This window comes from Microvirga sp. CF3062, from assembly GCF_036314045.1.
In the GTDB taxonomy this organism is placed as follows: Bacteria; Pseudomonadota; Alphaproteobacteria; order Rhizobiales; family Beijerinckiaceae; genus Microvirga.
Map to the genome: position 1 here is coordinate 336,763 of NZ_JAYGGN010000005.1, position 41,450 is coordinate 378,212.

The following is a 41,450-nucleotide window of genomic DNA, read 5'->3' on the forward strand; positions in this document are numbered from 1 at the left end:
ATCGCCGGCAAGAATCAGCTCCGCCAGCGGGTCCTGCACGTGCTTCTGGATCACGCGCTTCAATGGACGCGCGCCATAGGCTGGATCGTAACCCTTGTTGGCAAGCCAGGCACGGGCTTCCTCGTCGAGCTCGAGGGTGATCTTGCGATCGGTGAGCAGCTTCTGCAGGCGGCCGAGCTGAATGTCCACGATTGCGCCCATCTCGCTGCGCTGCAGCCGGTGGAACAGGATGATCTCGTCCACCCGGTTGAGGAACTCGGGCCGGAAGTGCTGACGCACCACGCCCATGACCTCGTCGCGCACCTCGTCCGTGTCATGGCCTTCCTTCTGGTTCACCAGATACTCGGCGCCCAGGTTCGAGGTCATGATAATGAGCGTGTTGCGAAAGTCCACGGTGCGGCCCTGGCCGTCCGTGAGGCGTCCGTCGTCGAGCACCTGCAGCAGCACGTTGAACACGTCCGGATGCGCCTTCTCGATCTCGTCGAACAGCACCACCTGATAGGGCCTGCGGCGGACGGCTTCGGTGAGCGCGCCGCCTTCCTCGTAGCCCACATAGCCGGGAGGCGCGCCGATGAGCCGGGCGACCGAGTGCTTCTCCATGTATTCCGACATGTCGAGGCGGACGAGTGCGGTCTCGTCGTCGAACAGGAACCCTGCCAGCGCCTTGGTCAGCTCCGTCTTGCCGACGCCTGTTGGGCCGAGGAACATGAACGAGCCCATGGGCCGGTTCGGATCCTGCAATCCTGCACGCGAGCGCCGCACGGCGGTGGAGACGGCCGTCACGGCCTCGGCCTGGCCGACGACGCGCTTGGCGATCGCCTGCTCCATCTGCAGCAGCTTCTCGCGCTCGCCCTCCAGCATCTTGTCGACAGGCACGCCGGTCCAGCGGGAGACGACGCCTGCCACGTGGTCGGGTGTCACGGCCTCTTCCATCAGCCCGCCGCCATCGGCGTGGGCCTCCACATCCGTAAGCTGCTTCTCCAGGCCCGGAATGACCCCGTAGGAGAGTTCGCCGGCCTTGGCCCAATCGCCGTTGCGTTGTGCAGTGGCCAGCTGGTTGCGGGCCTCCTCGAGCTTCTTCTTGAGATCGGCCGCGGTGCCGAGCTTGTCCTTCTCGGCCTTCCAGCGGGCGGTGATGGAAGCGGACTGCTCCTCGAGCTCTGCCAACTCCTTCGTGAGGCGCTCGAGGCGATCGCGGGAAGCCGCATCCGTCTCCTTCTTGAGAGCCTCCTGCTCGATCTTGAGGCGCACGATCTCGCGGTCGATGTTGTCGAGTTCTTCCGGCTTCGAGTCGACCTGCATGCGCAGACGCGACGAGGCCTCATCGACGAGGTCGATCGCCTTGTCCGGCAGGAAGCGGTCGGTGATGTAGCGGTTCGACAGCGTGGCTGCGGCCACGAGCGCCGAGTCGGTGATGCGCACGCCGTGATGCTGCTCGTACTTCTCCTTGAGGCCGCGCAGGATCGACACGGTGTCTTCCACCGTGGGCTCGCTCACGAAGACCGGCTGGAAACGACGGGCGAGCGCCGCGTCCTTCTCCACGTGCTTGCGGTACTCATCAAGCGTGGTCGCGCCGACGCAGTGCAGCTCGCCGCGGGCGAGCGCAGGCTTCAGGAGGTTCGACGCATCCATGGCGCCATCGGCCTTGCCGGCGCCGACCAGCGTGTGCATCTCGTCGATGAACAGGATGATGCCGCCCTCAGCCGACGTCACTTCGCTGAGCACGCTTTTAAGGCGCTCCTCGAACTCGCCGCGATATTTGGCACCCGCAATCAGCGATCCCATGTCGAGCGCGAGCAGCTGCTTGTCCTTCAAGCTCTCCGGCACGTCGCCGTTGACGATTCGCAAAGCCAAGCCTTCGACGATGGCGGTCTTGCCGACGCCTGGCTCGCCGATGAGCACCGGGTTGTTCTTGGTGCGCCGCGAGAGAACCTGGATCGTGCGGCGTATTTCCTCGTCGCGGCCGATCACGGGATCGAGCTTGCCGTCGCGGGCCGCCTCGGTGAGGTCGCGGGCATATTTCTTCAGCGCATCATAGGCGTTCTCCGCCGTCGCGTTGTCGGCGGTGCGGCCCTTGCGCAGGGTGTTGATGGCGGTGTTGAGGCCCTGCGCGGTCACGCCGGCCTGGGCCAGGATCTTTCCGGCGTCCGAGTCCTTCTCGACAGCCAGCGCCAGCAGCATCCGCTCGACGGTGACATAGGAATCGCCCGCCTTCTCGGCGGCCTTCTCGGCGGTGTCGAAGAAGCGCATCAGGTCGCGGGTAGCCTGGGGCTGGGCAGCGGAGCCGGAGACCTTCGGCTGCTTGGCGAGCCATTGCTCGACCGCCGCATGGGCGTCACGGGAGCGTCCGCCGGCCCGGTCGATGAGACCGGCGCAGAGGCCCTCCGGATCGTCCAGCAGGACTTTCAGGACGTGGCCCGGCGACAGCTGCGGATGGCCTTCCCGCATGGCGAGATTCTGGGCCGCCTGAACGAAGCCCCGGGCCCGCTCGGTGTATTTCTCGAAATTCATCAATCATCCCTCCTCAGGTCGGCCCGCCCTCTTGGAGGCACAGGCCAACCCTGCGATGTCGGACCCTCATCGACGAGGCATCCGCTCAAGCATCGGACTCAAAAGTGGATTCCACTTTTGGGGTCCATCCGATGCTCATTTTTAGGTGCGCATCGTTTGGCCCGGAAAACCGGATCCACTTTTCCGTACGATGCGCTTTAATTGGTGTGTCCCATTCGCCACAACAAGAGGGGGAACCGGCTCGCCGCGCTGGCATTGACCCAGCAACGATTTGAGGAGGTTCCCATGACACGCGACCCGCGTTCGGAGGCCGAAAAAGCCCGTGCCGACCTTGCCCGCAACGCGGAGATGGGTTTGGGCGTGCCGCAAAGCCCAGTCGAGCAGCAGCCCTCCGTGACGCCGGAGACCTTCGGCGACACCACCGAGAACGGCCGGGTGATCCGGGACGATCAAGGTGGGAAGGCCAACGAGGCGGCCCGCGACATCGGCGATTCCACCGGCACCATCGCGACCTCCCGCGACATCCCCGTCTCGCGTCAGAACGTCAAAGCCCCGCCGACCCATCGCAGCGACGAAGAGGACGGCGTCCTCTCCCGCGCCAAGGAGTAAGTCACTATGGCCCTTTCAGACATTTTTTCCATGTTCAGCCCCAAGAAGCGCAAGGCCGAGAAGGCCCGCGAGGAGCTGATGGCCAATGCCGAGAAGGCGCTGCGCATGAAGCAGGAGGCCGGCCCCCAGAGCAATATCCCTGAGCACCAGACCGCCAACGAGGGCATGAACCCTAAGACCACCAACGAGGATCATATCCCGGCTCGTGAGGGCTACTTCGAGCCCGAGCTCAAGCGCACCAAGGTCGCCCGCTCGGGGGATGCCTCATAAGCCCGAGTTCACTTGGTTGAAAGCAACAGAGCCCTGCCATGTGGCAGGGCTTTTTACGCGCATTGCCGCCGAACAATCTCAAGGAACCCGCTCACTGCGGCAGGCATCCCTATTCAGCCCCGCTGATAGGTATGCGGCAGAAGCTGCTCGAATTTCTGCCTGATGACTTCGTAGCATTCGCAGGAGGCAGCCTCGAGACCTGGGCGATCCGTAACCGTGATGATGCCTCTGCCCAGACGGATCAGCCCTTTGTCCTGAATGGCCCGGGCAACGTCACTGACCGTCGAGCGCTGAACCCCGAGCATTTCCGCCAGGAACTCCTGGGTGAGCGGCAGATCAGGCTGGCCTGCGCGATCCTGGCTCATGAGGATCCAGCGGCAGCAACGGGCTTCCACGCTGTGAACGGCGTTGCACGCCACGGCTTGGAGCGTTTGTGCCATGAGCGCTTCTGTAAAGCGCAGGACGAGCTGCTGGATGGCCGGCCGAGCCGCCATGGCCTCGTGCATCGTGTTGAGTTCGGTTCGAGAGGCCGTGCCGCTGAGCTGGACGATATAGCGCCCGAACGATTGGCGGGTCACGAATGCGCTCACCAGGCCGAACAATCCCTCACAGCCGAAAGTCGCCATCTCGACGGACTTGCCGTCATGCATGATGGTGACGAGGGACACCATGCCATCGTGAGGAAAGTAGGTATGCACGATGGTCTCACCGACCTCGTAGAGGGTCTGACCTCGCTGCAGGTCGACGATGGCGAGATGCGGCTCCAGAAATGCAAAATCGTCCGGCGCCAGGGCCGCTAAAAGTCGGTTGTCCTGATGCTGCGTTGTTCTCTGAACCTGTGCCATGGCAGAGGCCCCGAATCAGCCGGTATAAGCCCCATGTGGCCTAACGCGCCGATGGGGTGGTTCGGTCCACAGGCCGGTGAATTCGCAAGGCACGAGCTCGCAACCCGGGCATAGCACTCGCGTTCACCTTGCTCGTCTCAAGCTGAGACCGTATCCATGGCTGCATGACCATCCGCATCGCCTCGCTCCAGCGCTATCCCGTCAAAGGCCTCTCGCCCGAAGCCCTGTCCTCGATCACCCTCAAGAAGGGGGACTACTTTCCCGGCGACCGGCTCTTTGCCATCGAGAACGGCCCGGCCGGGTTCGAGCCGGGCAACCCGCAGCATCAGCCCAAGATCAAGTTCCTGATGCTGATGCGGAACGAGAGCCTGACGCGGCTGAAAACCCGCTACATCGACTCCATCACGACCCTGTTCATCGAGCAGGGCGGTCGCGAGGTGGCCCGCGGCGATCTCTCCACCCCCGGGGGGCGTCTTGCCATCGAGGCCTACTTCCGCCGCTTCATGCCGAAGGAACTGCGCGGCCCGCCGAAGGTGCTCACCGCCCCGGACGGCTTCCGCTTCACCGATTCCCGGCGCGGCTTCGTCTCGCTCATCAATCTCGCCAGCGTGCGGGAGCTGGAAAACGTGGTCGGCGCGCCCGTCGATCCTCTGCGCTTTCGCGGCAACATCCACATCGAGGGGCTCGCGCCCTGGGCCGAGTTCGATCTCGTCGGCCAGGTGCTGACCGCAGCCTCGGGCGTGCGCCTGAAAATCACCAAGCGCATCGAGCGCTGCGCCGCCACCAACGTGGACCCGGACACCGGCATCCGCGACCTGGAGATCCCCAAGAGCCTGATGAAGGCCTATGGGCATTTCGATTGCGGCATCTATGCCGAGGTGGTGGGTGACGGTTCGCTCGAAGCAGGCGGGAGCCTGGAGCGGGAGCAGGCCGAACTGGCGCTTTGATTTGCCCACCACAGACCTGCCCTTGCCAATGTGCATTACTCAAGCAAATCTAATGTTATGCCGAGTTCGCGGCATGGAGAGCGTAGATGGAGCAGAAACGCGTTAGGCTTCTGATCGCTCTCGGCATTTTCGTTACATCGATTATGACCGCCATAGCTGTTTGGCTGGGGTCGTCTCACCTTGCCTTGGCTCTGATCTCCGGCCTGATGACGGGATTGGCTCTCCTGAGCCTCTATTCCCTCCTAGCTTGGATTTTTGAGTGGCCGAAGTTGAAGTGGGACGACGTTTGGGCTGTGGGCTATCTGCTACCTTGAGCGGCATGCCCCACCTCGAAAGCAGGCAACAAAAAAGGGAGAGCCTGGCTCTCCCTTTTTCGTATCGCAGTTCTGATCTGCCTTATTCGGCGGCCGGGGTCTCGACCGGATCCGGGGTGAAGCCCCCGTTCTCGGCATTAGCCGCGTCGATCATCTCCTGGCGGGTGCGGCGGCGGCGGCGAGGACGGGTCGCAGCCTCGTCGTTGGCCGCTTCCTGCATCACCGGCGCGGGGGCCGGAGCCTCCGTCTCAGTCATCGGAGCGGGTGTACGGACCGGGTTCGTCAGGAAGGCCGGCAGGGTGCCCTGGTCGGACGCCTCGTCATCCCGGCGGCGGTCGCGCGGGAAGCGCTCACGACGGTCACCACGCTCGAAGCGGTCATTGCGCTCCGGGCGATCGGTACGTTCGGGACGGTCGCCGCGATCCTGACGGTCGTTACGCTCGGGGCGGTCGCCACGGTCGAAGCGGGCAGGGCGCTGTTCATTGCGCTCGGTGCGCTCGCCGTTCTCGGAGCGGGCCTCGAAGGGCTGCTCGTCGCGCGGCTGGAAGTCCTGGCGCGGAGCGCGGTCGCGCGGCTGAAAGCGCTCGCGACGGTCGCCGCGATCCTGGCGGTCGTTGCGCTCCGGACGATCGGTGCGCTCGGGACGGTCACCCCGGTCCTGACGGTCGTTACGCTCGGGGCGATCCCCTCGGTCGAAACGCGGCTGGCGCTCGGCCCGGTTCTCGTAAGGCTGTGGCTGGGAGCCGTAATCGCCCTCGTCACCGTTGCCTAAGTCCTGGCCGCCGCCCGCACGCTCGAAGTTCGGGCGCTCACCCTGGGTGAAGCCTTCTTCCTCGTTGCCATCCTCATCGAGGGACCGCTGCTGCTGGTAGCCGTACTGCTCGCGCAGCTGCTCCTGGGCGGCCGCAATGATGCGGAGATAGTGCTCGGCGTGCTGGAAATAGTTCTCGGCCGCCACCGGGTCGCCGCTGGACTGGGCATCGCGGGCAAGCTGGCTGTATTTCTCGGCGACATGCTGAGCCGTGCCGCGGATCTTCACGTCCGGGCCGTTCGACTCATAGCTCTTCGTCAAGGGATTGGGACCCTTGTTATTGTTGTTACTGCGGTTGTTGTTGGGACGACCGCGCATACGCCTGTTTTGTCCTGGTCTCATTTTTCGCTCTACGAGCCTCGCTGGTTCTTTAAAGCCCACGCGATATGCAAGCCAATATTCAACGAACGGGCTCAACGCCCACCGTTCGCGTGGCAAACCGTCTGTCGTTCAGCCATAGCCTTCAAGAAGCTCGGCCATCCTTCAGTGTCGGGTTCAGGTGATCGCGCCAGGCCGTTTCGTTTAAAGGCCCCTGCCTGCGCGATTGATATCGTTTGGTCTTCCGGCATGCCCGTTCAGGGGCTGTCGATTTGTTTAGACCGAGGACGATCTCTACCCTGAATCTAGCGGGTTCCTCTCGGTCCAACAAGGGCTATTTCCGACTTTATCCCGTTCTGGGGCAAGAAAGCCTCACCCGGGCCATCACAATCGCTTCATGGCGACGCAGCGCGGGTTGCCTGATAGATCGTGTGCGATCTTCAGGACTTCAAGGCTGTGGACCTTGGCCAAGCTCGTTAAATTCTCGGCCTGATCGTAGCCGATCTCGACCGCCAGCAGCCCTCCGGGGGCCAGCAGACGCTCCGCCTCAGTCAGGAGGATCCGGTAGGGCTCCAGACCGTCGGGGCCACCATCTAGGGCCAACCGAGGGTCGTGCTCCCGCACCTCATCGTCCAGGGTCGGGATGATCTCGGAGGCGATGTAGGGCGGGTTCGAGACGATCAGGTCGAACTGGCCCGACACAGCATCGGCCCAGCGTGACAGGGCGAAATGGCAGCGGTTGCCAACCCGATTGTCACGAGCATTGGCGCGCGCTGTCACAAGGGCACCAAAGGACAGATCAACCCCGAGGCCGGTAGCATTCGGCAGCTCATGCAGAAGGGCTACCAGGATGCAGCCTGACCCGGTGCCGAAATCCACGACCCTCAGAGGCGCCTGCCGGTCGGGAAGCAGGTCGAGCGCGGTTTCGACCAAGGTTTCGGTATCCGGGCGCGGGACCAGGGTCTCCGGGGAGAGGCGGAAGGGCAGGCCCCAGAACTCCCGCTCGCCGATAATCCGGGCCACCGGCTCATGATTCAGGCGGCGCTGGAGGAATGCGGAGAGGATCTCGCTCTGCTCCGGTGTCAGGGACACATCGGGACCCGTGATCAGGTCCGTGGCGGAGATCCCAAGGGCTTCGAGCAGGAGCAGTCGAGCGTCCAGGGCTGCGGTCTCGAACCCGGCCTCGGTGAGGGTCCGGCGCAGCTCCCTCAGGGCCTCGGCACGGGTCTTCAAGAAACGCGACCCTGCCGGTAGCGCTCCAGCCGCTCTTCCAGGGTGCCGGTATGCAGCTCGAAAAGGTGGTTGTCGTCGTCGTAGAAATAGAGCGAGTAACCTTCACCCTCGACACGGGGCCGGGACTCGCGGATTTCCAGTCCCAACGCCTCGATCCGCCTCCGGTACTCGTCAATCGCGGCTGCCGGAATCTTGAAGGCGATGTGGTTGTAGGTCCGACTGGGCAAGCTCTCGCCTTCCATCACGGCAATCCAGAGCCCGCCCACATCAAAGAATTTCTCGCGGGAGAGGGAGAAGGTATCGTGGCCGGACGAATAGATCTCCCGGCCGCCGAGCGCCCCTTCGACGATGTCGGTCATGCGGTCGAGATCGCGGGTGATGAGCGTGATGTGGCTCAGCCCCTCAATCCTGCCCTCTATCATGCAGCCTGATCCTGAGCGGCCAGCTGGGCCGCCTGGTGCTCGGTCACGATGGCGTCGATCAGCTCGTCGAGAGCGTTGCCGGCGATCACCTCCTCCAACTTGTAGAGGGTCAGGTTGATGCGGTGGTCGGTCACGCGCCCCTGCGGAAAATTGTAGGTGCGGATGCGTTCCGACCGGTCGCCGGAGCCCACCTGCGCCTTGCGGTCGGCGGCACGGGCCGCGTCCTTGGCGGTGCGTTCGGCATCATAGAGGCGAGCGCGCAGCAGGGTCATGGCCCGAGCGCGGTTCTTGTGCTGGGAGCGCTCGTCCTGGACAAACACCACCATTCCCGTGGGGATATGGGTGATGCGGATGGCGGATTCGGTCTTGTTCACGTGCTGGCCGCCGGCGCCTTGCGCCCGCATGGTGTCGATCTTCAGGTCCGCGTCGTTGATCACGATGTCCACGTCCTCGGCTTCCGGCAGCACGGCCACGGTGGCGGCGGAGGTGTGGATGCGGCCTTGCGTTTCCGTGTCCGGCACGCGCTGAACCCGGTGAACGCCGCTCTCGAACTTGAGCCGGGCGAACACGCTCCGGCCCTTGATCTCGGCCACCACTTCCTTGTAGCCGCCTGCCGTGCCCTCGCTCTCGGAGACGATCTCGACCTTCCAACCCTTGAGGTCCGCATAGCGGGTGTACATGCGCAGCAGGTCGCCTGCGAAGAGGGCAGCCTCGTCGCCGCCGGTGCCGGCGCGGATTTCCAGGATGGCGCTTTTCTCGTCCGCCTCGTCCTTGGGCAGCAGCATGAAGCGCAGGTCCTGGGCGGCCTTCTCCAAGTCGTCCCGGGCCTGGGGCAGCTCGTCTTCGGCGAGCGAGCGCATCTCGGAATCCATCGAGGGATCATCGATCATGGCCTGCAGGCCATGCAGGTTGTCCTCCATCGCCCGGTAGGCGCGGATGGCCTCCACCACGCCATCAAGTTCGGACAATTCGCGAGATAGGGCCACGAAGGTTTCCGGGTCGGGCCCGGCATTGAGCGTCGCCATGATGATGTCATGGCGGGCGAGAATAGCGTTCAGGCGATCAGAGGGAGGGGCAATCGACATCAGACCGGAATACCACGGGTTTCCGCAAAATGGGCAAGCTTCGGGCGCAGCGTTTGGCCGCCCCCGGCGTTCTTCAGCTCCTCGCGGATCAGAGCACTGACATCCGCGACGTTCATCTCCAGCAGCATGGCCTTCACCGGGCCGATGGATGCCGGGGACATGGACAGGGAACGGAAGCCGAGGCCGATCAGGGTCATGGCCTCGAGGGGGCGCCCGCCGATCTCGCCGCAGACCGTCGCCAGGCAGCCGGCAGCCTCGGCGTGCTCGGCGACCATGTTCAGAGCTCTCAGCATCGGAGCGCACAAGGGGTCGAAGCGGTCGGCCACGCGCCGGTTCTCGCGATCACTGGCGAAGAGAAACTGCATCAGGTCATTCGTGCCGAGCGAGATGAAATCGGCGCTCGCGCAGATTTCCTTGAGCTGGAACAGGAGCGAAGGCACCTCCAGCATGACGCCGAGCTTCAGGTCCGACGGCAACGGATGGCCATGGTTGGCCAGGTGGATCTTTTCCCGCTCCACATACTGCTTGGCGCGCTCGAACTCGTCGCAGGTTGCCACCATGGGGAACATGATCTTCAGGGGGCGCCCGGCTGCCGCCTTGAGCAGGGCGCGGATCTGGGCGCGCAGCAGGCCCGGACGATCAAGCCCGATGCGGATGGCGCGCCATCCTAAGGCCGGGTTCTCCTCCTCGACGGATTGCATGTAGGGCAGGATCTTGTCCCCGCCGATATCGAGGGTGCGGAAGGTTACGGGCCGATCGCCGGCTTCCGCGAAGACGGTGCTGTAGAGCGCCTGCTGCTCGGAGGCCGAGGGCATGCGCTCTGCGATCATGAACTGCAATTCGGTGCGGAACAGCCCCACGCCCGCGGCTCCGGTCTCGGCCAGATGCGGCAGGTCGACCAGGAGACCGGCATTGATCTGCAGGGTGATCTCGACCCCGTCCTTGGTGACGGAGGGCACGTCCCGCAGCTTGAGATACTGCTCCTGCCGGCGAGCACGAAGCCGCGCTTTCTCGGCATAGGCCGCCTCGACGTCCGGATTGGGCCGGATCTGAACCTCGCCGGCGGCGCCGTCCACAATGATGGCATCGCCCGGTTCCGTGAGCGAAGTTGCGTTCGACACTTCGCCGACAGCCGGGATGCCAAGCGCGCGGGCCACGATGGCGATGTGACTCGTCGGCCCGCCTTCTTCGAGAACGAGGCCGCGCAGGCGCGAGCGGTCATAGTCTAGGAGGGCCGCCGGGCCCATGGAACGGGCCACGAGGATCGCGTTCTCGGGAAGGTTCTCGCGCTCCGTGACGAAGTCGCGCCCCACCAGCTGGTGGAGCAGGCGGTTGGCGAGATCGTCAAGGTCGTGCAGCCGCTCGCGCAGGTAAGGGTCAGTCTGGCGCAGCATGCGGGCGCGGTTGTCGGACTGCACCCGCTCCACCGCAGCTTCCGCCGTCAGGCCCGAGGTCACCGCCTCGCGCATGCGCCTCAGCCAGCCCTGATCGTGGGCGAACATGCGGAAGGTCTCCAGAACCTCCCGGTGCTCGCCGTGATGGGCGACATCGCCGCGCTCGATAAGCTGGTCGATGGACAGGCGCACCTCGCCGATGGAAGCATCCAGCCGCTTCAGCTCGGACTCGATATTTTCGGCAATGAGGTTTTTGACCACCACCCGCGGCTCGTGGAGCACCACGTGGCCCAGGCCAACGCCTTCGGCCAGCGCGACACCCTTCTGGTAGACGGGACGGCGGAGCGCAATGCCCGTTTCGACCGGAGCCAGGGCCTGCAGCTCGCCCGTGGCGAGCATCTCGGCCACCACCATGGCGGTGGTCTGAAGGGCCTCGACCTCTTCCTCGGTGTAGACGCGGTAGGTGCGGTTCTGGACGACGAGGACGCCGAGCGTGTTGCCGGCGCGCAGCAGGGGAACGCCCAGGAAGGCGTGATAGATCTCTTCACCCGTTTCGGGCTTGTAGGAGAAGGCCGGGTGGCTTTGGGCGTCGGAAAGGGCCAGGGGCTCAGCCGTCGCGGCGATGAGGCCGACGAGGCCCTCGCCCGACCGCATGACGGTGAGGTGGACGGCTTCCCGATTCAAGCCTTCGGTGGCGAATAGCTCCAACACGCCGTCGCCGCGCATCACATAGACGGAGCACACCTCCGCCACCATGTTCGCGGCGATCTGGGTGACGATCTTGTCGAGACGGTCCTGCGCCCCGACCGGCTCCGCCATGATCTCGCGGAGGCGGCGCAGCAGTAGGCGCGGACCGCCGGGAGCGCTTGGCATGAGCTTCTCTGTTCCCGTCCTATCAGAGCCGGCAGGGCGGACCGGCGGCCGGCATGTTCACTGTCGCAGCCCGACCAATCCCTCGTCAATCAGGCTTGATCAAGGCCGTATAGCGAGTGGAGCGTGCGAACCGCAAGCTCCGTGTAGGCGGATTCGATCAGCACCGAGAATTTAATCTCAGACGTCGTGATTGCCCGGATGTTGATGCCTTTGTCGGCCAAGGCCTTGAAGGCCCGTGCCGCCACGCCCGCATGGCTGCGCATGCCGACGCCGATGGCCGAGACCTTCACCACGTCCGTTGCGCCCTGGAGATCCTGGAACCGGATCTCGTCCTTGTGGGCGTTCAGGATTGCGCAGGCCCGCTCGTAATCGGCAGTGGGCACCGTGAAGGTCAGGTCCGTGGTGGCGGCGTTGTCAGACACGACCTGGATGATCATGTCCACGTTGATGTTGGCCTCGGCCAGGGGCACGAAGATCGAAGCGGCTATGCCCGGCTTGTCGGCGATGTCCCGCAGCGTGATCTGGGCTTCGTCGCGCGAATAGGCGATGCCCGTGACAATCTGCTGTTCCATGATGTCTTCCTCGTCGCAGATGAGGGTGCCGAGCTTGGGATCGGCGGGGTCGTCGAAGCTGGAGCGCACATAGGTCGGAACGCGGTGCATCATGGCGAGCTCCACCGAGCGCACCTGGAGCACCTTGGCCCCCAGCGAGGCCATTTCCAGCATTTCCTCGTAAGACACCCTATCCAGGCGCCGGGCCTTAGGCACGATGCGCGGATCGGTGGTGTAGACGCCATCGACATCCGTATAGATGTCGCAGCGCTCGGCCTGGATGGCGGCAGCCAGCGCCACGGCGCTGGTATCGGAGCCGCCGCGGCCGAGCGTCGTGATGCGACCCGTGGGCTGATGCATCCCCTGGAAGCCTGATACGACGGCGACTTGCCTGGAGTCGGCGAAGCCCTTGATGATCCCGGTGCCATCGATGGCGGCGATGCGGGCCGAGCCATGGGCGTCCGAGGTCATGATCGGGATCTGCCAGCCCTGCCAGGATCGAGCCTTGAGACCCATTTCCTGCAAGGCAAGCGCCAGGAGACCCGAGGTCACCTGCTCGCCGGAGGCGACAACCGCGTCATACTCTTTGGAATCGTGGAGGGGGGAAGCCTCCTTGACCCAGCCGACGAGCTCGTTGGTCTTGCCCGCCATGGCGGACACCACTACGGCTACGTCATAGCCGGCCTCGACCTCACGTTTCACATGCCGGGCCACGTTGCGAATGCGCTCTACGGTGGCGACGGATGTTCCGCCGAACTTCATGACGAGACGGGGCATGGTCGAAGAAGGCCGTTAAGGGTTCAGGGAAAATTTTGCCCTTCGCGGCGCGAAAGGCGCGTATACATGACGGTAGGGCCGCGCCCTGTCAACGCGCGGAAATCATTTCTTTCTCCAGGGAATCAGGCTCCGATGACCCACGGCGCATCCACCACCATCGACCCCGCCGAGGTCGCCCGTTTCGACAAGATCGCCAGCACCTGGTGGGACCCGAAGGGACCCATGAAGGTCCTGCACAAGTTCAATCCGGTGCGCTTGGCCTACATTCGCGATGAAGCCTGCCGCCGCTTCGAACGTGACCCTCGTTCAGCCCGTTCCCTGGAGGGTATCACCATCCTGGACGTGGGCTGCGGCGGGGGCGTGCTTTCCGAGCCACTGGCGCGCCTGGGTGCCCGGGTGACGGGCCTCGATCCTGCCCCCACCAACATCTCCGTTGCCCGGCTTCATGCCGAGCGTGCAGGAGTGGCCGTCGATTACCGCAACGAGACGGTGGAGGCGGTTGTCGCCAGGGCCGAGACCTTCGACATGGTGCTCGCCATGGAGGTGGTGGAGCATGTGGCCGACCGGCAGGCCTTCGCGAGCGCCTGCGCCCAGGCCGTGAAGCCGGGCGGTGCGCTTGTCATGGCGACCATCAACCGGACCCTGCGCTCCTTCGCGTCCGCCATCGTGGGGGCCGAGTACATCCTGGGATGGCTGCCCAAGGGCACCCACGAATGGGACAGGTTTGTCACCCCCGAGGAGCTGACCGCCGCCATTGAGACCGCAGGCTTCAGGGTCGATGACCTCGAGGGCGTCGCCTACAGCCCATTGCGGGACAGCTGGTCCCTGTCCCGCGACACGGCCGTCAATTATATGCTGCTGGCCTCGAGGGCTTGAGCGGGATCTCGCGCGGCACGACGCTGAGCACCAGATAGCCGGCAATCGCCGACAGGGCCGAGCCCATGAGCACGCCGATCTTGGTGGCATCGCTCAACTCCGGCTGGTCCGGAAAGGCGAGCGCCCCGATGAAGAGGCTCATGGTGAAGCCGATGCCACACAGGAGCGCCACGCCATAGCATTGAGCACGTGTCGCACCGGCCGGGACATCGGCGAGGTTGAGCCTGATCGCCAGCTCCGAGAAGGCGTAGACGCCAGCCTGCTTGCCGATGAAGAGGCCCAGGGCAATGCCCAGCGGCAGGGGGCTTAAAATTGCATCGAGAGAAAGCCCCGAGAGGGGCACGCCCGCATTGGCGAGGCCGAAGATCGGGATGATCGCATAGGCCACAGGCTTATGCAGGGCGTGCTCGAGCCGGTGGAGGGGCGCATCCTCGGCGCGCGTTTTCTTCGGGTCGGCCTGAAGCGGGATGGTGAGCGCAAGCGCAACGCCCGCGAGCGTCGCGTGAATGCCCGACTTCAGGACGAAGAACCACAGCACAGCACCGACGGCGAGGTAGGGCAGGAGCGCCGTGATGCCGAAGCGATTGAAGGCGATGAGCACGACGAGGCAGAGAGCGGCCGCTCCCAGCATCATCAGCGACAGGTCGCTCGTGTAGAACAGGGCGATGATGATGATCGCGCCGAGATCGTCGAGGATCGCCAGGGCCGTCAGGAAGATCTTGAGGGAGGTCGGCACCCTGGAGCCAAGAACAGCCAGCACGCCGAGCGCAAAGGCGATGTCGGTGGCGGCTGGGATCGCCCAGCCGGAGCGGAGATGCGGCTCGTTCCAGGTGATGGCGAGATAAACGAGCGCCGGCACGACCATGCCGCCGAGAGCTGCAATGCCGGGCAACATGCGCCGCGGCCAGGTGGAGAGCTGTCCGTCCAGCATCTCGCGCTTGATCTCGAGCCCTACCAGCAGGAAGAACACCGCCATGAGCGCATCGTTGATCCAGTGCAGGACGCTCAGGCCTAGGACATAGGTCTTGAGCAGGCCGAAATAAGCGCCAGCCAGAGGCGAGTTAGCGACCACGAGGGCAATCACCGTCACGCCCATGAGGATCATGCCGCCGGAGGCTTCGCTGTCGAAGAACCTGCGCATCAATGAGATGCGCCGCGTCGGCCTCAGGTCGCTTTTCGGCTGATCCATCCATAAACCCTTTCGAGCCCAACCGGTCATAAGGCGAAATGTTCGAAGGAAAAGCGCCAAGAGGCCTTCTCCCATCACAAAACCAGGAGGAACTCTGCTGGATCAGGCGGTCTTGGCGGCGATGCGCCGACGTCGCGTGCCTAGCACCGTCTCAAGGGTGACGGGCCTGTAGTCGAAAGAATCCACGCCTACATCGTATTGCCGGGTTTGAGGTTTGAGCTTGCCGTGGGAGTGGCCGTGCAGGTCGATCCAGCCGCGACCCATATTCTTCCATGTGCGGAAGGCGTAGTGGCACATCACCACCGCATGCCCATCAAGGTGGAGTTCCGCATAGGCCTGTATGCTCTCCCAGCCCTTGGCCGCTAGAGTGGCCGCGCCATCGTTGTTGCCGGTAATCAGGTGCTTGCGGCCGTTGAGTAGGCCCAGCAGTTCTTCAATCCGCTCCGGACGCACATGCAGGGCGAAGTCGCCCAGATGCCAGACCTCGTCGTCGGGCGAGACAACCTCGTTCCAGTTGGCGATGAGCGCCTCGTCATGCTCAGGGATCGTCTTGAAGGGACGCTTGTCGATGCGCAGCACCCTGGAGTCGCCGAAATGGGTGTCGCTGGTGAAGAAAACCGGCAAATGAGCCCCTGCAACTGGTCTCTATGAAGTGGGTTCGAGGTTGAAACGTCGATTCTGGAGCAGAGTTCAGCCCGACAATGACCGGATTGGTCATTCCGGATAACAATGGTTCCTTAACGTAAGCTATGCTATTGCGGATCCGCATCTGGCTAAATCGAGACAATAAAAGTCCCCAACAGCTAGGCTCGCTGTAACTGAGGTGCATTCCGCAGGGCAATCCTGCCGCCGTTGCAACCCATGGGGCAAATCTTGAAGATCCTAACCACTCTCGCCGTGACCGGCTTTTTTGCCATGTCCGCTTTCAGTGCAGCGACTGCTGCCAATCGGCATGTCGATATCGTCAACGATACCGGAATGACCATGTCCGAATTCTACGCTTCCGCGACCGGCACGGACGACTGGGAGGAAGACATCCTCGGTTCGGATACCCTGGCTGCCGGAGAGGTGTTCGACATCGACGTCGACGATGGCACTGGTGCGTGCAAGTACGATTTCAAAGCGGTCTTCACTGATGGCAGCTCTCATGTGAAACGCTCGGTCGACGTCTGCTCGATCTCGAAATTCACCTACCGCCAGTGAGGCCGAAGTGCCTTGGGGAAAACAGATGATCAAGTCTAAGATTTTCGGGCTGGTCCTGACGGGCCTTGCCATGAGCATGAGCGTTCCGGCACTGGCCGGAGGTCCGGGCGTGTACACGGTCAAGGGCAACAACGGAGAGCCCGACAGCGACTACACGGGAACGCTGACCATCGTTCAAACGAGCAAGGATACGTACAAACTCACCTGGAACATCGCCGGCGAAAAGTACGATGGTTTTGCCATCGGCGATGAGCGCATCCTTGCCGCAAGCTTCACCAGCAAAGGCTCCAGCGGAACGGCGCTTCTTGTCGAGGACGACGAGAACAAGGGCGGCTACAAGAGCATCTGGGCGTTCAGAAACGAGACGCAACTCGGAATCGAGTTGATCGCGCCGAAGAAATAGCCTGACTTTCAAACGTTGGAACAGGTGGGGCGCTGTCCCTAATTTCTGTCGTCCGGCATGACAGGAATCGGCAGCACGTCGATGCCCTCATCCAGGAGCGCTCGCGCCTCGGCAAGGTCCGCCTCGCCGTAGATCGAGCGCTCTTCCGTCTCGCCGAAATGCATCTTGCGCGCTTCCTCGACGAAATCCTTGCCCACGTTCTCGGCGTTCTTCATCACGTGCTCGCGCAGGGCCCGCAGAGCCGCGCGCAGTTCGCGTTCACGGTCCGAAAGAACGGCGACAGGCTGCGGCTCCGGAGCCGGTGCGCTTGGCATCTTGCCCGTGCGCGCGACGGACGGGGCCATGATCTGCTTCTCGACTTTCGCGGAGTTGCAGAACGGGCAGGTCACGAACCCGCGCTTGCGCTGCGTCTCGAACGCGTCGCTTGAGGGAAACCAGCTCTCGAACTCATGGGCCTGCTCGCAGGCCAGGGCGTACTTGATCATGTCCGGTTAAGACGTAAGGATTCAGCCTTGGAAAGGGAAGGGGATCAGGCCGTGGCGGCCCGATCCGTCTCGATGGTGGGCACGATTTCGACCTTGAAGGGGCGGGCGTTCTTGAGAGTCGGGATGCGCCCGCGAACCTCCGCTACCAGAGCGGTGTCGATTTCGGCCAGGAACACGCCGGGCTCCGTGCCGCCTTCCGCCAGCACGCGGCCCCAGGGATCGACGATGAGCGAATGGCCGTAGGTCTCGCGCCCGTCCTCGTGGAGCCCCGCTTGAGCGGCGGAGATCATGAAGGAGCCGGTCTCGATGGCCCGCGCCCGGTGCAGCACGTGCCAATGCGCCTCGCCCGTTTGCTTGGTGAAGGCGGCAGGCGCCGACAGGAAGGAGGCGCCATTTTCGGCCAACGCCTTGTAGAGGGCGGCGAAGCGCACGTCGTAGCAGATGGTCATACCGAGATAGCCCCAGGGCGTCTCGGCCGCCACGGCTGATGCACCGCCCGTATAGGTGGCCGATTCGCGCCAACTCTCGCCGTTCGGCAGATCCACGTCGTAGAGATGGATCTTGTCGTAGGAGGCCGCCACGTCGCCGCTCGCGTCGATCAGGAAAGCCCGGTTGGCGATCTTGTCGCCTTCCTTGACGGCGATGGAGCCGATCTGGATCACGATTCCCCGCTCCCGCGCCACCTCGCGCAGGGCCGCCAGCACCGGGTCCTGCGCCTCCGGCCCGACCTTGTCGAAGAGCTCGGCCCGGTCACGGCAGACGAGCGACGTCATCTCCGGCGTCTGGGCAAAATGCGCGCCTTGAGTTGCCGCTTGGCGCACGAGGGCCACCGCATCGTCGCGGTTCTTGAGAACGTCGCGCCCGGAACGCATCTGAATGCAGGCGGCGGTGAAGCGGGTCGGGTTCATGGAATGTCAGCCTCCGTCAGGCCTGCAATAAAGGCTCAAGCTGGCCCCTGTCATCAAGATCATACAGGTCATCGCAGCCGCCGACATGCTTTTCGCCGATGAAGATCTGCGGCACGGTCGAGCGGCCCTTGGCCTTCTGGATCATCTCGGCCCTGGCCTCGGGCTTCTTCTCAATGTCGATCTCGGTGAATTCGACACCCTTCTGGTCAAGAAGCTTCTTGGCGGCCGAGCAATAGGGGCACCAGCTTTTCGTGTAGATCGTAATGGCAGGCATAGTCGGAATGTCTCCTGTGGTGGGGAGGATATAGGAAGCTTTGCGCCTCCGTCACAACTCCTTCACCACCCGGGCGAAGGCCAGAACATCGACGGAGGCCGCACCGCCGCGCAAGAGCGCCCGAGAGGCGGCGTTGGCCGTGGAGCCGGTGGTCAGCACGTCGTCCACGAGGAGCACCCGCTTGCCTTGCAGCCGCGCTTTCGCCTCCACGGGGACCCGGAAAGCACCCTGCAGGTTCTCCTGCCGCTGCGCCTTGGTGAGCCCCACCTGCCGGCGGGTGCGTTTGACGCGGGCGAGCAGGAACGGATCGCAGGGCACTTTGCTGTCGACCGAGACGGTTTTGGCCAGCGCCATGGCCTGGTTGAAGCGCCGCCACCAGAGTCGCCAACGGTGGAGCGGCACGGGAACGATCACGTCTGCGTCCACTAGGAGTTCCGCTCCGGCCCTTGTCATCATCCCGCCGAGCGCCCGGGCGAGTTCGAGGCGGTCGTTGTACTTCAGGCGGTGAACGAGGAGGCTCGCGGTGCCGTCATATTCAGCAACGGCCCGGGCCCGCTGAAACACCGGCGGGTCGGCGATGGCCGCCGGGGAGAGCAGCGGCTGACCGAGATCGACGGCAAATGGCGTTCCGAGACGCTCGCAATAGGGGCGCTCGATGAAGCGCATCCCTGACCAGCAGGCGGCACAGAGAGTGTAAGGCTCCCCCGTGGCAGCCTGGCAGGCGATGCAGGTCGGCGGGTAGAGGAGGCCCAGGGCCGAACGACAGGCCTCCCGCGCACCCCGGTGGAGGCGGTCGCGGATTTTGATCGGCTCGGCGTCTATAGGCTCGCTCATAGGCAAAGCTTAGCCGATGTGCCATCTCCTGCCACCTCCCTGTTGGACAGATCAAAAAGTCCTTGGTTCCTGAGCCACCACACGCCATATCCAGCGCCTCATGAGCACGCCTCTCGTTTTCGACCGCCCCCTCGTCCGCCGCCGCCTGTCGCGTGCGCTGCACCAGGGCTATGCCGACTTCCTGCTGGTCCGCGCCGTCGAAGACCTGGAGGAGCGGCTCTCGACCGTGCTGCGGGAGTTCCCGCTTGCGCTCGACGTGGGCACCCCCACGCCAGCCGCGGCGGAGGCCCTGCGCCGGAGCGGGCGCGCCGGGACGGTGGTCCGCCTGTCGCCGGTGCCGGAGCCGGGGAGCATCCTGGGCGACGAGGAGCGGCTGCCGTTCTCGGGCGAGCACTTCGATCTGGCCGTGTCGCTCCTGTCCCTCCATTCGGTGAACGATCTGCCGGGCTCCCTTATTCAGATCCGGCGGGCGCTGAAGCCCGATGGCCTCTTCGTCGGGGCGCTTCTGGGCGGGAGCACGCTCACCGAGCTGCGCCAGTCGCTGACGCAGGCCGAATCGGAGGTGGAGGGCGGCGTGAGTCCCCGGGTGGCGCCCTTCGCGGATCTGCGCGACATCGGGGGGCTGCTTCAGCGTGCGGGCTTTGCCCTGCCGGTGACGGATTCCGACGTCGTCCGGGTGCGTTATGCCAATGCCTTCGCGCTCATGCGCGACCTGCGCCAGATGGGGCTGACCAACGCGCTGAACGACCGCCGCCGGACCCCGCTGCGGCGCGCCACCCTGATGCGGATGGCGGAGATCTATGCGGAGCGCTTCAGCGAGCCCGACGGTCGGATTCCGGCGACCTTCGAGATCGTCTGGCTCTCCGGCTGGACGCCGCATGAAAGCCAGCAGAAGCCCTTGCGTCCCGGCTCCGCCAAGGTGCGGCTGGCCGATGCGCTGGGCGTGAAGGAAGGTGGGCTTAAGCCTGGCAAGGATTAGCTGGCCCGCTCACGCCTTGGGGTGCAACCAGGTTGCCCTATCTTCATTCTCCAGAGGACCTGTCTTGGAGAAGGAAGCGTCATGAGGGAGCCCGGCCCGGATCATCCAATCACTATCACGCAAAATCCGCACCGCATCCGGGTCATGCTCGGCGGCTTCATCGTCGCGGAGACCACGCAGGCGCTCACCCTGCAGGAGGCGACCCTGCCGCCCGTGCAGTACATTCCCCGTGAGGATGTGCATATGGACCTGCTGGACTCGACCGATCATCACACCCATTGCCCCTTCAAGGGCAACGCCTCCTATTTCACCGTCAATGGAGGCGGGCTCGTGCGGGAGAATGCAGCCTGGAGCTATGAGGAGCCGTTCCCCTCGGTGGCTGCCATCAAGGAGCATCTTGCCTTCTATCCGGACAGGGTGGACGCCATCGAGGAGTTCAAGGACTAGGAGCTTCTCCCAATGGCCTAGAGAATGCGGGTTGCTGGCTCGTGCAGCCCAGGGCAATCTGCGGCGCAAAGGAATCCCATTTCGGGAAAAGCCCATGTCGCCGTTTACCTTCAACACCGCTCCCTCCCTCGTCTTCGGCTCCGGCAGCATCGCGCGCTTAGGGGAAATCGTCGCGCAGCGCCTCGGGCCTCGCGTGGCGCTTGTCACCGATGCCGGGCTCGTGAAGGCGGGGCTCATCGCGCCGGCTCTACGCGCCCTGGAGGAAGCTGGGGTTGCTGTCGATGTATTCGATGCGGTCGTGGCCGATCCGCCGGAAGACGTGGTGCTGGCCGCAGTTCAACAGGCAAAGGCATTCGACGCGCGCGCCGTGATCGGCTTCGGCGGCGGCTCCTCCATCGACGTAGCAAAACTTGTAGCGCTGCTCGCGGCCAGCGGCGAGGCTCTTGCCGACATCTACGGCGTCGGCGTGGCGAAAGGACCGCGTCTGCCGCTGCTGGCCATTCCCACCACGGCGGGCACGGGATCGGAGGTGACGCCGATCTCCATCGTCACCACCGGCGCACATGAGAAAAAGGGTGTCGTGTCGCCTCTCATCATCCCGGACATCGCGCTGCTCGACCCCGATCTCACGCTCGGCCTTCCGCCGCATGTGACGGCAGCCACCGGCATCGACGCGATGGTGCATGCCATCGAGGCCTATACCTCGACGAGCGCCAACAACAATCCGGTCTCGCAGGCGCTCGCCAAGGAGGCTCTTCGCCTGCTCGGGCGCAACATCGAGCGCGCGGTGCATCAAGGTCAGGATGTGGAGGCGCGCTCGGCCATGCTGCTCGGCTCCATGCTGGCCGGCCAGGCGTTCGCCAATTCGCCGGTCGCCGCCGTGCATGCGCTGGCCTATCCCATCGGTGGGCATTTCAGCATTCCGCATGGGCTCTCCAACGCCCTCGTGCTGCCGCATGTGCTGCGCTTCAACGCGAGCGCCTGCGAGGCGGCTTATGCGGAGCTCGCCCCTTATGCCTTCCCAGAGCTCGAAGGCCGCGCGACGGGATCCGCCTTCGTCGAGGCCTTGGCTTCCCTTTGCACCAAGGTTGGACTTCAGCCGCGCTTGCGCGACGTGGGCATTCCACAGGATGCGGTGCCGATGATGGCCGAGGATGCCATGAAGCAGACGCGGTTGCTCGTGAACAATCCTCGTCCGCTCACGCTGGACGATGCGCGCGCGATCTACGAAGCGGCGTGGTGAGACGCGCTATGACGGATCGTCCTTCGCGCCCCGACCGCTCGGAATTCAAGGTGTTTCGCCCCATCGCCACCCGCTGGATGGACAACGACGCCTACGGGCATGTGAACAACGTGCATTACTATTCGTATTTCGACTCCGCCGTGAACGGCTGGCTTGTCGAGAAGGGGCTGCTCGCCATCACCGAGAGCCCCGTTATCGGCCTCGTGGTCGAGTCGGGCTGCACCTATTTCGAGAGCGTCGCCTTTCCGGAAGCGCTGGAGGCCGGGATTGCGGTGACGCATCTCGGGCGCTCATCGGTGCGCTACCGGATCGGGATCTTCAAGCAGGGCGCTCAAGCGGCGGTCGCGCAGGGGCATTTTGTCCATGTCTATGTGGACCGTGAAACCCAGAAGCCGGTGGAGATCCCGCCCGAGACGCGCGCCATGCTCAGCGAGCTGACCTGAGCCGCCCGCTCAACGACACAAGCGCCACGCCTGACAGCACCACGGCGCCGCCGATGATTTCGCGCGCGCCAATGGTTTCGTTGAGAAAGAGGACTGCGAGGACCGCCGTCCAGACCGGCTGGAGATAGCCGACCATCGAGGCCCGGGTCGGGCCGGCGCGGCGGATGAGTCGCATGAAGAGCAGGATCGGCAGGGCGGTGGAGACGATGCCGAGCGCCAGGAGCGAAGCCGCGCTGTTCGGCACTGCTTCGAAGGCGGAAGGGCCTGCAACCACGAGCGCCAGCGCGGTTGCCGGAATGGCGGAGCAGATCTGCTGACCGAGAGCGAGGCGGGCCGGGTCCGCTTGCTTGATCGAGCGGACATAGAGGTTCGCGGTGGCATAGCTGAGAGCGGTGGCCACCATGGTCAGCGCGCCCCAAGCGCTGATGCCGCTGTCCGGCAGGGCCGCGGGGCCGATGAGAATACCCATGCCTGCAAGGCCGACGACGACGCCCACGAAGCGGCGCGGGGTCAGCCGCTCGTCCGCATAAAGCAGGTGCGACAGAATCGCGACGATGAGCGGCCCCGAGGCCTGGATCATGGCCGCCGGAGCGGTTCCGATCTGGGTCAGCGCATGAGCCACGAGGACATTCGGGATCCAGCCGTTGAGGGCGCCGAGGACCACCCAATGATGCCACTGGCCATTGTCGGGGCGAAGGCTCTTGGCCTGCACGGCGAACCACAAGAGGAGGGCAGACGCGCCGATGAGGCCGCGGATGGAGGCCAGGACGAATGGGTTTATGCTTCCGCTCAGCTTGATGAACAGGAACGAGGTGGACCACAGCATCGAGCAGACGAGGAGGTTCACCGCCATGAAGACCGGGGTCGGGGCTACGGGAAGCGCGGCGGCTTCCCCAGGTGCGGCGGACATGCGCGACCTCAGGCCAGGAGATCGACGAGGAAGGGAATCAGCGGCTCATCGGCCGGCGGCATGGGATAGGAGCGCAGCTCCTGCGGCTTGACCCATTTCAGCGCCTGTCCTTCCATCGGCTGCACGAAGCCGTCCCAGCGCCGGCAGATATAAAGCGGCATGAGAAGGTGGAAGGTCTCGTAAGGATAGCTCGCGAAGGTGAGCGGGGCGAGGCAGGGTTCCTTCACGGTGATCCCGAGCTCCTCGTGCAATTCCCGGATCAGCGTCTCCTCCGGCCGCTCGCCCGGCTCCACCTTGCCGCCGGGAAACTCCCACAAACCCGCCAACTGCTTCCCCTCCGGGCGCTGCGCCAGGAGGATGCGGTTGTCCGTGTCGATCAAGGCAACGGCAACGACGAGAGTGAGCTTGAGAGAGGGCACGTCAAAGATCCGCTTGCCACTTGGGGTAGGGGCTTAGGGCTGGTGTCTTAGCCTGATTTACTGAGCAGAGCGAACTGAATTTCGCCGCCCCTCAGAGGCGCTCATGTGCTCTCTCGCACATGTCAGTTCTGATCTGCCGCCTTGTCACCTTGCAAGATTCAGCTCCCACAACAGATGAGTTAATGTAACATAATAAACTTGCATAAATAAGGATCTATCCCATGAAGAACCCTGCTTACGCTATGGCTATCCTCGGTTTCGCCTGTTTGCCTCTTACCACTGAGGTGCGGGCTCAGGATTGCATTGTCTCCCCCATGTCTTTCAACTCGCATGTCGCCAATATCGAAGGCGAGATGACGGTGAAAGCCGGCAAAGGGTGTGGTTTCGGGCTCAATGGCATTGAAGGGGCCATCACTGAAGCAGCGATTGTTCAGAAGCCAAAGGCCGGAATGGCGGGGGTGCGCGGCATCATGCCGTTCTATGTGGCTAAGCCGGGCTACCGGGGAGCAGACGAGTTCTCTTACGCCATTATCGGAACCGACCAGTATGGCGGCCCTATGAGGGTGACCACGAAGATGAAGGTGACGGTTGTCCCGTAGACCGGAGCCTCATCAGCTCCGGTAATCGCCGTTGATCTCCACATAGGCCTTGGTGAGATCGCAGGTCCATGCGGTGGCTTCGCCGCGGCCGAGGCCGAGATCGACGCGGATCGTGATCTCGTCGCCCTTCATATAGGCGGAGGTCTTGGCCTCATCGTATTCCGGATCGCGGGCGCCCTTCGCGGCGACGCGGATATCGCCGAACCAGATCGCGAGCTTGTCTCGCTCGGCGGGCTCGCCGGCTTTGCCGACTGCCATGACCACGCGGCCCCAATTGGCGTCCTCGCCGGCCACCGCAGTCTTCACCAGAGGCGAATTGGCAATCGCCATGGCAATGCGCTTGGCGGAGGTCGCGCCCGTGGCGCCCGTGACCTTCACGGTGACGAACTTGCGCGCGCCCTCGCCGTCGCGAGCGACCTGCTGGGCAAGATCGCACAGGAGGCTTTCGAGCGCTGCACGGAACTCCTTGAGACGCCGGTCGCTCGGCAATGAGATCGTCGGCGCGCCCTTGGCGGCGGCAGTGCCTGTGGCGAAGAAGAGCAGCGTGTCGGACGTGGAAGTGTCGCTGTCCACCGTCACGCAATTGAAGCTCTTGTCGGAGCCCTTCTTCAGCAGCGCCTGCAATGCGGGAGCGTTGATCGGTGCGTCGGTGAACACGAAGGAGAGCATGGTGGCCATGTCGGGGGCGATCATGCCGGCGCCCTTGGCCATGCCGTTGATGGTGACTTCAACGCCCCCGAGTTTGGCCGTGCGCGTTGCCACCTTCGGGAAGGTGTCGGTGGTCATGATAGCCTTGGCCGCATCGGTCCAGCCGGTGGGCTTGGCCTTCTTCTCGCAGGCTGCGAGCACGCCCTGGAACTTGGTGGCGTCAAGCGGCTCGCCGATGACGCCCGTTGAGGCGATGAAGACCTGCGAGGCGCGGCAGCCTGCAGCCTCGGCAGCGATGTCGGCGGTGAGCTTCACCGCTTCTGCGCCCTTCTTGCCGGTAAAGGCGTTGGCGTTGCCCGAGTTCACTACCAGGGCCCGCGCTGTGCCTTTGCTAAGATTCTTGCGGCACCAGTCGACCGGTGCCGAGGGGCACTTGGAGCGGGTGAAGACACCTGCCACGGCCGTGTCCTTCGGCAGCGTCACGTAGAGCACGTCGGTCCGGTTCTTGTATCGGATGCCGGCTTCCGCGGTGGCGATCCTGACGCCTTCAAGGGCCGGAAGCGTCGGGACCGACGTGGGCGCGAGCGGAGACACGGTCTTGGACATGAGCAATCCGGGAGAGGTGTTGAGATACGACGTTGCGAGCCGCGACCTGCAGTTTTTTCAGGCTTTTTGTCAAGTGCAGGCTTCACCGAACGTCATTGTCACAACGCGGAACACGGCCTCGCCCCTGCCGTTGACCTAGCCTTCAGAACAATGGAGGCCTTCCGTGACAGGCAAGCACCCCAAGACCCAACCCCAGGACCGTCCCCGCAGCGATCTCGAGGTCGATCCAGGTATCGGCCGGTCGAAAGGTTCCACCATGGCCGGCGAAGACCCGCGCGATCTCGATGGCGGGTCGACTTTCCAGGGCGATGTCGAGAACCAGACCAACCGTGAGGGCGGTGTCGATCCAAACCGCATGGGTCGGACGAACAAGTGACGGCGTAAACCAATAAAAAGGGCGGCCCGGAGGCCGCCCTGAACTTTTCTGAAGCTGAAAACCTTACGGCTGCTTCTGCTCGACGAGGCTGCCCTTGTCGTCCAGGCGCTCGACCTTGGCGTTCTTGCGCAGACCGAGGATCAGGTCCTGCTGGGCCTTGCGGGCAAGGTAGGTTTCCACCTGGTCCTTGGTCTCCTCGAAGGTCGGAGCCGGCTTGTTGCGCTTCTCCTCGACCTTGATCACGTGCCAGCCGAACTGGCTCTTGACGGGATCGGAGATCTGGCCGGCCTCCATCTTGAAGGCCGCTTCGGCGAATGGCTCGACCATGCGGTCCTTGGTGAAGAAGCCGAGATCGCCGCCATCAGTCTTGGAGCCGGGATCCTTGGAGAGCTCCCCGGCGACCTTGGCGAAGTCCTCGCCGCCCTTGACGCGGGTGGCGGCCTTCTTGGCGTCCTCCTCGTTCTCGACCAGGATATGGCGGGCGCGGACTTCCTGCTCGGTCGGCACGCTCTTGACGGTCTCGTCATAAAGCTTGCGGGCGGCCTCGGGGGTCACGGCCTTCTTGGACTCCTGATCGAGATATTCGTCGAGAAGGGTCTTGTCCCGGTTATAGGCCAGCTTGCGGGCGAATTCGGCGCCGCTGCCGACCTTGGCGGCCTCGGCCGCCTTGGCGCCGAGCTTCAGGTCGATCAGATAGCCCGTGAGAAGCTCGCGCTTCTGCTCGTCGGGCACGTTCGGCATCTGCAGGGCCGAATCCTCGGCCGCGATGGCGAGGTCGCCTTCGGTGATCTCGATGCCGTTGACGCGGGCCACCACCTTGGCGGAGTCGACGGCCGGAACGGCAGCCGCCGAGGTCGCGGGAGCAGGAGGGGTCTGGGCGAGGGCGGCGCCGGCCAGGAGCGGCAGGGCGGTGCCGAGGGCCAGAAGGCTCTTTCGGACGTTGAGTGAGCGATTCATTGTGTTTCCTCTGGTGAGCGTGATCGCCCACGGACAGCGACGATCAGATGGCCGAATGTGTTTACGTTTGCAAGAGATGGCATATTTATGTCACAGCATCGCCGCTCGCAGGGTCTTGAACGCCCTTCCGGGCGGCCCTTGAGGATGCGCCACTCAGGCACAGCCTTTAAGATGCACTCTGGCATAATTAGGTCTATAAGGCGGCGCAAACGCCCCTTGTCTCATTACGGAATTTTCGAAGGCTCCCGATGTTCGGTTCTCTCGCGAAGAAAATCTTTGGCTCGGTCAATGAACGCCGGCTGAAGTCCTACCGGCCCAAGGTCGCGGCCATTAACGCGATGGAGGCCGAGCTGGAGGCCCTATCCGACGAGCAGCTGCGCGCCCGCACAGAGGAATTCAGGGCCCAGCTCGCGGCCGGTAAGACCCTGGACGACCTCCTGGTACCGGCCTTCGCCACCGTCCGTGAGGCGGCCAAGCGGACGCTGGGTCAGCGCCACTTCGACGTCCAGCTCATCGGCGGCATGGTCCTCCACGAGGGGTCGATCGCCGAGATGCGCACCGGCGAGGGCAAGACCCTCGTGGCCACCCTCCCGGTCTATCTGAATGCGCTCGCCGGCAAGGGCGTCCATGTGGTGACGGTGAACGACTACCTCGCCAAGCGCGACTCGGAGTGGATGGGCCAGATCTACCGCTTCCTCGGCCTGTCCGTCGGCGTGATCGTCCATGGGCTCGATGATGTGGAGCGCGGCCAAGCTTATGCGTCGGACATCACCTACGGCACCAACAACGAATACGGCTTCGATTATCTTCGCGATAACATGAAGTACGAGATGGCGCAGATGGTCCAGCGGGGCCACAACTTCGCCATCGTGGATGAGGTGGATTCGATCCTGGTCGACGAGGCCCGCACGCCGCTCATCATCTCCGGTCCGCTCGATGACCGCTCCGAGCTCTACAACGCCATCGACGTAGTGATCCCGCGCCTCGACAAGAGCGATTACGATCTCGACGAGAAGCAGCGCTCCGTGTCGCTCACCGAGGACGGGACCGAGAAGATCGAAGGGCTCCTGCGGGAGATCGGCCTGCTCAAGGAGGGCGATCTTTACGACGCCCAGAACGCCACCCTGGTCCATCACATGAACCAGGCACTGAGGGCCCACACCCTATTCCAGCGCGACAAGGACTACATCGTCCGTAATGGCGAAGTGGTCATCATCGACGAGTTCACCGGCCGCATGATGCAGGGCCGCCGCTACTCGGAAGGCCTGCACCAGGCGCTCGAGGCCAAGGAGAAGGTCCAGGTTCAGCCCGAGAATCAGACCCTCGCCTCCATTACGTTCCAGAACTACTTCCGCCTGTACGGCAAGCTCGCCGGCATGACCGGCACGGCTGCAACCGAAGCCGACGAGTTCATGGAGATCTACAACCTCGAAGTGGTCGAGATCCCGACCAACCGTCCGGTCTCCCGCATCGACGACGACGATGAGGTCTACCGGACGTTCGACGAGCGCTACCAGGCGGTGATCCGCGACATCGAGGAGGCCTCCGCCAAGGGACAGCCGATCCTGGTGGGCACCACCTCCATCGAGAAATCCGAGCATCTGGCCGATATGCTGGTCAAGGAGGGCTACACCCTTATCGACTTCGAGAATCCGCTGGCGCTCGAGCCCCTCTACCAGGACGCCCGTGCGGGCCGTGGCACCAAGCACTTCGCGGTGCTGAACGCCCGCTTCCACGAGCAGGAGGCGTTCATCGTCGCCCAGGCCGGCGTGCCGGGCGCGATCACGATTGCCACCAACATGGCCGGCCGCGGCACCGACATCCAGCTCGGCGGTAACGCCAAGATGCGCGTTGAGCGCGAGCTCGCCGGCGTCGAGGGCGAGGAGCGCGCCCGCCGCGAGAAGGAGATTCTCGAGGAGATCGCGTCCTTCAAGGAGAAGGCGCTCGCCGCCGGCGGCCTTTACGTGCTCGGTACCGAGCGTCACGAGTCGCGGCGCATCGACAACCAGCTGCGCGGCCGCTCCGGCCGCCAGGGCGATCCGGGTCGCTCCAAGTTCTACCTGTCGCTCCAGGACGACCTGATGCGCATCTTCGGCTCCGACCGCATGGACGGCATGCTGCAGAAGCTCGGCCTGAAGGAAGGCGAGGCCATCATCCATCCTTGGATCAACAAGGCCATCGAGCGGGCGCAGGCGAAGGTCGAGGCGCGCAACTTCGACATCCGCAAGAACATCCTGAAATACGACAACGTCATGAACGACCAGCGCAAGGTCGTATTCGAGCAGCGCAAAGAGTTCATGGCGCAGGAGAGCGTGCGCGAGACCATCGACGACATGCGCCACGGGGTGATTGAGGACATCGTGGCCCGCGCCATCCCCGAGCAGGCCTATGCCGAGCAATGGGATGTAGAGGGCCTCAAGGCGAACGTCCTCAACTTCCTCAACCTCGACCTGCCGATCGAGGAATGGGCCAAGGAAGAGGGCATTGCCGACGACGAGATCCGCGAGCGCATCACCAAGGCGGCCGATGAGGCCTATGCCCAGCGTATCGAGGCGAACTCGGCCGAGGTCATGAACTATGTGGAGAAGCAGGTTCTGCTGCAGAGCCTCGACCATCTCTGGCGCGAGCACCTCGTGACCCTCGACCACCTGCGTCAGGTCATCGGCTGGCGCGGCCTTGCCCAGCGCGATCCGCTCAACGAGTACAAGTCCGAGGCCTTCGAGCTGTTCAACGCGCTGATCGGTCACCTGCGCGAGCAGGTGACGGGCCAGCTCATGCGCATCCAGGTGGTGTTCCAGCAGCCGGAGCCGCAAGAACTGCCGCCCATGTTCGCCCAGCACCTCGATCCCGCCACCGGCGAGAACGAGTTCGACCTGGCCCGGGGTAGCGCCTCTGGCGCAGGTCCGGCGCTCGGCTTCGCGGCCGCCGCAGTCACCGAGCCGACGCCGTCCCGCGACCCGAACGACCCCTCCAGCTGGGGCCGTGTCAGCCGCAACGAGCCATGCCCCTGCGGATCGGGCAAGAAGTTCAAGCACTGCCACGGACAGTACGTGGCTTAAGGCGAGAACTCAGAGATTGAACACAAAAGCCCGGCCGTCGCGCCGGGCTTTTTGTCGACGTGGATTTGGCTCGACCGAGCCGTGTTCAGCACCTGTCTCTTACAGACTTTGCCCGGCATTGTGCCTTGGAGTGTGTGGATCCGGTCCCGGATCGTCCCAAAGGCTTTCGCTGGTGTCGCAGTCCGTTTGTGTCACTTTCCGCACAGGCTGGGCTGGCTCTGGTCCACCGGCAATCTCGCGAACGATCTTGGCCCTGGTCTCGATGAGGAATTGTCCTCGCGCCCGTACAGGGATCATGAACGCATTGGGACCTCCGATGACGCAGTCGCGGTAATAGGCATCCAGGGTCGCATTCTCCCGTTGATCGGGATCTCTGAGTGCGATGGGAAGTCCGTTGATGGTAACACCCTGTGCAATTGCCATGTCGCGTGCCTCCGTGACCAAAGCCCCTTGGTTGTTCGAGCCATCGCCTGAGATGTCGATGACGCGTCGCGCTGCCAGAAAGTGGCCTGAAGAGAAGAGGGACAAGCTGAACGCGATGGCCTCCGAGATGGAAGTACCGGCCATACGGTAGATCGGCGCATGGGCCAGCCGTTCCGCGAAGGTGATGCTATCCTTGGGCTTTTCCAGAATAGTCCAGGGCACCACGACATTCTGGAAGCGCGGGTGGGCTCCAGCCCATTCGACATAGGTCACGGCAATTCGCCCAACCGTGCCTTTGTGAACGGCTTGGTGCACCATTGCCGAGCGGAACGCTTCCACATAGCCCTGCCTTTGCAAGTTCTGCTCGTCGGGATCCATGGAGGTCGATACATCAACGGCCAAGACAAGGGCCAAGTCGACCTCGATTGGAGCGCTGTGCCACGCAGAGGCAGAAGTCAGAAGCCCCATCGCGAGGATGGAGAGAAACCATGGAGCCTTGGGGTACCGCATTGCGATCTCCCTCCGCGATCCCCTGATTAAGAGGGCTCTGCTTTTCTCAGATCCCTCAACTTTTTATCAAGTGTCTTTCCGGCGATAGGTCTCGTGACAACCACCGCAGTTCTGGCCCACCCGCTGGATGGCAGCTTGCAGGCTGGCCTGATCGGTTATTGCTGCCCGAGCAGCCCTCGCATCCTGCTGGAGCTTGACCGCACGGGCGTCGAAATCGGCTTTACGCTCCCAGATCGCCGGAAGAGCGGCGGTCTTGCCCTGGGTCGAGCCCGCCGGGAACAACGGAGGGGTCTGCTGGGCGTTTTGCTCAAGCTGCTGGAAAGCCGCCTGGGCTGTCGCGGCATTGAACGGCGCCTGCCCTCGGGCCATGCCGGTCAAGGCCCGGATCTGCTCTTGATTGTTCTTCATCAGGTTCTGGCGCTGGGTGATCGGATCACCCGATTGGGCGATGACCCCTAGAGCGCTGGCGATCAGCACACCGAGAGAAGCAATGACCGTCTTTCGCATGATGGCCCTCCTTGCCCCCATCATCAAAATGCCGCCTCCGCGGCTACAGGGCTATAGGGGTATGAGTAGTAGAGCCTGCTATTCCGCTGAGGTGTCGTATGCCATGCCATTGGCAGGCAGGCTTACAAATTTGCTTCAACCCCTGACATTTTGCCCGAGCCGGGGCGCTCGTTTCTCGAGCCGGGCCATGCCATAAGGCCGCCGCAACTCCTCCAGTTCCTAAAGACCCATGATTCGCATCGAGAACGTCAGCAAGCAGAGCAGCCACCGGATCCTCTTCATCGAGGCCTCCGGAACCCTTCAGAAGGGCGAGAAGATCGGCCTTGTGGGCCCCAACGGCGCGGGAAAGACCACGCTCTTTCGCATGGTCACCAAGGAGGAGCAGCCGGACGAGGGCCAGATCTCCGTCGACCGCGGCATCACCATCGGGTATTTCAGCCAGGACGTAGGCGAGATGGCGGGCCGCAGTGCCGCCGCCGAGGTGATGGAGGGCGCAGGCCCCGTGAGCGCCGTGGCAGCCGAGCTGCGCGAACTCGAAGCCGCCATGGTGGATCCGGACAAGGCCGGCGATCTCGACGCGATCATCGAGCGCTACGGCGAGGTGCAGGCGCGCTACGAGGAGCTTGACGGCTATTCGCTGGAGGGCCGTGCACGCGAGGTACTCGCAGGCCTCGGCTTTTCCCAGGAGATGATGGACGGCGACGTAGGCGCCCTGTCCGGTGGATGGAAGATGCGTGTCGCGCTCGGGCGCATCCTGCTCATGCGCCCGGACGTGATGCTGCTCGACGAGCCGAGCAACCATCTCGATCTCGAGAGCCTGATCTGGCTGGAGGAGTTCCTCAAAGGCTATGACGGAGCGCTGCTCATGACCTCGCACGACCGCGCCTTCATGAACCGCATCGTCAACAAGATCATGGAGATCGACGGTGGCTCGCTCACCACCTATTCGGGCAATTATGAGTTCTACGAGCAGCAGCGCGCGTTGAACGAGCAGCAGCAGCAGGCGCAGTTCGAGCGCCAGCAGGCGATGCTCGCCAAGGAGATCAAGTTCATCGAGCGCTTCAAGGCGCGCGCCTCCCATGCCGCGCAGGTGCAGAGCCGTGTCAAGAAGCTGGATAAGATCGACCGGGTGGAGCCGCCGAAGCGCCGGCAATCGGTGGCGTTCGACTTTCTGCCGGCGCCACGCTCGGGCGATGATGTGGTCAGCCTCAAGAACGTGCACAAGCGCTATGGCGGCCGCAGCATCTATGAGGGCTTCGACTTCGGGGTGCGGCGGAAGGAGCGCTGGTGCGTCATGGGCATCAATGGCGCCGGCAAGTCGACGCTGCTGAAGCTGGTGGCGGGTGCCGCTGCGCCCGACGAGGGATCGGTGACCATCGGTGCGAGCGTCAAGATGGGCTACTTCGCCCAGCACGCCATGGAGGTGCTGGAAGGCGACCGCACGGTGTTCGAGTTCCTGGAGGATTCCTTCCCGCAGGCCGGGCAGGGGTCGCTGCGCACGCTTGCTGGCTGCTTCGGCTTCTCGGGCGACGATGCGGAGAAGAAATGCCGTGTGCTCTCGGGCGGCGAAAAGGCGCGCCTCGTGATGGCCAAGATGCTCTATGACCCGCCGAACTTTCTGGTGCTCGACGAGCCCACGAACCATCTCGACATCGCGACAAAGGAAATGCTGATCGACGCGCTCTCGCGCTATGAGGGCACCATGCTCTTCGTCTCGCACGACCGCCACTTCCTGGCCGCCCTGTCCAACCGCCTCCTGGAGCTCACGCCGGAGGGCGTTCATCAATATGGCGGCGGCTACACCGAGTACGTGGCGCGCACTGGCCAGGAGGCGCCGGGCTTAAGGCACTGAACGCTAAACACCATACGATTGAACTCCGAAGCCCGGCCCCTCGGCCGGGCTTTTTGCTGCGGTGACGCCAGCTTGAGGCAAGCATCGTGAGGGATAAGGCAGGGACCCAACAACCTTTTTGAAGAAGCGTCCGCCGAGGATCCTTCTTCACATTCCTTTCTCACTTTGCAGGCCGAAACATCATGGCATTGAACACGTCCCTTCCTGTTCTCATCGTTGACGATTACCAGACGATGCTGCGCATTATCCGCAACCTGCTGAAGCAGATCGGCTTCAACGACGTCGACGAGGCCAAGGACGGCTCCGAGGCTTTGGGCAAGCTCAAGGAGAAGAAGTACGGGCTGGTGATCTCCGACTGGAACATGGCGCCCATGACCGGCTTCGAGCTGCTGCAGAAGGTGCGGGCCGACGCGGAGCTGGGCAGCCTGCCGTTCATCATGATCACCGCGGAGGCCAAGACCGAGAACGTGGTCGCCGCCAAGCAGGCCGGCGTCAACAACTACATCGTCAAGCCGTTCAATGCCGATACCCTGCGGTCAAAAATCAGCGCCGTGCTGGGTGAGTAGCCGCCATGCGTCTCCCACCGCCCATTTCCTTCGATCCCTTGAGCCTGGATCTTCTGGCTCAGTCCCGCGAGAGCATCGCAGCCCGGCGGCATGCCGAGATCATGCGAGGCATGGCCGCGATCCACGCTTCTCTCGAGCCGAGCAGCGGAGCCTCCAAGGCCCTCCTGGACCAGATCCGGACTGATCTGCGCGAGGCGCTTCACCTCAAAGAAGAGCTTGACGCCATCACGGAGTCGATCCAGCGCACCAAGCGCGAGATTGCGACCCTGCACTCTCACAACCCGGGCGGACAGGTGACCAGCGTCACCGATGAACTCGGGGCTGTGGTCTGTGGCACGGAGGCTGCCACCAACAGCATCCTGGCGGCCGCCGAGGAGATCGACGAGATCACCGGAACGCTGGCCTCCCGCCTGTCCGGTCCCGACGCTGAAATGGCGCGGCGGATTTCGGATCGGGTCATCACGATTTTTGAGGCCTGCAATTTCCAGGACATTACCGGCCAGCGCATCAGCAAGGTTGTAGGCTCCATGAAGTTCATCGAGGAGCGCGTGACCCAGATGGCGCAGATCTGGGGCGGCCTGGAAAGCTTCAACGATGTCGAAGCCTTCAAGGTACCGGATCGGGAAGGGGACGAGGCTCTCCTGAACGGGCCGGCCCTGGACAGTGATCCGAACCGCACCTCCCAGGATGCCATCGACGCCCTGTTCGGTTGATGGGCAAGTCAAAGACCCGGGACCGTCTGCGCTGCGTCTCTGAACGACGCTTCTTTTACGCCGACATTTGACAGGCCACCTCAAACAAAAAAGCCCGCCAGTGAGGCGGGCTTTTGCATATCGTGATGAGTGGTTGAATCAGTTCGCGTTTGCGACCTTGACCGATACTGCAGCCTCGGCCCGCTTCTGCGGCACATTCTTCGTGGCCGGAGCCACCTTGATGGCAGGAGCGACAGGCGCTGCCTGGACCGTCTCAGTCACGGGCTGTGAGGACGACGTGCTGAAGAGGTCGGCGACGCCGCCGAACATCTTCTTGTAGAAGGGCGTCTCCTCAGACGCCGCAGCTGCAGCAGCTACCGGAGCCGTCTGCCGGGTCACGGCCATTCGAGTCTCCGCCTGTGGGACGGGAACTTCCTTCATGGACGCGAAGGCCAGCGCCGTTGGCGGAGCCTCCGGCACTTCCTTGCCGGTTTCGTTGAGGGCGACCACCCGCGGACCGGAGGAGATGCCTTCAGTCCGGCTCACATAGCCGAGCTTAGTGTCGGACACGCCCGTGACATTGGCGAGCGCGGTGCGGAAGGATTCGTGCGTGTCGCCATCGTGGTAGACGAGCTTGACGGGCTTCTCGCCCTTGGCGACCAGTTCGGCCACTTCCTGCTCGTCTTGGGCGCGCCTCTGCGCGACGACGGGGGCGGAATCGGGATCGATGTTGAACTCGTAGCGTCCACGGCCGGCGGCGACCTGGACCTCATCCTTCGTGACCTCGAAGGCATCGGCGCCTTCCTTCAGGTTCTTCCAGAAGGCGATGTTCGGGTCGAGGCGGTGCTTGGCCAGGTTCTCGGCCGTCATCCGGAACGGATAGGACTGGAACTGGAAGCCGCGCTGTCCGGCGCCCAGCGCCTCGCGGGCGATGGCGTAGATCTCGGCGACGTTCTGGTCCGTCATGGCGAAGCAGCCCCGCGACGAGCACGAGCCATGCACCATGATGTCGCCGCCGCTGCGGCCCATCGACCGGTCAAGCACGTTCGGATAGCCGGTGTCGAACGAGAGGTAGAAATTGGAGTTGGGGTTCATCTGCGCCGGGGTGACCGTGTAGAAGCCTTCAGGCACCTGGCGGTCGCCCTCGCGGTTCTTGGGGCCGAGCTGACCCGACCAGCGGCAGACCGGGTAGGTCTTGAGGAGCGCGTATTTCCCGTTGGAGCCGCGCTTCCAGATCTCCAGTTCCGATTCCTTCTTGTAGGCTCGGACCAGGATTGGATCGTCCTTGGACATGCCCTTGGTCGACATCAACGCCATGGTGGCTGACGGAATCGGCACAAGGTGGCGCGTCGAGCCACGGGAGAGATTATCGTCCTGGCAGGCAGCAAGCGCGAGCACCAGGCTCGCGGCCAATGCGATACGCTTCATCATGGGGACCCCGCAATTTTTGATCTGCCCGGCGACTGTGCCGAACAGTTCCCCTTTACCCCTAAATCGTTAGCCTTAACCCGCCCTTACTGCAAGCGGGGCCGTTATGGAGTCGTGGTAAATGGAAGGTAAAAAATCCGCTTTTGGCGGCTTTTGAGCCTGTCTCTTTAGAGAGCAGTGCTCTCTTTGGAGGTAAAGCGAGGCCCAAGGGTGCCGGAGCCCGCCCTGATCGTGCGCACTCCGTCTGCCCTTGGAGAGGCCGGATCAGAGCTTGCGGCCGATGGCGAGGAACTTGTCGGCCCGGTGGTCGCGGATCTCAGCCGGCCCCATGTTGCCGAGGTCGTGCAGGGATTCCTCGATGGCGTTGCCGGTGGCCTGAAGTGCCGCCTGTGGATCGCGGTGAGCGCCGCCCACGGGTTCCGTTACGATCCCATCGATGATGCCGAGCCGCAGGAGATCCTGGGCCGTGATCTTCATGTTGGTGGCGGCGTCCTGTGCTCGGGCCGCATCGCGCCAAAGGATCGAGGCCGCGCCTTCCGGAGAGATCACGCTGTAGATGGCGTGTTCCAGCATCAGCACCTTGTTGGCGGTGGCAATGGCAATGGCGCCGCCCGAGCCGCCTTCGCCGATCACGACGGAGACGTTGGGCACGCCGAGGGACAGCTGCATCTCGGTCGAGCGGGCGATGGCCTCGGCCTGTCCGCGCTCCTCGGCCTCAATGCCCGGATAGGCCCCGGCAGTATCCACGAAGGAAATCACCGGCAATCCAAAGCGGTCGGCCATTTCCATCAGGCGCACGGCCTTGCGGTAACCTTCGGGGCGGGCCATGCCGAAATTGTGCCGGATGCGGGTTTCGGTGTTGTGGCCCTTTTCCTGGCCCATCACGCAGACAGGCTGGCCGCGGAAGCGCCCGAAACCGCCGACGATAGCCTCGTCCTCGCCGAACTTGCGGTCGCCGGCGAGGGGCGTGAACTCGGTGATGAGACCGGCGCAGTAATCGATGAAATGCGGCCGCTGGGGATGCCGGGCCACGAGGGTCTTCTGCCAGGGCGTAAGCCGGCCATAGAGATCCTTCAGGGCATCGGCGGCCTTGACCTCCAGGCGGGAGATGTCGTCGGTGATGGAGACGGCATCTCGGTTCTCACCGAGCGCCCGAAGCTCCTCGACCTTGGCTTCCAGCTCCGCGACGGGCTTTTCGAAATCGAGATAACTGCGCATCAGACTCTATGGAAAAAATGAAGACCGGCGTGGACCTGTAGCCCTGCCGAAGCGGGGCGGACACTGGCGTTTCGGGACCCTCAAGTCAAGTTGAGCCCTGCCTTAGTCCTGTAAAACGCGGCGGAATCAAGGACAATCAACCTACCCGCGAGGCAGGAGCCGCCGGTACTGGGGCGAAAACCGGCGAGAAGCGGCGCGAGCGCTGCACGGCACGCACGGCGCCAGGCCGGTAGAGCTGTTTGGTCGCCTCGACGATATGGAGGCCCGCGAAGGGCAGGGAGAAGCCGGATCCAACTTGCTCCCAGGCCTGGGCGGTCTGGAGCAGGAAGCGGTTGCGTAAGGGCGGCACGTAAAGGGTCTCGGCCCAGCCCTCCGGGGAGAACCAGGTCTGGCGCATGAGGCTTTTCAGCTGCGAGCGGCTATAGGGCTGGCCATAGCCAAAGGGCGTGGTGTCCATCCGGGCCCAGAGACCGCGCCGGTTGGGCGCCACCAGGATGATCCGGCCGCCCGGGGTGAGGATGCGCCAGATCTCGTGCAGGAGCTCGCTCGGACTCTCTACCGTCTCCAGGGCATGGACCACGAGAACGCGGTCGATGGAGGCATCGGGCAAAGGCATCATCAGCGGATCGACGAGGGCCGAGGCCGAGGCCCCGGTGCTGGGCCAGTTCACCACGCCCTGGTTCGCCGGCATGAAGGCCAGCGTGCGTTCGCTCTCGCCCTTCACGGCCGAGAGATAAGGCGGTGCATAACCAAGGCCGAGCACCCGCAGGCCCATGAGCGGACCCCAGAACCGGTCAATGGACCGGCCGACGAAGCGGCGTGTCACCGCCCCAAGGGGGCTGGCGTAGAAGCCGCGCAGATCGGTGATGTCGATGCTCATGACCTCAACAGGTTGCCTCTCGGGCTGATCCGATCATTGCAATAGAGGGTCCCGGGTCTGGTTTCACGGGCCGACTGTCCCATGATAGCTCAGAGCACATCAAGACAAGGTTCCTCGATGTCAGCCCAGATCCACGCCTTTCTCTGCCTGCAGGACAATATCGGTGTTCTGATCCACGATCCCAATACGGGCGCCTGCGCGGCCATCGACGCGCCTGACGAAGGTGCAATTCTGGCAGCCTTGGCCGAGACAGGCTGGCAGCTCACCGACATCCTGGTCACCCACCGCCATGGCGACCATGTGCAGGGCATCGAGGGCTTGAGGCGCCGCACCGGCTGCCGGGTGGTGGCGCCCATAAAAGCGCGCGAGGCCGTGCCGTCCGCCGATGCCTATGTGCGCGAGGGCGACACGGTGCATGTGGGCGGCCTCCAGGCGCATGTGTGGGAAACGCCGGGCCATTGCGTCGATCACGTTTCCTATTGGTTCGCGGCGGATCGCGCACTGTTTGCCGGCGATACCCTGTTCACCCTCGGCTGCGGGCGGATGTTCGAAGGAACCTACGCGGAGTTCTGGCACTCGCTGCAGCGGCTTGCGGCGCTGCCGGATGAGGCGCGGGTCTATTGCGGACACGACTATACGCTATCGAATGCACGCTTCGCGCTGGCGGCGGATCCGGACAATGCGGCGCTGAAGGCGCGAGCCAAAGAGGCGGAGGATGCGAAGGCGCAGGGCCGCTTCCTGGTGCCGTCCACCATTGGGCAGGAAAAGGCCACCAATCCTTTCCTGCGAGCCGGGGAGCCTGCGCTCGCGAAATCCGTTGATAAGGAAGGGGCCGGACCAGTGGAGGTGTTCCAGGCCTTGCGCGAGTGGAAGAACAGGTTCTGATGCGGGGCGACCCTGCAGGAGCGAGCAGCTTTATGAACGACCACAGCCTCATCATCGGACTCGAGAGCCGGCTCCTGAACGCCTGGCCCTCGTTCGACTACCAGACTTATGACGGCTGGATCCTGCGGCTCGCCGACGGCTATTCGAAGCGCGCCAATTCCGCCACGCCGTTCCTGTCGAATGCAACCCTCGACGACGAGCTCATCGACTACATGACCGCCCGTTTCGTCGAGGCCAATGTGCGCCCGACCTTCCGCCTCAACGGCGTTGAGGCGTCCGATGTGGATGAACGGCTGAAGCTGCGTGGCTTCAAGGACATCGAGGCGACGCATGTTCTCACTGCGCCCATCAGCAGCGACGATTGCGAGCGCGACCCCGAGGTGGCTCTCGAGCCGCAAGTCTCCAAGCGCTGGGTGCGGGAGGCTGCGGGATCCTATGGCGGCGACAAGGCCGATGATGAGACTCTCATGAAAATCGTCTCCCGCATCCGCCAGAAAGCAGCCTTCGCCACGCTCAGCCTCGACGACAGGCCCGTGGCCTGGGGTCTGGGGGTGGTGGAGCGGGGCTATATAGGCCTCTACGACATCGTGGTGGCGCCGGACCTGCGCGGGATTGGCTTAGGCCGCCGCGTGGTGTCGAGCCTCATGGCCTGGGGCTGCGAGCAGGGGGCGCACACGGCCTATCTTCAGGTGCGGGAGGAGAATGAGATCGCCCGCTCCCTCTACGGGGCGCTCGGCTTCGGGACTGCCTACCGCTACACCCATCGGGTCATGCCGGGACGCTCTTCTTCGGTGTGAGCGTCGCGACCAAGGCACCGGCCACGATAAGGCCGCAGGCCAGCACGAGCGAGAGGGTCAGCGCCGCATAACCGGCCACCACCAGCAGCAGGGTCGAGAGCACCGGGGTCGCATAGGAGGCGACGCCGAGAAAGCGGATGTCGCCCTGCTTCATGCCGATGTCCCACACGTAGAAGGCCGCGCCCACCGGACCGAGGCCGAGCGCCACAAGGGCGAGCCATTGCGTGGTCGTCTCGGGCCACACGGTCGTCTCGAAAGCGAGATGACAGACGAGGCTGAGCAGCGAGGTCATGAGACAGAAGCCCGCCACCGCGTCCGTCGGCACCTGGCCGAAGCGGCGCGAGAGCACCGAATAGCCGGCCCACACGAAGGCGGCCACGAAGGCGCACAAATAGCCCGGCATGTACTCCGCCCGCGCGTCGAAGGCCCCGCGACCGGCGATCAGCACGATGACACCGGCAAAGCCGAGCAGCGCTCCGACGATATGCGCCCGCCGCAGATGCTCGCCCGGCAGGAATGAGGAGAAGAGCACGATGAGAAGCGGCCAGAGGTAATTGATCAGCCCTGACTCGGCGGGAGGTGCCCAGCGGAGCGCCGCGAAGTAGAGGGCGTGGTATCCGAACAGGCCGCCGACGCCCAACGCCCAGACGACCGGCTTCTGCCGCAGAGCCTTGAGCCCCTGAGGTCGTGCGGTCCAGCTCGCCACGCCCACCAGCCCACCGACCAGGAACGTCATGGCATTCAGCTGGAATGGCGGAATGGTGCCTGTCGCCGCTGTGAACAGGGCGAGCATGGACCAGAGCAGGATGGCCGTGAGGCCGATGGTGGTGGCGGTGCGAGTCGTCATGGTGACCGCCACCTAGCATGTCATCCCGGTCGAAGCGAAGTGAAGAACCGGGATCGTCTGACGATAAAGTGCTCTTCCCGCGAGCGATCCCGGATCGCGGCTTGGAGCCGCGTCCGGAATGACCCTCCTCAATTAAGCCATGTACTGGCCGCCGTTCACCGACAGGGTCGAGCCGGTGATGAAGCCGGCATCGTCGCCGGCCAGGAAGAGCACGGTGCGGGCGATCTCTTCCGCCTCACCGAGACGGCCCACCGGAATGAGCGGCAGGATCTTGGCTTTCAGCACCTCTTCCGGCACCGCCTTCACCATCTCGGTGGCGATGTAGCCCGGGGCGATCACGTTGACAGTGACGCCCTTGTTGGCGTTTTCCTGCGCCAGCGCCTTGGCGAAGCCGATCACGCCGGCCTTCGCGGCGGAGTAGTTCGCCTGTCCCATCTGACCCTTCTGGCCATTGATAGACGAGATGATGACGATGCGGCCGAAACTGCGCGAGCGCATGCCGTCGATGACAGGCCGCGTGCAGGTGAACATGGAATCGAGATTGGTGCGGATGACAGCCGACCACTGATCGAACGTCATCTTGTGGAACATGCCGTCGCGGGTGATGCCCGCATTGTTCACGAGAATGTCGACGGGCCCGAGCTCGGCCTCGACCGCCTTGATCCCGGCCTCGCAGGCGGCGGCATCCGACACGTCGAACTTGAAGACCGGGATGCCGGTCTCGCCCTTGAACTGGTTTGCGGCCTCGTCGTTGCCGCCGTAATTCGCCGCAACCTTGTAGCCTGCTTCTTTCAGGGCTGTTGAAATCGCGGCACCGATGCCGCGAGTGCCGCCAGTGACCAATGCTACGCGCGCCATGCTGTTTCCTTCCCAGACCGTTTCGCGGATCTCTCACGGATCCATTTGTTGTGAGGGGGGGGCGGGCGGGCCCCCCCCACAAAAAAAAACCAAAAATTTGTCTAACAGGTCCTGGGTATATAAGATATATTAAATAAAAAACCCTACTTTTTTTTTTAACAAAAAAGGA

General features: G+C 63.8%; 43 protein-coding genes (1 of these 43 running past the window's edge). 18 read left to right on the top strand and 25 right to left on the bottom strand.

All coding sequences use genetic code 11. The annotated features are described in order from the left end of the window. Nucleotides 1-2,511 carry the 5' portion of an ATP-dependent chaperone ClpB gene (gene clpB / locus VB618_RS11795; RefSeq protein WP_329796844.1) on the bottom strand. It extends 111 nt beyond the left edge of the window, so the window shows 2,511 of its 2,622 coding nt (coding positions 1-2,511); the start codon lies at nucleotides 2,509-2,511; its stop codon lies beyond the left edge, outside the window. Between the two features lie 285 nt (nucleotides 2,512-2,796). On the opposite strand from clpB, the gene VB618_RS11800 reads away from it, so the two are divergent. Together VB618_RS11800 and VB618_RS11805 are read left to right on the top strand one after the other, a co-directional pair. Then, nucleotides 2,797-3,120 (top strand): hypothetical protein, encoded by a 324-nt coding sequence (locus VB618_RS11800; protein WP_329796845.1) that lies wholly within the window; start codon nucleotides 2,797-2,799, stop codon nucleotides 3,118-3,120. A 6-nt stretch (nucleotides 3,121-3,126) separates the two neighbouring features. Further along, nucleotides 3,127-3,390 (top strand): hypothetical protein, encoded by a 264-nt coding sequence (locus VB618_RS11805; RefSeq protein WP_329796846.1) that lies wholly within the window; start codon nucleotides 3,127-3,129, stop codon nucleotides 3,388-3,390. A 113-nt stretch (nucleotides 3,391-3,503) separates the two neighbouring features. Here the strand turns inward: VB618_RS11805 and VB618_RS11810 are convergent, their stop codons facing one another. Next, nucleotides 3,504-4,235, bottom strand: coding sequence for a Crp/Fnr family transcriptional regulator (locus VB618_RS11810; protein WP_329796847.1), 732 nt, complete (start codon nucleotides 4,233-4,235; stop codon nucleotides 3,504-3,506). 164 nt (nucleotides 4,236-4,399) lie between these two features. Here VB618_RS11810 and VB618_RS11815 point away from each other — a divergent pair, with 164 nt between their 5' ends. Next, nucleotides 4,400-5,182 (top strand): MOSC domain-containing protein, encoded by a 783-nt coding sequence (locus VB618_RS11815; protein ID WP_329796848.1) that lies wholly within the window; start codon nucleotides 4,400-4,402, stop codon nucleotides 5,180-5,182. A 396-nt stretch (nucleotides 5,183-5,578) separates the two neighbouring features. Here VB618_RS11815 and VB618_RS11820 read toward each other — a convergent pair whose 3' ends face one another. From VB618_RS11820 to VB618_RS11845, 6 genes are all read right to left on the bottom strand, one after another. Next, nucleotides 5,579-6,625 carry a DUF4167 domain-containing protein gene (locus VB618_RS11820; RefSeq protein WP_329796849.1) on the bottom strand — a complete coding sequence of 349 codons (1,047 nt, stop codon included), beginning with the start codon at nucleotides 6,623-6,625 and terminating at the stop codon, nucleotides 5,579-5,581. Nucleotides 6,626-7,009: 384 nt separating this feature from the next. Beyond that, entirely contained in the window at nucleotides 7,010-7,858 is an 849-nt protein-coding gene (gene prmC / locus VB618_RS11825) for a peptide chain release factor N(5)-glutamine methyltransferase (protein WP_329796850.1), read from the bottom strand. Then, nucleotides 7,855-8,280 (bottom strand): FosX/FosE/FosI family fosfomycin resistance hydrolase, encoded by a 426-nt coding sequence (fosX, locus tag VB618_RS11830; RefSeq protein ID WP_329796851.1) that lies wholly within the window; start codon nucleotides 8,278-8,280, stop codon nucleotides 7,855-7,857. The genes prmC and fosX overlap by 4 nt, the downstream gene beginning before the upstream one ends. Next, nucleotides 8,277-9,365 carry a peptide chain release factor 1 gene (gene prfA / locus VB618_RS11835; RefSeq protein WP_329796852.1) on the bottom strand — a complete coding sequence of 363 codons (1,089 nt, stop codon included), beginning with the start codon at nucleotides 9,363-9,365 and terminating at the stop codon, nucleotides 8,277-8,279. The genes fosX and prfA overlap by 4 nt, the downstream gene beginning before the upstream one ends. Next, nucleotides 9,365-11,632: a phosphoenolpyruvate--protein phosphotransferase gene (gene ptsP / locus VB618_RS11840; RefSeq protein ID WP_329796853.1), complete on the bottom strand. Its 2,268-nt coding sequence runs from the start codon at nucleotides 11,630-11,632 to the stop codon at nucleotides 9,365-9,367. The genes prfA and ptsP overlap by 1 nt, the downstream gene beginning before the upstream one ends. Nucleotides 11,633-11,721: 89 nt before the next feature. After that, nucleotides 11,722-12,960, bottom strand: coding sequence for an aspartate kinase (locus VB618_RS11845; protein WP_329796854.1), 1,239 nt, complete (start codon nucleotides 12,958-12,960; stop codon nucleotides 11,722-11,724). A gap of 132 nt (nucleotides 12,961-13,092) precedes the next feature. Between VB618_RS11845 and ubiG the strand changes: the two genes are divergently transcribed. After that, complete coding sequence (ubiG, locus tag VB618_RS11850) at nucleotides 13,093-13,836, top strand: bifunctional 2-polyprenyl-6-hydroxyphenol methylase/3-demethylubiquinol 3-O-methyltransferase UbiG (protein WP_329796855.1); 744 nt, start codon at nucleotides 13,093-13,095, stop codon at nucleotides 13,834-13,836. Here the strand turns inward: ubiG and nhaA are convergent. Then, nucleotides 13,805-15,025, bottom strand: a complete 1,221-nt coding sequence (gene nhaA, locus VB618_RS11855; RefSeq protein WP_329796856.1) for a Na+/H+ antiporter NhaA — start codon at nucleotides 15,023-15,025, stop codon at nucleotides 13,805-13,807. The two genes, ubiG and nhaA, sit on opposite strands and share 32 nt — an antisense overlap. Before the next feature lie 102 nt (nucleotides 15,026-15,127). After that, complete coding sequence (locus tag VB618_RS11860) at nucleotides 15,128-15,649, bottom strand: metallophosphoesterase family protein (RefSeq protein WP_329796857.1); 522 nt, start codon at nucleotides 15,647-15,649, stop codon at nucleotides 15,128-15,130. A gap of 249 nt (nucleotides 15,650-15,898) precedes the next feature. Between VB618_RS11860 and VB618_RS11865 the strand changes: the two genes are divergently transcribed. Together VB618_RS11865 and VB618_RS11870 are read left to right on the top strand one after the other, a co-directional pair. Then, nucleotides 15,899-16,228: a hypothetical protein gene (locus VB618_RS11865; RefSeq protein ID WP_329796858.1), complete on the top strand. Its 330-nt coding sequence runs from the start codon at nucleotides 15,899-15,901 to the stop codon at nucleotides 16,226-16,228. Between the two features lie 25 nt (nucleotides 16,229-16,253). Beyond that, entirely contained in the window at nucleotides 16,254-16,631 is a 378-nt protein-coding gene (locus tag VB618_RS11870) for a hypothetical protein (RefSeq protein ID WP_329796859.1), read from the top strand. A gap of 38 nt (nucleotides 16,632-16,669) precedes the next feature. Here VB618_RS11870 and VB618_RS11875 read toward each other — a convergent pair whose 3' ends face one another. From VB618_RS11875 to VB618_RS11890, 4 genes are read right to left on the bottom strand one after another with little or no spacing between them, the layout of a single operon-like run. After that, the gene (locus tag VB618_RS11875; protein ID WP_329796860.1) at nucleotides 16,670-17,116 is read right to left on the bottom strand and encodes a DUF1178 family protein; all 447 of its coding nucleotides are present in this window, start codon (nucleotides 17,114-17,116) and stop codon (nucleotides 16,670-16,672) included. Between the two features lie 44 nt (nucleotides 17,117-17,160). Beyond that, nucleotides 17,161-18,024, bottom strand: coding sequence for a carbon-nitrogen hydrolase family protein (locus tag VB618_RS11880; RefSeq protein WP_329796861.1), 864 nt, complete (start codon nucleotides 18,022-18,024; stop codon nucleotides 17,161-17,163). A 16-nt stretch (nucleotides 18,025-18,040) separates the two neighbouring features. Continuing rightward, the gene (grxC, locus tag VB618_RS11885) at nucleotides 18,041-18,298 is read right to left on the bottom strand and encodes a glutaredoxin 3 (RefSeq protein WP_329796862.1); all 258 of its coding nucleotides are present in this window, start codon (nucleotides 18,296-18,298) and stop codon (nucleotides 18,041-18,043) included. Between the two features lie 51 nt (nucleotides 18,299-18,349). Next, nucleotides 18,350-19,132, bottom strand: a complete 783-nt coding sequence (locus VB618_RS11890) for a ComF family protein (RefSeq protein ID WP_329796863.1) — start codon at nucleotides 19,130-19,132, stop codon at nucleotides 18,350-18,352. Nucleotides 19,133-19,232: 100 nt separating this feature from the next. Between VB618_RS11890 and VB618_RS11895 the strand changes: the two genes are divergently transcribed. The 4 genes from VB618_RS11895 (at nucleotide 19,233) to VB618_RS11910 (ending at nucleotide 22,244) form a co-directional block, all read left to right on the top strand. Further along, the gene (locus VB618_RS11895; protein ID WP_329796864.1) at nucleotides 19,233-20,111 is read left to right on the top strand and encodes a methyltransferase domain-containing protein; all 879 of its coding nucleotides are present in this window, start codon (nucleotides 19,233-19,235) and stop codon (nucleotides 20,109-20,111) included. Nucleotides 20,112-20,192: 81 nt separating this feature from the next. Next, nucleotides 20,193-20,558 carry a DUF427 domain-containing protein gene (locus VB618_RS11900; RefSeq protein ID WP_329796865.1) on the top strand — a complete coding sequence of 122 codons (366 nt, stop codon included), beginning with the start codon at nucleotides 20,193-20,195 and terminating at the stop codon, nucleotides 20,556-20,558. Between the two features lie 94 nt (nucleotides 20,559-20,652). Further along, nucleotides 20,653-21,801: an iron-containing alcohol dehydrogenase gene (locus VB618_RS11905; protein WP_329796866.1), complete on the top strand. Its 1,149-nt coding sequence runs from the start codon at nucleotides 20,653-20,655 to the stop codon at nucleotides 21,799-21,801. Nucleotides 21,802-21,809: 8 nt separating this feature from the next. Continuing rightward, complete coding sequence (locus VB618_RS11910; protein WP_329796867.1) at nucleotides 21,810-22,244, top strand: acyl-CoA thioesterase; 435 nt, start codon at nucleotides 21,810-21,812, stop codon at nucleotides 22,242-22,244. Here the strand turns inward: VB618_RS11910 and VB618_RS11915 are convergent. Together VB618_RS11915 and mutT are read right to left on the bottom strand one after the other, a co-directional pair. Continuing rightward, entirely contained in the window at nucleotides 22,228-23,154 is a 927-nt protein-coding gene (locus VB618_RS11915; RefSeq protein ID WP_329796868.1) for a DMT family transporter, read from the bottom strand. The genes VB618_RS11910 and VB618_RS11915 overlap by 17 nt on opposite strands. A gap of 8 nt (nucleotides 23,155-23,162) precedes the next feature. Continuing rightward, complete coding sequence (gene mutT / locus VB618_RS11920) at nucleotides 23,163-23,573, bottom strand: 8-oxo-dGTP diphosphatase MutT (RefSeq protein WP_329796869.1); 411 nt, start codon at nucleotides 23,571-23,573, stop codon at nucleotides 23,163-23,165. Between the two features lie 221 nt (nucleotides 23,574-23,794). Here mutT and VB618_RS11925 point away from each other — a divergent pair, with 221 nt between their 5' ends. Next, nucleotides 23,795-24,172: a hypothetical protein gene (locus VB618_RS11925; RefSeq protein ID WP_329796870.1), complete on the top strand. Its 378-nt coding sequence runs from the start codon at nucleotides 23,795-23,797 to the stop codon at nucleotides 24,170-24,172. 12 nt (nucleotides 24,173-24,184) lie between these two features. Here the strand turns inward: VB618_RS11925 and argJ are convergent, their stop codons facing one another. Beyond that, nucleotides 24,185-25,426, bottom strand: coding sequence for a bifunctional glutamate N-acetyltransferase/amino-acid acetyltransferase ArgJ (argJ, locus tag VB618_RS11930; protein WP_329796871.1), 1,242 nt, complete (start codon nucleotides 25,424-25,426; stop codon nucleotides 24,185-24,187). A gap of 163 nt (nucleotides 25,427-25,589) precedes the next feature. Here argJ and VB618_RS11935 point away from each other — a divergent pair, with 163 nt between their 5' ends. Beyond that, the gene (locus tag VB618_RS11935; protein WP_329796873.1) at nucleotides 25,590-25,802 is read left to right on the top strand and encodes a hypothetical protein; all 213 of its coding nucleotides are present in this window, start codon (nucleotides 25,590-25,592) and stop codon (nucleotides 25,800-25,802) included. 63 nt (nucleotides 25,803-25,865) lie between these two features. Here the strand turns inward: VB618_RS11935 and VB618_RS11940 are convergent, their stop codons facing one another. Continuing rightward, the gene (locus VB618_RS11940; RefSeq protein WP_329796874.1) at nucleotides 25,866-26,759 is read right to left on the bottom strand and encodes a peptidylprolyl isomerase; all 894 of its coding nucleotides are present in this window, start codon (nucleotides 26,757-26,759) and stop codon (nucleotides 25,866-25,868) included. Between the two features lie 248 nt (nucleotides 26,760-27,007). On the opposite strand from VB618_RS11940, the gene secA reads away from it, so the two are divergent. Further along, nucleotides 27,008-29,818: a preprotein translocase subunit SecA gene (secA, locus tag VB618_RS11945; protein WP_329796875.1), complete on the top strand. Its 2,811-nt coding sequence runs from the start codon at nucleotides 27,008-27,010 to the stop codon at nucleotides 29,816-29,818. 99 nt (nucleotides 29,819-29,917) lie between these two features. On the opposite strand, the gene VB618_RS11950 is transcribed toward secA, so the two are convergent. After that, nucleotides 29,918-30,751 (bottom strand): DUF1194 domain-containing protein, encoded by an 834-nt coding sequence (locus tag VB618_RS11950; protein WP_329796876.1) that lies wholly within the window; start codon nucleotides 30,749-30,751, stop codon nucleotides 29,918-29,920. Between the two features lie 66 nt (nucleotides 30,752-30,817). Continuing rightward, nucleotides 30,818-31,258 (bottom strand): c-type cytochrome, encoded by a 441-nt coding sequence (locus VB618_RS11955; RefSeq protein ID WP_329796877.1) that lies wholly within the window; start codon nucleotides 31,256-31,258, stop codon nucleotides 30,818-30,820. Between the two features lie 229 nt (nucleotides 31,259-31,487). Here VB618_RS11955 and abc-f point away from each other — a divergent pair, with 229 nt between their 5' ends. The 3 genes from abc-f (at nucleotide 31,488) to VB618_RS11970 (ending at nucleotide 34,389) form a co-directional block, all read left to right on the top strand. After that, nucleotides 31,488-33,110: a ribosomal protection-like ABC-F family protein gene (gene abc-f, locus VB618_RS11960; protein WP_329796878.1), complete on the top strand. Its 1,623-nt coding sequence runs from the start codon at nucleotides 31,488-31,490 to the stop codon at nucleotides 33,108-33,110. A gap of 182 nt (nucleotides 33,111-33,292) precedes the next feature. Beyond that, on the top strand, nucleotides 33,293-33,676 hold the full coding sequence (locus VB618_RS11965) for a response regulator (protein ID WP_329796879.1): 384 nt from the start codon (nucleotides 33,293-33,295) through the stop codon (nucleotides 33,674-33,676). Nucleotides 33,677-33,681: 5 nt separating this feature from the next. After that, nucleotides 33,682-34,389 carry a protein phosphatase CheZ gene (locus VB618_RS11970; protein ID WP_329796880.1) on the top strand — a complete coding sequence of 236 codons (708 nt, stop codon included), beginning with the start codon at nucleotides 33,682-33,684 and terminating at the stop codon, nucleotides 34,387-34,389. A 138-nt stretch (nucleotides 34,390-34,527) separates the two neighbouring features. Here the strand turns inward: VB618_RS11970 and VB618_RS11975 are convergent, their stop codons facing one another. From VB618_RS11975 to VB618_RS11985, 3 genes are all read right to left on the bottom strand, one after another. Continuing rightward, entirely contained in the window at nucleotides 34,528-35,799 is a 1,272-nt protein-coding gene (locus VB618_RS11975; RefSeq protein WP_329796881.1) for a murein L,D-transpeptidase family protein, read from the bottom strand. Nucleotides 35,800-36,060: 261 nt separating this feature from the next. After that, nucleotides 36,061-37,014, bottom strand: coding sequence for an acetyl-CoA carboxylase carboxyltransferase subunit alpha (locus VB618_RS11980; protein ID WP_329796882.1), 954 nt, complete (start codon nucleotides 37,012-37,014; stop codon nucleotides 36,061-36,063). Nucleotides 37,015-37,150: 136 nt separating this feature from the next. Next, the gene (locus VB618_RS11985; RefSeq protein WP_329796883.1) at nucleotides 37,151-37,894 is read right to left on the bottom strand and encodes a class I SAM-dependent methyltransferase; all 744 of its coding nucleotides are present in this window, start codon (nucleotides 37,892-37,894) and stop codon (nucleotides 37,151-37,153) included. Between the two features lie 117 nt (nucleotides 37,895-38,011). On the opposite strand from VB618_RS11985, the gene gloB reads away from it, so the two are divergent. Next, the gene (gene gloB / locus VB618_RS11990) at nucleotides 38,012-38,779 is read left to right on the top strand and encodes a hydroxyacylglutathione hydrolase (protein WP_329796884.1); all 768 of its coding nucleotides are present in this window, start codon (nucleotides 38,012-38,014) and stop codon (nucleotides 38,777-38,779) included. Between the two features lie 32 nt (nucleotides 38,780-38,811). After that, nucleotides 38,812-39,576: a GNAT family N-acetyltransferase gene (locus tag VB618_RS11995; RefSeq protein ID WP_329796885.1), complete on the top strand. Its 765-nt coding sequence runs from the start codon at nucleotides 38,812-38,814 to the stop codon at nucleotides 39,574-39,576. Here VB618_RS11995 and yddG read toward each other — a convergent pair. Both yddG and phbB read right to left on the bottom strand, forming a co-directional pair. Further along, the gene (yddG, locus tag VB618_RS12000; RefSeq protein WP_329796886.1) at nucleotides 39,548-40,423 is read right to left on the bottom strand and encodes an aromatic amino acid exporter YddG; all 876 of its coding nucleotides are present in this window, start codon (nucleotides 40,421-40,423) and stop codon (nucleotides 39,548-39,550) included. The two genes, VB618_RS11995 and yddG, sit on opposite strands and share 29 nt — an antisense overlap. A gap of 132 nt (nucleotides 40,424-40,555) precedes the next feature. After that, a complete protein-coding gene (gene phbB / locus VB618_RS12005) occupies nucleotides 40,556-41,281 on the bottom strand; it encodes an acetoacetyl-CoA reductase (RefSeq protein WP_329796887.1) in 726 nt (241 codons plus the stop codon). Nucleotides 41,282-41,450: the final 169 nt, after the last annotated feature.

Excerpts from the sequence above, each read along its gene's own strand:
- VB618_RS11800 (WP_329796845.1), top strand. The coding sequence starts at position 2,797 with ATGACACGCGACCCGCGTTCGGAGGCCGAAAAAGCCCGTGCCGACCTT.
- VB618_RS11805 (WP_329796846.1), top strand. The coding sequence starts at position 3,127 with ATGGCCCTTTCAGACATTTTTTCCATGTTCAGCCCCAAGAAGCGCAAG.
- VB618_RS11810 (WP_329796847.1), bottom strand. The coding sequence starts at position 4,235 with ATGGCACAGGTTCAGAGAACAACGCAGCATCAGGACAACCGACTTTTA.
- VB618_RS11815 (WP_329796848.1), top strand. The coding sequence starts at position 4,400 with ATGACCATCCGCATCGCCTCGCTCCAGCGCTATCCCGTCAAAGGCCTC.
- VB618_RS11820 (WP_329796849.1), bottom strand. The coding sequence starts at position 6,625 with ATGCGCGGTCGTCCCAACAACAACCGCAGTAACAACAATAACAAGGGT.
- fosX (WP_329796851.1), bottom strand. The coding sequence starts at position 8,280 with ATGATAGAGGGCAGGATTGAGGGGCTGAGCCACATCACGCTCATCACC.
- prfA (WP_329796852.1), bottom strand. The coding sequence starts at position 9,365 with ATGTCGATTGCCCCTCCCTCTGATCGCCTGAACGCTATTCTCGCCCGC.
- ptsP (WP_329796853.1), bottom strand. The coding sequence starts at position 11,632 with ATGCCAAGCGCTCCCGGCGGTCCGCGCCTACTGCTGCGCCGCCTCCGC.
- VB618_RS11845 (WP_329796854.1), bottom strand. The coding sequence starts at position 12,960 with ATGCCCCGTCTCGTCATGAAGTTCGGCGGAACATCCGTCGCCACCGTA.
- ubiG (WP_329796855.1), top strand. The coding sequence starts at position 13,093 with ATGACCCACGGCGCATCCACCACCATCGACCCCGCCGAGGTCGCCCGT.
- nhaA (WP_329796856.1), bottom strand. The coding sequence starts at position 15,025 with ATGGATCAGCCGAAAAGCGACCTGAGGCCGACGCGGCGCATCTCATTG.
- VB618_RS11870 (WP_329796859.1), top strand. The coding sequence starts at position 16,254 with ATGATCAAGTCTAAGATTTTCGGGCTGGTCCTGACGGGCCTTGCCATG.
- VB618_RS11875 (WP_329796860.1), bottom strand. The coding sequence starts at position 17,116 with ATGATCAAGTACGCCCTGGCCTGCGAGCAGGCCCATGAGTTCGAGAGC.
- VB618_RS11880 (WP_329796861.1), bottom strand. The coding sequence starts at position 18,024 with ATGAACCCGACCCGCTTCACCGCCGCCTGCATTCAGATGCGTTCCGGG.
- grxC (WP_329796862.1), bottom strand. The coding sequence starts at position 18,298 with ATGCCTGCCATTACGATCTACACGAAAAGCTGGTGCCCCTATTGCTCG.
- VB618_RS11890 (WP_329796863.1), bottom strand. The coding sequence starts at position 19,132 with ATGAGCGAGCCTATAGACGCCGAGCCGATCAAAATCCGCGACCGCCTC.
- VB618_RS11895 (WP_329796864.1), top strand. The coding sequence starts at position 19,233 with ATGAGCACGCCTCTCGTTTTCGACCGCCCCCTCGTCCGCCGCCGCCTG.
- VB618_RS11900 (WP_329796865.1), top strand. The coding sequence starts at position 20,193 with ATGAGGGAGCCCGGCCCGGATCATCCAATCACTATCACGCAAAATCCG.
- VB618_RS11905 (WP_329796866.1), top strand. The coding sequence starts at position 20,653 with ATGTCGCCGTTTACCTTCAACACCGCTCCCTCCCTCGTCTTCGGCTCC.
- VB618_RS11910 (WP_329796867.1), top strand. The coding sequence starts at position 21,810 with ATGACGGATCGTCCTTCGCGCCCCGACCGCTCGGAATTCAAGGTGTTT.
- VB618_RS11915 (WP_329796868.1), bottom strand. The coding sequence starts at position 23,154 with ATGTCCGCCGCACCTGGGGAAGCCGCCGCGCTTCCCGTAGCCCCGACC.
- VB618_RS11925 (WP_329796870.1), top strand. The coding sequence starts at position 23,795 with ATGAAGAACCCTGCTTACGCTATGGCTATCCTCGGTTTCGCCTGTTTG.
- argJ (WP_329796871.1), bottom strand. The coding sequence starts at position 25,426 with ATGTCCAAGACCGTGTCTCCGCTCGCGCCCACGTCGGTCCCGACGCTT.
- VB618_RS11940 (WP_329796874.1), bottom strand. The coding sequence starts at position 26,759 with ATGAATCGCTCACTCAACGTCCGAAAGAGCCTTCTGGCCCTCGGCACC.
- secA (WP_329796875.1), top strand. The coding sequence starts at position 27,008 with ATGTTCGGTTCTCTCGCGAAGAAAATCTTTGGCTCGGTCAATGAACGC.
- VB618_RS11950 (WP_329796876.1), bottom strand. The coding sequence starts at position 30,751 with ATGCGGTACCCCAAGGCTCCATGGTTTCTCTCCATCCTCGCGATGGGG.
- VB618_RS11955 (WP_329796877.1), bottom strand. The coding sequence starts at position 31,258 with ATGCGAAAGACGGTCATTGCTTCTCTCGGTGTGCTGATCGCCAGCGCT.
- abc-f (WP_329796878.1), top strand. The coding sequence starts at position 31,488 with ATGATTCGCATCGAGAACGTCAGCAAGCAGAGCAGCCACCGGATCCTC.
- VB618_RS11965 (WP_329796879.1), top strand. The coding sequence starts at position 33,293 with ATGGCATTGAACACGTCCCTTCCTGTTCTCATCGTTGACGATTACCAG.
- VB618_RS11970 (WP_329796880.1), top strand. The coding sequence starts at position 33,682 with ATGCGTCTCCCACCGCCCATTTCCTTCGATCCCTTGAGCCTGGATCTT.
- VB618_RS11975 (WP_329796881.1), bottom strand. The coding sequence starts at position 35,799 with ATGATGAAGCGTATCGCATTGGCCGCGAGCCTGGTGCTCGCGCTTGCT.
- VB618_RS11980 (WP_329796882.1), bottom strand. The coding sequence starts at position 37,014 with ATGCGCAGTTATCTCGATTTCGAAAAGCCCGTCGCGGAGCTGGAAGCC.
- VB618_RS11985 (WP_329796883.1), bottom strand. The coding sequence starts at position 37,894 with ATGAGCATCGACATCACCGATCTGCGCGGCTTCTACGCCAGCCCCCTT.
- gloB (WP_329796884.1), top strand. The coding sequence starts at position 38,012 with ATGTCAGCCCAGATCCACGCCTTTCTCTGCCTGCAGGACAATATCGGT.
- VB618_RS11995 (WP_329796885.1), top strand. The coding sequence starts at position 38,812 with ATGAACGACCACAGCCTCATCATCGGACTCGAGAGCCGGCTCCTGAAC.
- yddG (WP_329796886.1), bottom strand. The coding sequence starts at position 40,423 with ATGACGACTCGCACCGCCACCACCATCGGCCTCACGGCCATCCTGCTC.
- phbB (WP_329796887.1), bottom strand. The coding sequence starts at position 41,281 with ATGGCGCGCGTAGCATTGGTCACTGGCGGCACTCGCGGCATCGGTGCC.